The following is a 57671-nucleotide window of genomic DNA, read 5'->3' on the forward strand; positions in this document are numbered from 1 at the left end:
CGGAGCGATCGTCGGTCTCTTGCGTCCCATGCTTGATTCACGCTCTCATGGGTTAGCAGAATTTCCATCGAGTCAGTACAGGTGGTACAGTTATCGGTCCAGCAATTCGTATCTCCGATTGCTGTCAAAAAAGGTGGTGTCGAATATAGAGATTAGTGCAGCCGAAGGCACATGATCTCCTTTGAGAGCGTCAGAACGTGTTGTTAGGGATCTGTGCTCTGTTGTCACTAAGTAATCGAACTACCGATTCAATCTCTTCCCAATTTGGCCCCTTCAAGATATTATCGTGGTCTCTGTCCCAGACGATGTAGCCCATATCGTCAAGTTTCGGAAGATGGGTATGAACCAGTTCCACCTCGTGTTCCTCTGTCTCTCGTGTATCGTTTTCCTCCAGGGCCTCTGGTCCGTCCACTGGATTGTGATCCAGTAGTTCCAGAAGAATCTGCCGCCGCTCTTGATCTCCGAGTGCTTCTGCAATTTGGTCAAATCCCATCCTCGTTCTCATGCTCTGTATAAGGGTCCCCGAACGGTTCCGTCCGCTGCATGGTGGACAAGGTTAGTATCAAGTACCACCCAGCACAGAAGGCCTCTTCCGCGGTCGAGATGGGGTTGACGCAATCAGGGTTCCTGGGGCTACTCGAACTCCTCATCGAGTTCCTCTTCCATTGCAATGAGCGTGTTTGTAGTGAGCGTCTCGATTGCACGCCGCAGTCGCTCTGTGACGGCCTGGTCGGAGATATCGAGTACATCCGCCAGATCCTGTGTAGACATTTGTCGTGGGATCGAGTAGTATCCACCCTGTACAGCGCGCATCAGTGTTTCACGCTGAGGTTGTGTCACCCCATACCATATCCCGGTCCCCGGGCGGACGGGATTGTAAATGCGTCCGACTTCGAGTTGAATGTGCGCGTTCGAACAGTATTCCTGAAACTCACTGAGTGTCTCGTGAGTGGGAAACCGGATCTCGAACTCCCAGGTTTTGACCGTTCCGGTGGCACTCAAAAGTTGTCCCCGTAGATCGACAATCCCCTGTAAGAATACGTCCCGACGGACGTTCCATTCCAGCGAATACAGGCGCTCGGCGTCGTGGCGCGTCACTTCAATAATGCGTTCGACCGACGGATGGTTCTCGACGTTTTGTTCGAAGGATTCTCGAACCTCATCGCTCACGGAAAAGAACGGAACGGCCTTCTCACCTAGCGGAACCATATTTTCGAGTTCGACCGTTCCGCTGGCTTCCAGTTCGAGGATCCGGCCAAGTTCGAATGAATCGGCTGGAATCCGGAGGTGCGCGATGACTGCCATCCTTTGCTAGAACGTGAGGTTCGAGACGTGTAAATATGGGGAGCATGGTGTATCATACTCTGGGGAATAGCATGGTGTGTCATGCAGAACGGCAGGCCTATGCGTGTGGCGTCCCTTCAGAATGGTGGACCGACGCCCTGCGCGAAGTGTGACCATGGTGACGTGTATATGGTTGTGGCTTAGCACTCCTCTCTTCGGGTCGAGGACCGCGGCCCACCCACCATGATACGTGATCAACTCGATGATGTTTCGATTACCAGTGACGACGACTTCGAGGCTATTCTCGCGGAGGCAATCGAGAAGGCCATCAAGGCTGACGTGGACGTGCGCGGTGCCTGGGAGTTTCGAACGCGAGGATCGACCCATGACTGGGAGGTACAAATTACCGAACTGGCCAGATACGACGATCACGAAGAGGAATAAACGATATCTACAGTCCCAGGCGAGTCCGTTGAATCTGTGGGCGTTGCAATCGTGATGGCTGTCGCAGAGCGAGAAGGGATCACTCCCGAGGAGTTGCGACCGCTGTATGACGTGGTCGATCCAGACACACTCAACGCATTGTGTACCGACACTGAAATCTTGGTCACGTTTCCGTACGATGGATCTGTCGTCACCGTCACCGCCGATGAGTCGATCCATCTCGATAAGCACTTATGAATGGCTCTCTATTCTGACAGACCGTTCAGCGTTCAATAAGTACGTGTAGTGTTCGGATAGTTCACTAATTTCGACGCGAAACAAACGAAGCCCTTGTGCTGCATCTATCCTCTATATTCAGCAGATCACTCAAAAAACGTCAGTTCTCAAGAATTTCAACAGAGCCAGTTCAGAGGATTGCAGACGGAAACCCACTTCGGGGACGTGCCCGCTTCGCTCGAGTCTGGATCGCCCGAAGTGTTGGCCACCATCTGGCGAGTACGCGAGGGATCCGGTGACGACGTGTTCGACCCTCTCGAGCAGGGGCCCAGGCCCGTATCACACCGACACGTTCGAAATCGTGTCGGTATCCGAGATATGTTTCACAGGGGATTTCTTCGACCTCGGCCGGGGAGTCGCCTCGACGAACGACCCAACAGGACCCGGATCGAACAGACCGTCGGCTCGCTCACTCGAGCGACTCCGAAGAGAGCCCGCGGAGCGACTCGTCGCCGATCTCGTCTAAGACGTGATCGTGAAGCGCCTGTAACGCGGCGCTTTCGTCCTCGGCGAGCACCACGTCGCTCGCCGACAGCGTCGCGAGGCCGAACGCACGCGGCGTCGGCGAGTCGAGTAGCCGGCGCTCGACGTCGAGGTCGCCAGTCTCTAGAGCGGCGACGATCCCCTCTATCTCGGCGACGTTGAGCTTGTCCTCTACGATCTCGCGGTAGGTCTCCTCGATCACGGCGAACTCCTCTAACTCCTCCGCGAAGCCGAGCAACATCTCGCTCGAGACCTGTTGTTCGCTCGCGGATTTCTCGTAGCCCTTGTACCGTTTGAGGATCATCAGCGACCGGGTCGCGTTGATCCGGAAGTACCGCTGGAGGAGGTCGGTGCCCGACAGCGACGCCCGAAGCGTTTCGCGGACGTCTTCGGCCTCGAGGTCCTCGAGGATCCCCTCGAGGTCGACTTTTCGATTCAGTGGCATCGAGAGGACGAAACCGTTGTCGGCGACGGCGACCGTGACGTTTGCGGTCGCCTCCTGTGCACACCGGTAGGCGAGCAGTCGGGAGAGACCGTCGTTGACCCTGCGTCCGTACGTCGAGTGGACGTAGTAGCGGCGTTCGTACTCCTCGCGGTCGCGTTGAACCTCGATGGCCAGTCGGTCGGGCGTGCTCACGCTTTCGGGACCCGCATAGCGAAGCTGGTACTCGAAGAGGCGAGAAATCGCCCGCACGCTGTCGTCGTCGAGTGGAAACTCCCGGAGCCAGGCGCGAACCCTGGGCGCGCCGCCCTCCTCGTAGTGGGCGAGGAGTTCCCCCTGGAAGGCGAGGATCTCGCAGGCGAGGTCGTAGGAAAGCGGCAGTCGCTCTGAGTACCACGAGGGAACCGTCGGCCGGGCGCTCGTCCGGTCGACGTAGACCTTCGAGCCGCGGCGGTAGCGATACTCGAAGTGATCGCCGCCGAGGACGAAGACGTCGCCTTTCTCGATCGTATCGAGGTACTCCTCGTCGAGCTGGCCAACCCACTCGTCGCTCGCCCGCGTGTAGACGTCACAGCTGAACGAGTCGGGTATCGTCCCGATGTTCGTCATGTAGATCACCCGCGCGAGCCGACCGCGCTTGCCGATCAGGGGCTCACCCACCGGAAACTCCTCGTAGTGGTACTCGCCGTCGGGCGGGTCGTTCTCGTCGCGCCAGATCTTCGCGTAGACGTTTTTGTCCTCCAGCCCGGCGTACTCGGCGGTGAGATAGCGTGCGAGTGATTCCCACTCTTCCGTGCCGTAGTTCCGGTAGGGGTACGCACGCTGGAGGATTTCCGTTACCGCCGACTCCGGGCGTATTTCGGCGATCGCCATCCCGTAGACGTGCTGGGCCGCCACGTCCTGGGCGTTTTCCGGAATCGAGACGGAGTCGACGAACCCCTCCTCGGCTCGTTTCATCATGACGGCACACTCGAGCAACTCGTCCCGATCGAGCGCGATCACCCGTCCAGTCACCGTCTGGCCGACCCGGTGGCCGGCGCGGCCGACCCGCTGGAGCATTGCGGCGACCGACTTCGGGGAACCGACCTGGACGACCAGGTCGACGTGGGGCATGTCGATCCCTAACTCGAGGCTCGTCGAGGTCGTCACGACGTCGAGATCCCCTTCCTTGAGCCGGCCCTCGACGTCCTGGCGGACGTCCTTCGAGAGACTGCCGTGGTGACAACCCGAGTTCGTCTCATCGTAGCCGTCGAACCGTTCGCGCAGGTTGTGTAACACGCGTTCGGCCCCCGATCGCGTGTTCGTGAAGACGATGGTGTTGGTGTGTCCTCGTATGTGCTCGTCGAGCATCCGGTAGAACCGGTCCTGGACGACGTCTCTGGACGTATTGACGAGGTCGTCGGTCGGACACTCGAGACGGAGGTCGAACTCGCGGGCGAAGCGGGCGTCGACGACCTCGTAGTCTCTGGGTTCGCCTCCCGGCTCGGTTCGCCCCACCAGAAACTCGGCGACCGCCGAGACGGGTTCGATCGTCGCCGAACAGCCGATCCGCGTGATCTCGCCGTCGGCCATCGCCTCGAGTCGCTCTAAGCTCACCGACAGGTGGGTACCCCGCTTGCCGGCGGCCAGCGAGTGGATCTCGTCGACGATGACGTACTCCACCGTCCGGAGCTTCTCACGGAATTTTGGGGAGTTGAGCAAGATTGCGAGCGTCTCCGGTGTCGTATTCAGGATGTGGGGCGTCTCGTCTAACATCTTCTGGCGCTCGCTCGAGGGGGTGTCGCCGTGACGGATGGCGTGGCGGATCTCGCCCATCTCCTCGTCGCCATCGCCGGCTCGCGGGCCCTGCCCGCTCGCATCTTCCGCGGCGCTGTGCGCCGCGCGTTCGACGACCGACTCGATCCCCTCGAGCGGAACCGCTAAGTTCCGGTGAATGTCGTTTGCGAGCGATTTCAGCGGCGAAACGTAGAGACAGTAGACCGAGTTCTCGAGGCCGTCCTCGTTCGTTCGATCTTCGCGATAGAGAGCATTGATAATCGAGTTGAAACTCGCTAACGTCTTTCCCGATCCCGTCGGCGCGCAGATCAGCGTGTTCTGGCCATCGTGGATCTTCGGGATCGCACCGCGCTGGGGTGGCGTGAAAAAACCGCCGTTCTCGGGAACGTACTCGCCGAACTCCTCGAGCCACCACTCCCGGACCGCGGGCTCTAGCAGGGAGAAGACGTCGCCGTCTTCGATCTCGACGGCGTCCGGATCGAACGGCAGGTCGTCCGAATCCGGCAACTCGAGGTCCTCGGTCCACCTCATCGTCCCCGTCTGAGGACCCGGTAGGTAAGAGGGTTTGGACAGCGGGGTGAAAGTAGAGGGGAAGAACCAGAATGGCGTTCACTCGCTCGTTTGCCCGCTCGCGTCGGGAGCAAGCGGTGTGGCTTCGACGGGGACGACCGCTCGATCGGGCAACGCTGGAGACGGTTCCCGTCCGAGCGTGAGAAACCGTTCGGTGAGAGTGACCTCCTCGGTGTGCGGGCTCGGTTTCACGATTTCTTCGTACTCGACTGCGATGCCGGCAGGTTCGGCGGCGATGCGAACGGCACAGAGCTGATACGACGGGTAAAACACCGGCGGTAAGACGCCCGTGACGACGTCCCGGCGGTGAAGTCGCTTCAGCCACGTCCCGGTGTTGACGAGAAGCCGTCCATCGACCTCGGTGATGCTCGGACGATGGGTGTGACCGTAGCAGAAAATCGCCGTCTCCGGATGTTCGGCAAACACCTCCCGTGCGGCGTCCTCGTAGGGCTCGTCGGGATCGACGGTGAGATCCGTCTCGAAGATTCCGAACCGATCGACCGTCTTTCGGACGTCTCGGAGGACGAAGTAGACGGGAACGGCCGCGAGGAGGATCACGCCGGCGATCACCGCGTTGATGACGAGGACGAAGTGGACGGCTTCACCGACGAGACCCAGCCGAGCGAGGACAGCGTCCGCCGACTCGACCGGCATCGTCCAGACGCCGGCCACGTCCAACCCGGCGAGGACCGCGATCACGACGCTGATGTTGAACGCCAACAGGAACGGGATCGCCGCGTACCGCAAGAGCGGATTCATTTCGCGGTAGAAGTACTTCGAGAGGAGCCAGTGCGGGACGCGCTCCGTCGGCGTGACTGCCTGAACGTCTTTCAACCAGTTGTATCGACCCCGCCCGGAGAGCCTTCCCGCTCGGCTCGTCACGTGCGTGTTATAAAAGTACCCGAGCGGCGTTTCGTACGGGTTACCGAAGTCCTCGAAGCGATTGTTCGGATCCTGCTGGTGGCCGTGTTCGAACCAGATCGTCCGATCGCCCACCGACCGGGTGATCGAACGGGATCGAACGAGATCGACGTTGTAGTCGGCAAACCGCTCGACGTACTCCTCGTAGGCCGCGAGTTCGTTGTCGTGATTGCCCGGCAACAGCGTGATTGGAATCGACTCGCCGGTCGCACGCAACTGCTCGAACAGGTCGGGATAGCGCTCGGTCAAGAAGTCGAACTTCGCGAGTCCGTCGATTTCGGTAAACTCCCACAGGCCGAACAGATCGCCGTTGATCACCAACTCGGCGTTCTCGTCGGTCGTCTCGAGGCGCTCGAGAAATGCGAGTAACTCGTCGAGAAAGTCGATCTCGCCGAGCTGTTCGTCACCGCCGATGTGAAGATCACTGATTACGTAATAAACAGGGTCGGCGTCGTCGACCATAGCGTCCGCTGTTCAACCCCGGCACGTATAGTGTTACGCCAGCGACTCAACGACACGCACTGCGGGGCTAACCCCCGTCACTCGTCACGGGAGGACATCCCGAACGAACGCCGCTTTCACACGGATCGGTTCCGAAATTCCACGAACCCGAATCGATTTGTCGGTCGCTTTCCCAAGGACCGGTATGACGAACGAGCAGTCCTCGAACTCGATCAACACGTACTCGGGAATGCGATTCGACCCGCTCGAGCCATCCCCCGACCGGATTCGACTCGAGGACGTCGCCCACGGACTCTCACAGACCTGCCGGTTCTCGGGACAGAGCGCGTTCTTCTACACGGTCGGGACGCACTCCCTTTACGTAAGCCGTGAACTCGCAGACGAGTACGGGCCGCTGGTTCAGCTCTACGGGTTGTGCCACGACGCCGCCGAGGCGTACATCACCGACCTTCCCCGGCCGGTCAAACGACGGATCGACGAATTTGGCGCGATCGAGGAGCGCGTCCTCGAGGCCACGTGGAAACGCCTCGACGTCCGGCCGCCGACCGACTCCGAGTGGCGGGCGGTGATGGACGCCGACGACCGCCTCTTTCGGTACGAGGCGACGGCGCTGTTGAACGGTTTCCAGCCGGCGGAGCCGACGACTCTCGCGTACGATCTCGAGCCCTGCGTCCCGAGCGAGGTTCGTCGGCAGTTCCTCGAGCGGGTCGAGTGCCTACGCGGCGAACTCGAGTGAGGCGCCAGGGGAGTTCGCGGTTCGTGGTGGTCTCCCTGCGACGGCGCACGCTGGTTCCGGTCGTCGGCGGGCACGTCCTCCTCTGGGTGTGCCCGTTCTGGAATTACTCTTTGCGTGATCGTGCCTCGAGTACCAGCACAACCCTTTTGCCGGAACCGGGCCCACGCTTTCGCATGCGCATCACCTTTCTCGGGACCGGAAGCGCGATGGCGACCGGCGAGCGCTTCCAGACGGGGATCCTCGTCCAGGACGACGGCCGGACGCTCCTCGTCGACTGTGGCTCCGGCGTGCTTCATCGACTCCAGCAGTCCGGCGTCGGCTACGAAAACGTCTCGAGTGTCTTGCTCACCCACCACCACCTCGACCACGTCGCGGACTTGCTCCCGCTGATGAAAGCCCGCTGGCTCGCCGGCGAGGAACACCTCGAGGTCGTCGGCCCGCAGGGAACGAAGGCGTTGGTCGACGGTTTGCTCTCGGTCCACGAGTACATGCAGGAGAAACTCGAGTTGCGGGTGCGCGAGGTCCATCCCGGCGAGTTTTCGGTCGCCGGCTTCGACGTCTCGGCGTACGAGACGCGCCACTCACTGCCCTGTCTGGCCTACCGGTTCGACGACCGCTTTACGTTCAGTGGCGACAGCGAGGCCTTTGCCGGGCTGGCGAACTTCGCCGACGAGTCTGCGATCCTCGCCCACGACTGCTCGTTTCCCGACGACGTCGAGGTCTCGAACCACCCGACGCCCGAACGGCTGGGAACCGCACTCGAGGGGGCGGATATCGGCAGAGTCTATCTGACCCATCTCTATCCGCACACGGAGGGGCGTCACGAGGAGATGCTCGAGTCGATCGGCGCCCACTACGACGGCGACGTCAGGTTCGCCGAGGATCTCACGACGATAACGGTCGAGTAGCGACGATAACGGCCGAATAGCGTCGAAAGCCGGAGACGGCTACCAGCGTTTCGCGAGGACGTTCTCCGCCACCCATCGGCCTGTCGGGCTCCACCCGTTCTCGATACCGATCGTGCGATCTCTGACCAGATCGAGAATGAGACAGACCGGGACAGCGAACTGTCCCGCGAAGGCGGCGGTTAGCGGAGTCGCCCCCACTGTGACGTACCCGACGAGTATCGCCACACCGCCAACTCCGATACCGATCCAGCACCCGAATAGCACCCTCGAGAGGATGGGAGCCCGGTCGATCTCTTTGCTCGCGAGGAGAACATAGTCGAACCCTTTCAGTATCGACGCGAATACCATCACTGCGCTGAATAACAGGACGATGGAACCATCACTCATTGTTTGTCCCCCTGAGCTTCATCGTGACTGGTCAGTTGAAAGATTTTTCCGGAGAGACATATATATTTGCACGATCTCGATCATCGTCCGTGGAACGAGATCGCGCTGAGCCGCCACAGCGGTGCGGTTCGTCGCACGGTTACAGACGGACGATCCATCGATCGATGTAGTAACAACTGAAACGATGTACACACCGATCGCCGATTTGTCTGGCGATCGGGTGTGCAGTGACGTTCAGTGGTTACTATAGTACCAACTGAAGTGATTCACACACTGCTCGCCGATCCGTCTGGCGATCAGGTGTACGAGACGGGTAGTGGCTACTGTACTTCGTCGATCTTCCGGCGAGTGAGGTTTCAGGAGGCTGCGCCGTTCGACGATGACGACCTGGACGCGTGCGTTCAGTTCGTCCAAAACTCCCACCGAACACGACCTCCGTTTCGACGGCGCAGGACGCCGATCGCTTCGTACCGGTGCTGTCGGCCGTTTCGTAGCGCTTTTGACGGTCCTCGGGAAACGGAGCGGTATGACTGCCCCCTGGGACGACTGGAATCACATTCTGAAGATCGATCCCGACAAGGACCTCCCCGAGGGGACCACCTACGGCGACCTCTGTGCGACTGGTACCGACGCGATCGAGGTCGGCGGGACGATGGGGATCACCGAGGAGAACATGGAAGCCGTCGTCGAGGCCTGTGCCGAACACGACGTGGCGCTCTACCAGGAGCCCTCGAGTCCCGACGTCGTCATCGACAACGAGGCACTCGAGGGCTACCTTATTCCGACCGTGTTCAACGCCGGTTCGCCGTTCTGGATCACGGGCGCTCACAAGGAGTGGGTCAGGATCGACAACGGACTCGACTGGGAGCGAACGACGACGGAAGCGTACATCGTGATGAACCCGGAGGCGGACGTCGCGACGTACACCGAAGCCGACTGCGACCTCGACGCCGACGACGTCGCCGCTTACGCGACCGTCGCCGAGCGGATGTTCGGTCAGGAGATCGTCTACGTCGAGTACTCGGGAACGCTGGGCGACGAGGGAATCGTCGAGGCGGCGAGCGAGGCGACCGACGAGGCGACGCTGTTCTACGGGGGCGGAATCTACGACTACGACTCGGCGTATTCGATGGCGCAGTACGCCGACGTAATCGTCGTCGGCAACCTGGCTCACGACGAGGGCGTCGAGGCGGTTCGCGATACCGTCGAAGCCGCATCCGATGCGTAACGCTTGGTATTAGTGGATACACCGGATGAAAAAGCCGTTTTGGCCTAAACGGTTTTGCGTCTCCGGGAACCAACACGAGATATGAGTCTGCTCGCGGAGTTCGAAGCGGCGTCTCCCTCGTTGGTCCTCGGGCCAACGCTCGAGGCGTTGCCGTCGCTCACGATCGAACTCGAGCGACAGTACGCGCTAGATCCGGATCGTCCGATCGTCTTCTGTTGGACGCGATATCACGATCGGGACCGTCTCGAACGCGAACTGGACGCCGACGAGACGGTCGACGAGTTCGATCGTCTCGTCCACAGCGGCGACCGAGCGCTCTACCGGATGCAGCGAAGCGACTCGGGCGTGATTTCGGCCTACCGTCGATGGGTCGCGGCCGGCGGGGAGTTACTCGAGTGTCTCGGCTCCGAAGGGCGGTGGGAGGTCGAGATGCGGTTTCCCGACCGCGAATCGTTCGCGGAATACTACACGTTTCTCGAGGGAGAGGACGTCGAATTCGAACTCCACCGACTCGCTAACGGCGAGGTCGCCCGGCGCGCTGGCGAGTCGAACCCGCTCACCGAGTCACAACGGGAGGCGATCGTCCTCGCGTACGAACGCGGGTTCTTCGACGTGCCGCGAGGAACGGACCTCGCGACGGTCGCCGAAATGCTCGGCATCTCCACGCAAGCCGTCAGCGAGCGATTGCGGCGAGGACAGTCCCGACTGATCGACGAACACGTTCTGTAGCGATCCCCCCGAGGCGACCTGAGACGGTTCGGAGTTAGTCGGCCGATTCGACCAGTTCCCGGAGTCGAGGGAGCGCCTGCGTGACGTCCTCGCGCAACACGACGTCTGCGACGCCGTCGCAGGGCGTCGACTCGAGGTTGACGATTCCGACGGTCGCGCCGGCGGAGGCGGCCAGCCGTGGGAGCGAGGCGGCGGGTTCGACGACGAGCGACGAGCCGATCGCGAGGAAGACGTCGCACTCGCGTGCGAGCGACTTGGCGCGCTGGATGACGGCGCCCGGGAGCTGTTCGCCGAAGAGGACGACGTCGGGTTTGTAGGGACCGCCACACTCACACCGCGGCGGCAGTTCGCCGTCTTCGGCCCGTTCGAAGATCGGATCGGCGGCCTGGCGCCTCCCGCAGTCGACACATCGAACGCGTCGGGCGTTTCCGTGCAGTTCGAGAATCGTCGTCCCGGGCTCTTCGTCGGTCGACTCGAGTGCGTCGCCGTGAAGTCCGTCGGTGTTTTGCGTACAGATCGCCTCGAGGCGTCCGTCCAGGCCGAGCGAGGCGAGCGCCTCGTGGGCGGCGTTGGGCTCGTGGTCCCCGCCGAACAGTTCCCGCTGGAGTTCGACGCGGTCGGTCCAGAAGCCGTCGGGATCACGCTGGAATCGGCCGTAGGTGAACTGCCCTTCGTCGAAGCGTTCCCAGACGCCGTCATCGCCGCGAAACGTCGGCACGCCCGATGGGGCAGAGATGCCGGCGCCGGTCAGTGCGACCGCAGAGTCGGCCACCCGGAGGTCGTCGGCGAGTCGCTCGCTATCCGTCTCGTCCATACCCAGAAGTCGTTCCGGGACGGCAAAAACGGGAAGGTCGCAAACGTCGGCGCCGGTCTAGACGAACGCGAGCGGGATCATGAGCGCGACGCCGAGTGCGATACCGCCGACCAGTTCCGGCTTTCCGCCGTTAGGGAGTCGCTCGCCGATCTCGAGGGCCTCGGGAACGAACTCGGTGAGCACGAGGAAGATCATCGCACCCGCGGCGAAGCCGAAGCCGAACGCGAGAAACTCCCGTGCGACGCGAACGAACCCGAACGCGAGAACGGCCCCGATCGGCTGGGGAAGACTCGAGAAGATCGCCCACCAGACGAGCTTCCAGTTCGGAACGCCCATCGACGAGAGCGGGATCGAGATCGCCGTCCCCTCCGGCACGTTGTGGATCGAGATCGCGATCGTCATGAAGACCGCAAGCACCGGAACCGTCAGCCCGAGGATCGGGATGCCACCCTCGAGGCCGAGGTCGGCGAACGAGACGCCGATCGCGACCCCCTCCGGAAAGCTGTGGACCGTCAATACGCCGAGGACGAGGACGAGTTTTTTGAAGTCCGCTTCCTCGTACTGGCGCGGGTCGATATCCGCGTCGAGGAGGACGTCGCGGGCGACGACGACGAGGACGACGCCCGCGACGAGGCCGACCACGATCTCGAGGGGCGTTCCTTCGGACAGCCCCTCGTCGACGAGCCCGAAAAGCGACGCCGAGAGCATGATCCCCGATGCGAGCCCCCAGAGAACGACGTTTCGTCGGTCGCTGATCGAGTCGAAGAAGAAAAACGGGAGCGCGCCGACGCCGGTCGCAAGCGCCGTGACGAGGCCGGCGAGAAAGACCAGCGCGACGTGTTCGGCGAGCACCATCCGTACGGAAGGTACCCGACCGGGCGTCTTATAGGGACCGTGGTGAACCGCCTCGGAGTCAAACCCCGTGGCATTCGCCTCGACAGCCAATAAATCGGTGCGGACGAACCCGCGACCCGATCGAGTCGACCGATCGTTACCGGAGGCCGATCAACCGCGCCGGTAGGACGCCGCCAGTTTCGCCTCGATCCGCTGGAGGTGTTCTCCGACCGTTCCCGCCGAAACGCCGAGTCGATCGGCCAGTTCGCGATGGGTCGTTTCCCGCGGGATCTCGTAGTATCCCTCCTCGAAGGCGCAGTCGAACACCTCCCGCTGGCGGTCGGTCAACGTCGGCGAGAACCGTGTGGCGTCGGGTTCGTATCCGCTCAGTCGCTGGAGATTCAGGTCGACGCCGTCGGGGAGATCCCTGGCGGCACGCTGGATCGCCCGACTCGTGCCGAGGATGCGGATCTCGAGGGCGCGGTCGCCACCGTCGCGGCCCTCGACTCCGACGAACGGCATCGGCCAGTCGACGACGATCTCGTGCTCGCGGAGGATTGCCAGTAGATCGACCATCGGCTCGGCGGCCCGGTACTGGACGCAAGCGATTCCCCGGTCGTTCGCACCCGCCACGTCGAACTCGAGGACGTCGGGAACGGCCGCGAGCAGTCTCCGAGCGGCCGCGAGGTCGCCGCGAAGCTCGAGCAGTTCGGCATACCGGCGGTCGTGTATCCGATCGATGTGACGAATTGCCTCGATGGAGACCGCCTTACTCCGTGCGAATGCGTCGTCGATCGCGTGAATCTCCCCTGCAGTCCACCTCAACACGACCGTTGCGTATCTCACGGCCGACCACCACCGATTCGAACGAAAGCGGGAGCGGGTCGCTCGAACCGCGGTGCGATTGACGGCTGATCGGATTCCCGGGTGACGAACGGCCGATCGAACGCGGAAGTGGCGAACGACCGATCAAGCGCAGGGAGTATCAATGGCCAATCGGATCGAACCTCGAGGGGCGACCACGCGGGCGAACGAATCGCCGGATAACGCTCGAGCGACGGGGCGGACCGAGTCATGCGAAAACACTCACCCCTATCAAATAAATACCCCTCGTATGATCGGGTACAGACGGAGGGGCCTGGCTGTACTCTACTCGGGCATGAGCGACGACGAACCTCCCGCGAACGGACGGCCGCCGGGTCCCGACGGACTCCCGATTCTCGGTAATCAGCTCACTTTTCTCCGAGAACCCTACGAGTTCATGACCCGGACAGCCCGCGAGTACGGCGACGTCGCCTACTGGGAAGATCCTGGCGGTCCCGTCTACCAGATCAACCACCCGGAGTACATCGAGCACGTACTCGTCCAGCGAAACGAACGGTACGTGAAAGGCGATCGGTTCCAGAACGTCCTTCGCCCGATCACGGGTAACGGAATCCTGAACAGCGAGGGGGCCGTCTGGCGGCGCAATCGCCACCGTATCCAGCCGGCGTTCCACCCTGATCGAATCCGGGAGTACGCGGCCATGATGACCGAGTTTACCGAGGAGAACGTAGAGACGTGGAAGCCGGGCCAGACGCGCGACGTCCACGAGGACATGATGGAGGTCACGTTGAAAATCGTCGCCCGTGCCCTCTTCGGGGCGGACGTCGACGAGCACGTCCACGCGGTCGGCTCGGCGCTCGAGGAGTTCATGGCGGCCACCGAAAGTCTCGCTCACTTCGTCCTCCCGCCGTCGGTTCCGACGCCCGCCCGACTGCGGATTCGACGCGCCCGCGAGCAACTCGACGAAGTAGTCTACGCGCTGATCGAGGAGCGACGGGTGAACCCGACCGAGAACGACGTCATCTCGAAACTGCTCGAGGGCGGATCGAACGCCACAGAGGGAAACGACGCGCCGATGTCGCCCGAACAGATCCGCGACGAGGTCGTGACGCTCCTGTTAGCCGGCCACGAGACGACCGCGCTCTCGCTGACGCTGACGTTCTACGCGCTCGCGAAGAGTCCGGCAGTCGAGGAGAAACTGGTCGCGGAACTCGAGGAGGTTCTCGACGGGGAGCCGCCGACGATGGACGACCTCTCCGAACTCACCTACACGGAGCGAGTCGTCAAAGAGTCGATGCGACTCTATCCGCCGGTGCCCGGGATCGTCCGCGAGCCGGTCAAACCGGACGTCGTCGGGGGATACGAGATCGATCCGGGCTCGAGCGTCCGCATGCACCAGTGGGTCGTCCACCGCGATCCCCGGTGGTACGACGATCCGCTCGCGTTCCGCCCCGAGCGCTGGACCGACGAGATGGAAGCCGATCTGCCGAAGCTTGCGTACTTCCCCTTCGCCGCCGGTCCGCGCCGGTGTATCGGCGACCGCTTTGCGATGCTCGAGGCCCGACTCATTCTCGCGACGGTCTACCAGCACTACCACCTCGAACTCGTTCCCGGAACCGACCTCGACCTGCGGGCGACGATCACCGCGCGGCCGAAACACCCGATTCCGATGACGGTTTCCGAGCGCTGACCGAATCCCCGTCCAACCCGTCACTCGAGGAGAATTTCACTCCTCCCAATAGTCGACGTCGTCGTCGGTTCGGTAGTATCCCGAGACGGTTCGTTCGTCCCGGCCACCCGGCGGGGAACCGGCGTAGACGCCGATCTTGTCCATCTCGGGGTAGACCGTGATGTCGGGCTCGTCCATCGTCGACACCATCAGGTATCGCAACGGCGCGTCGCCGGCGTTGACGATCTGGTGACCACCCTCCTCGGTGGCTGGAAACCCCGCGAAGTCGCCCGTCTCGAGCGACTTCTCCCCGTCTTCGCACCGGAGCACGCCCTCGCCGTCGAGGACGAAAACCGCCTCCTCGTTTCCCGTGTGGTAGTGATACGGCCAGGACCGTTCGCCGGGAGGGAGTTCGTACAGGCTACAGCCCAGACTGTCGGCGTCGCCGGCCTCCGAGAGCTGTTTTCGTCGGAATTTCGATTCTCCGCGGTCGTACTCCGTCCACTCGAGGTCGTCTTCGTTGATCGGCTCCATGTGCCAGAGAGCTACTCCCACGGTGGAGAAGAATTTGATTGCCGACGCGGTCGACCAATCGAGGGCGTTTCGAGGCGATGGGCGTCCACGATCCCTTCGGATCACGAACCGAGCCGACGAGCCCGAACGGTTGCGCTTAAGTTTCGGCTACGAGAATCGGGTTGTATGCAGGATAGAACCTACACGGCAGACGCCGAGCCAGGCGACGACGTCACCGTCGCCGGCTGGGTCCACGAGATCCGAGACCTCGGCGGTATCGCCTTTCTGATTCTCCGCGATGCGACCGGTAAGATCCAGGTCAAATTCGAGAAAGACGAGATGGACGACGACCTCGTCGAGACCGGGCTGGGCGTCTCTCGAGAGAGCGTCGTCTCGGTTTCGGGTGCCGTCGAAGAAGAACCGCGCGCGCCGACGGGCGTCGAGGTTACGCCGGAGTCGGTCGAGGTCGTCTCCGCCGCGGATCCGGAACTCCCGCTCGATCCCTCGGGGAAGGTCGACGCCGAACTCTCGACCCGTCTGGACAACCGGACGCTCGACCTCCGAAAGGACGAGGTGCAGGCGATCTTTGCGATCCGCGCCGAACTTCTGCGTGCGGTCCGCGAGCAGTTCCGCGAGTTCCGCTGTACGGAGATCACGACGCCGAAGATCGTCGCCACCGGCACCGAGGGCGGCACCGAACTGTTCCCGATCACGTACTTCGGCGAGGAGGCGTTCATGAACCAGTCGCCACAGCTGTTCAAACAGCTGATCGCCGGCTCGAACGTCGAGCGCGTCTTCGAGATCGGCCCGATCTTCCGGGCCGAAGAGCACAACACGCCGCGACACCTGAACGAGGCCACCTCGATCGACTTCGAAGGCGCGTTCTGTGACGAACACGACGCGATGGACGTCGCCGAGGGTATCGTCAAAGCCGGCTACGAGGCGATCGCCGAGAACTGCGAGGAGGAACTCGAGGCGCTCGGTCTCGAAGAGGAGTTCGATGTTCCGGAGGGTGAGTTCCCCCGGATCTCCTACGAGGAGGCCATCGAGCGCATCAACGCGACGGGCGAACTCGACGAGCAACTCGTCTGGGGCGACGACCTCCCCACCGAGGGCGAGAAGGCGCTCGGCGACGACGTCGGCGGCCACTACTTCATCACCGACTGGCCGAGCGAGATCAAGCCCTTCTACATCCAGGATCACGACGACGACGAACAGCTCTCGACCGGCTTCGATCTGATGCATCCGCAGATGGAACTGGTCTCGGGTGGCAAGCGCGAACACCGCCACGAGAACCTGATCGAGGGCTTCGAACAGCAGGGGCTCGACCCCGACCAGTTCGAGTACTACACCAAGATGTTCAAATACGGCATGCCGCCCCACGCCGGCTTCGGCCTCGGCGGCGAGCGCCTCGTGATGACGATTCTCGGTCTGGACAACATTCGAGAAGCGGTGTTGTTCCCGCGAGACCGACAACGGCTGAGCCCGTAGGGCGAAGTCTCCGAGAACCAGCAAGACGCTCACTCCGTTCGAGCCTTGCGGGACCGGCAACGGTTGATACGGTCTGCTGTCAGTCATTTCCGGTGCGACCGCGACCATCCTGCGGTCGCACCGGGACATCGGTACAGCAAACCGTATGAGTCCCTGACGAGGACGGCGAGTGTCACCGATGGGACGTATATTACGGATCGAAATTATTTTATCGTGACCAATCAGCTTTCGTGTAATTACAGACGTGTTTGTGAATACACAGGTGTTGAACGCAGTCCAGCTCATCCCGAGTGAGAGAGCGTTTCTGGTGTTCGTGCTCGCGTTCGGGACGCTCGCGATCGCCCTCCGGACGGTCTCCTGGATGGCGGCCGTCCAGCTCGATCGGCTGGTCCTCGGGGTCACGTACGTGACTGGTGTGGTGGGGTACGCGCTTACTGGCGACCTCGCGCTCCTGTTCGCACCGCCGACGGCAACGCTAGGGTGGATGCTCGTCGGTCGGTACGTCGGCGAGTCGCCGAAAGCACAGCGTCGTCCCGGTGGTGATGGCGCCGTTCAACAGCCTCGAGGCGGGGACGGCACGGAGACCGGACTCGATCCCGAGCAACTCGACACGGCGCCGCCGGGACACGACTTCTCGGACGTGGGCGGCATGGACGATCTCAAGGATACCCTTCGCGACCGTGTGATCGATCCGCTGACCCGCCAGCAGGTGTACGAGCGGTACGGCATCGGGGCCGTCAACGGCGTCCTCTTCTACGGGCCCCCGGGCTGTGGAAAGACGTTCGTCGCGAGCGCCGTCGCGGCCGAAACGGAGTACAACTACGTCGAGGTCTCTCCGACTGACGTCACGAGTAAGTACATCGGCGAGGCCGCGGACAACATCGCGACGGTGTTCGAGACCGCCCGCGAGAACGAACCGTGTCTCGTCTTTATCGACGAGATCGACGCGATCGCGAGCGATCGGTCGGGTCGGATGGCCGTGAGCGAACAACAGATGGTCAACCAGTTGCTGACGGAACTCGAGAGTCAACACGACTCCGATATCGTCGTCTTCGCGGCGACGAACTACCTCGAGGACGTCGACGACGCCATCCTGCGCTCGGGACGCTTCGACGAGCGTATCGAGGTCCCGCCGCCTGATCGTCGGGCGCGCTTAGCGATCCTCAGGCTCGAACTCGCCGACGCGCCCGTGGCCGAAAATATCTCGCTCGAGGCGCTCGCGGACGCGACCGCCGGCTACGCCTCGAGTGACGTCGCCCTGCTCGCCACCGTGGCGATCCGTCACGCGATCGCAGACGAGTCGCCCGTCGAGCAATCACACCTCCAGCAGGCGGTCGACGAGACCGACACCAGCATCGCGGACTGGCTCGATCGGTACGAGGATCGATTCGACGAGGATCTCGGCCGGTGGTCGTCCGACGATCCGGTCGCGTTCGACGAACTGGCCGGGATGGACGGCCTGGCGGCGGAACTCGAGCGGCGGGTACTCCAGCCGGTACGTCATCGCGACGGCTACGAGCGCTACGACGTCGATCCGATCGACGGCGCGTTGCTGTACGGGCCGCCGGACGCGGGGAAGACGTCGTTGGCTCGAGCGCTGGCGGCGGAACTCGATCGCCCAATCGTCGATGTCAGCCCCGATCGGTTCCACAGGGAGTCCGTCGACGATCCAGCGGATCGGGTCGCAGAGATCGTCGAGGACGCACGATCGACCGCCCCGAGCGTGTTGGTGCTCGACGACCTCGACGAACTCGCGCCGAAATCGGGCGGTTCGCGAGCCACCGACCGCGTCGGCGCCCGACTCGAGTCGCTGTTGCCGACCCTCGAGGAAGACGTCTTGGTCGTCGCGACCGCACGGGCAGTCGACCGGGTGGACGTCGACGTCCTCCACGCCGGGACGTTCGACGAACGGATCGAGGTGGGACCGCCGGACGGTGAGACGCGCGTCGCGATCCTGATCGATGCGCTTCCGGAACGGCTCGTTGCCGAGACCGTCGACCTCGAGGCGGTAGCGGAGGCGACGACTGGGTTCAGCATCCGTGACGTCCGCTATCTCGCGGGACGTGTCGCCCGCGGCGCCCTTCGCGAAGAAACGCGGATCACGACCGGCCGAATCGTGGAGGTGGCAGGCGAGGTCGAAGCGACCCTCGAGGAGTGGCGCGGTCCACAGACCAGCGGACTCACGCCGGAGACGGTTCCCGGCGGGAGCGGCCGGAGTCGCTGATCCACGCGGTGTGCACCGACCACGGAACTGCTCGAGGCGGGCTATCGATTGGGGCACAGACGTATCGGGGCTTGACCGGCCGGGCGTCGATTGCTGAGCGAACAGTATATAACGGGCGAGTCGCAAGGGACGCCAATGGGTGACGAGGCGACGGCGTTCGTTCCAGGGCACATTACGGGATTTTTCAGTGCACATCCGGACGACGATCCGACGAAAGCTGGCTCTCGAGGGGCAGGAGTGACGCTCACCGACGGCGTCGAGGTGGCGGTCGAACGCGTTCCTGAAGGGACGGAGTCGACCGTCGTCCTCGACGGCGAGGAGACCGATATCGAGCCGGTGTCGACCGTTCTCGAGACGCTCGGGGTTTCCGCCCGCGTCGAGGCCAGCTCTGAACTCCCACTCGGGGCCGGGTTCGGGGTTTCCGGCGCGACGGCGTTAGGAACGGCGCTCGCGGCGAATCGGGTGTTCGATCGCAAACTCTCGTTCAACGAACTGGTGACGGTCGCCCACGGTGCGGAGGTACAGGCAGGAACCGGACTGGGCGACGTCGTCGCCCAGGCACGCGGCGGCGTGCCGATCCGACTCGAGCCGGGATGTCCGCAGGTGAACAAGCTGGATGCGATCCCCGCTCGAGCGCGCGTCGAGTACGTCACGTTCGGTGAACTCTCGACGTCCGAAGTACTCTCGGGTGATACCCAACGGCTTACCGACGTTGGGACGGAGGCACTTTCGAAGCTGGTCGAGGAGCCAACGCTCCTCTCGTTTATGTACGCTTCACGGGCGTTCGCCCGGGAAACGGGATTACTGACCGAACAGGTCGCGCGGACGATCGGCGACGTCACCGACGCGAACGGTCAGGCCTCGATGGCGATGTTGGGGAACACCGTCTTCGCGCTCGGAACGGGACTCTCCGACGCCGGATACGATCCCGACGTCTGTGCGACTCATCCCGCCGGTGCGATGTTGAAGTGACGAACGGTTGAGTGGATCAGGACGGCCGCGCGATCAGTGACGAATCCACGTCCGACAACGATGGTTCCCTCACGACTACGGCAGACCACTCTCGTGGGTCGTCAGAGGTGATTTTCGTCCAACACGTGGCCATAAACTTATTAACTATTGTTCTAGTTATGCGTTAAGTTTGCGATGACATCCCAACTGAAAATACACCAGAACTTGTTTCGGCTGTACGAACACTACGTCGGCGAACCGGACTCGAGTTCGGACGTCTACGGCTACTGGCTGTTTATCGTCGGCTACCTCGTCGCCGCCGCGGGCGTTCTCATCTTCGTCGTCAGTTACGCGGGCGACACCGGATCGTACTATCTGATACGGATATCGACAGTTATCGCCGGAACGGGCGGTTCGATCGGACTGTTCGGACTCGTCCTCATGTTACCCGTTCGGAAACGTGCGATTCAAGCGAGCATCGTCGGACTGGTCGTCGCTCTCTCCGGTGTCGTATTCTCCGCGGCCGCGTATCCGTACCACTGGCGCGGGCACGGAATGGACCTGACCGTCGAAGGGATCGTGATCACATCGATCGGCGTCGGCACGCTCGGCGGCGTCGCGCTTCTCGTCCCGGTCGTCACCGGCCAACGCGGGATGTTCGTCGAGGAGGAAGGACAGACCGAAGATCCGCCGATTCTGACGGGCGACGCCATAGAGGGGGCACAGTTCGCCGTCTTTCGGGACGACGACGGCGACTGGAAGTGGCACGTCCTCCACCTCGAGGCGCTGGCAGGAAGCACCGACAGCGCCGTCACCCGCCCGGAGGCGACGGAGGGGATCGAACGCGTCAAGTCTCAGATCAGCTCCGCGGGGCTGATGGAGCTTACGACCTCGGCGTTTCGGCTATACGAGGATCGTGACGAGACCTGGCAGTGGACGCTCGCTCGCGAGGACGGGAGCGTCGTCGGCACCTGTTCGCGCGAGTTCGATCAGCGTGACGACGCCGAGGAGTCGGTCAGCTTCCTCAAAGATCGTGGCCCCGACGCGGACGTGATCGAAATCGAGGGAGCGGCGTTCACCTACGTCGAGGAACGAGATCGGTGGTTCTGGCGACTCATCGACGACGAACGGACGCCGCTCGCGACGGGTGAGACGGGCCACCGAAGCCAGGAACGTGCCGAGGAGGCCGCTCGCGCGTTCGCACAGCGGTTCGAACGCGCCCGCGTTCTCGACGTCGACGGCGTCGGAGCGGAACTCTACGAGCGAGACGGGCGATGGAGTTGGCGCCTCGTCGACAGCGACGACGACGTCCTCGCGAGTGCCGCGGACGAGTTCGACGGCCGACGGGACGCGGAAGCGGCCATCGAGGCGCTTTTGCCCGAGTTCGACTCGGCGTCGATCACCGTCGCGGGCGAGCCGAAACACGAACTGTATCAGACGGGCGAACAGTGGCAGTTCAGGCTCGTCGACGAGACCGAACGCGTCGTTGCCCGAAATCCCGAGGCGCTCGAGGAGTACGTCGAGGCGAAACGGCGAACCGAACAGTTCACCGACGGAGCACACGTCGCGGACGTCGTCGAGATCGAGGATGCAGAGTACGAGGTCTATCCTGCTGGCGACGGCCAGAAGCTAACGTACGACGAGACCGACGATCTCCCGGCGACGACGGACGGACAGGAGATGACCGCGGACGGCGGCGTGGTCGTAGAGGAGGCCGACGAGGAGGACGAACCGGAGTGGAACTGGCGACTCGTCACCGACGACCGCGAAGTCGTCGCCGCGAGCAACGAACCCCACACCGACCCCGAGGCGGCCGCGACGGCGATCGAACGCGTTCGCCAGCAGGCGAGCGAGGCCGATCTCATCGAGTTCGAGAACGCGGCGTTTCAGGTGTACGAGGCAGACTCCGGCGAGTGGCGCTGGCGACTCATCGACGAGGACGGGACGGTTCTCGCCGACAGCGGCACGGAACACACCACTCGAACCGAGGCCTCTCAAGCGATGATGACGCTCAAAGAGCAGGCGCCGGAGGCCGAACTGCTCGAGATCGAGACAGCCGCATTCGAACTGTTCGTCGACGACAACGACGAGTGGGGCTGGCGGCTCATCGACGAGGCCGGCAAACTCGTCGCAGAGGATCCGGCAACTCACCCGACTCGCGAGGCGGCGCGTGCGGCGATGGATCGGCTCCTCGAGCACCTCGACTCGGAGGTCAGGACGATGAATGCGCCGATATTCCAGCCCTACGCCGACGAAGACTGGCACTGGCGATTCGTCCTGCCGGACGGAGTGATCGTCGCGGTCGATGCCGAAGCCTATCCGACTCGTACCGATCTCGTCGATCAGCTAAGCGACGTCCGCGAGGCGGCCGCGTCGGCGAAACGGTTCATGATCGGCGACGTCACCGCCCAGCTGTACGGCACCGACGAGTGGCGGTTCCGACTGCTCGATCGCGACCGCGAGACGATCGCCGACTCGAGTGACTCCTACGCCGGTCGCGAGGCCGCACGGGAGGCGGTCACGACGATCACGGATCACGCCGCCGACGCGCCGGTGTTCACGATCGAGGACGCGGTGATCAGACTCGAGAGCGACGACGACTGGACGTGGACGCTCGTCGACCGCGAGCGCGAGGCGATCGGCCGGGCGGCCGACCCGGTCTCGAGCAAGGACGACCTGATTTCGCGGGTCGAGACGGTTCGACAACTGGCGCCGCGGGCCGGGCGAGTCGACTTCGACGTCGCCTCGTTCGAACTCGTCGCCGGCGAGGACGACCGCTGGCGCTGGCGGCTCATCGACGAGAACGGTCGATCGGTGGCGAGTGGCTCCGAGACGTACGCGACGACCGAAGCCGCCCGCGAAGCGGTCGCAGACGTTCGTGATCTGATCGAGGCCGCGAGCATCCTCGAGATCGACAGCGTCTCCTTCGAGTTGCACGCGGCCGAGGACGACGACGGCTGGCTCTGGCACCTGATCGACGAACACGGAACGACGATGGCCGAGAGCACTCAGGTCTACGAGAATCGAACCGACGCCCGCGAGGCGATGAACAGCGTCAAATCCCAGGCGCCGGACGGCTGGATCACGTTCACCGATTGATCCGCCACGGTGCCAAGCGAGCGGCCATCGGCCGGGCACAGACGAACAACCGTTTCAGACGGTCTGCTGTCCGTCAGTTCCGGTGACCGCGACCCACCCTGAGATTGCACCGGGACACCGGGACACCGTTCCGTCTCAGTACCGGCGAACCCGCGACCGTCTGGAGTTCGCTGTCAAAACGGCGATGTTCGTGTTCAGAACGGATCGGTCGGCTTTTTATTGGGCCACCCCAGTCGTCTCTCGTGAGCGACTACGATACCGTCTCCGCCGAGGTCGAACACGAAGACGAGATTCCGGAGGATCATCCCAGATACCAGGACCTGCTCACCCGTCACCGAATCGAGCGGGGCGTCGAGAAGGGGATCACTCACCTCCAAGGAATGCACGCTGAGGGCCGGGGGAGCGCCTTCGATTACCTCCTCGGCGAGGAGACGATTCCAAGCGCCGACGAGGCCGAACGCGCCGCCGCCGCCCACCTGTTGCTCGCCGATCGTCCCGTCCTCTCGATCAACGGTAACGTCGCGGCGCTCGTCCCCGGTGAGATGGTCGACCTCGCCGACGCTACCGGAGCGGATCTCGAGATCAACCTCTTCAACCGGACCCCCGAGCGGATCGAGGCCATCGCTTCCCACCTGCGCGACCACGGCGCGGAGGCCGTGAAAGGGCTCGAGGCCGACGCCCGAATCCCACGACTCGACCACCAGCGTGCGAAAGTCGACGCTGACGGCATCTACGCCGCGGACGTCGTCGTCGTCCCGCTCGAGGACGGCGACCGCGCCGAAGCGTTAGCGGAGATGGGCAAGACCGAAATCGTGATCGACCTCAACCCGCTCTCGCGGTCGCCCCGGGTCGCCGAGGTCCCCATCGTCGACAACATCATCCGTGCGGTGCCGAATATGACCGAGCACGCACAAGATCTGGCGGACGCAAGCGAAGGAGAACTGGAAGAAATCGTCGAGGCGTTCGAGCGGGAGGCGGCGCTCGAGGCGGCCGAAAAACGGATTCGTAACGGGTTGTGAGCCAGTCCCACCGCCACGATCGGAGCGACCTTGCTGGGTTGAGTCGGCACCTCAGCGAACCGAGAGTGTCTCGATCACGTACGAATAGAAGAGGAGACACGAGACCGTCGCGAAAAAGAAGACGACCACCCGAACCGGAAACCAAGACGTTGTCGAAACGGCGATAATCAGGCCACTGACGGCGGAGATACCGCCCACGGTCGCTCTGAGCACGGGATTTTCTATGGTCCACGGCGGATCCCACAGTAGTAGACGGCGTATTCGCACCATTTTCTATCCGCTCGGGTTGTTGTGTAGTCGAGTATACACGGACCGTGATGATAATATTACTCCTCGATACTCCTAAAACGGCTCGAGGGGATGTCCCTATCGTAGTCACTGTACGTCTTGTACACCTGATCGCCAGACAGATCGGTGATCAGTGCGTCAATCGGTGAAGTTGTTACTGTAACGAAGTACCGAAGTTCGATCCGATGGCACACTCGGCCTCCGGAACCCATCGCCATTCGTGTGAAACGTTTATCACGTCAACTGGTGTCCGATCAGTGGATATGCACCGAATAGTCCCGGATTCGAGGCAAATGGTCGCGATCGAAGAGGTCGAAAACTGATGTGTACGCGATTGGTCTACGTCGGCGACGGCGACCGCGTGCTCACCGGCCGATCGATGGACTGGAAGGAGGACATTGGGACGAACATCTGGGCGTTGCCACGCGGTATCGAACGCGACGGGGAAGCAGGTCCGAACTCGGTGACGTGGACGGCCGACTACGGGAGCGTCGTCTCGAGCGCCTACGACGTCGCGACGACCGACGGAATGAACGAGGCGGGGTTGGTCGCGAACCTGCTGTGGCTCTCCGAATCCGAGTATCCCGACTGGGACGGCGACGAACCCGCGATGTCGATCTCGCTGTGGGCGCAGTACGTCCTCGACAACTTCGCGACCGTGGCCGAGGCGGTCGAACACATGCGTGAGGAGGAGTTCGTGGTCGTAACCGACCACGTACCGGGCCAGGATCGGCTGGCGACACTTCACCTCTCGCTGTCGGACGCGAGCGGCGACAGCGCGGTCCTCGAGTACGTCGACGGCGAACTCGTCGTCCACCACGACCGCGAGTATCAGGTGATGACCAACTCGCCAACGTTCGAGAAGCAACTCGCCTTAGCCGAGTACTGGGAGGAAATCGGCGGAACGGTCATGTTACCGGGCACGAACCGGCCAGCCGATCGATTCGTGCGGGCGCGCTTCTACGTCGACGCAATTCCGCAGGTCGAGGACCGGCGGACGGCGACCGCCGGCGTCTTCAGCGTCGTTCGGAACGTCTCGGTCCCGTACGGGATCACCACGCCCGACGAACCCCACATCTCTTCGACGCGCTGGCGGACGGTCGCCGACCACGACGATCTCGTCTACTACTTCGAGTCCGCGCTGATGCCGAATGCGTTCTGGGTGGAACTCGAGGAACTCGACTTCTCGACCGGCACCGACGCCCAGCAACTCGAGCTCGGCCCCGATCAGTCCACCACGTACGCTGGCGACGTCTCGGACCAGTTGGTCACCACCGACCCGTTCCCGTTTCTCGAGGCAACCGCCGACTAGGGCCTCCTCGCCGGGTTCGACGCGAACCAACCGTCGTTTCCCTACAGTTTCGATCCGCGATCCGCGGCGACACCGCATCCCGCTCGCCGTCGCGGTCGATCTCGAGTGCCCCTCGCCGTCGACGAACGGCACCCTCGAGCCGGTCGTACGAGATAGCGAGATACTCGCTCGCACGCCGCGAGAGCGAGTCGGCGGTCTCGTAGTCGACGCCCGTCCCTCAGTCGATCGTCCTCGGCGTCCCCTACGTCGTGGAGGACGACGTGTCTGGTGGAAATCGAGTGGCTCGAGGCAAACGATTATTTTGCCGAACTCCGAACCGGGGAACGATGGGACGACTCGAGCCACCGTGTCTACGATCGGAACACGCCTCCCGCGGCGCGGCGGAGGGAGCGAAACTGGGCGGCAAAGTCGGCGGTGTCGCCGGACCCGCGGGCGGCGCGGTCGGCGCCGGCGTCGGCGCGGCGACCGGCTATCTGGCGGGGACGGCCCGCGACCGACTCCCGTTTTGAGAGCGATCGGGACGGTCGCACAGTTCACAAAGTCATAAATCCGTCCGCTGATTCCGCTCAGACAGAGATGGATACCTACGACCTGATGACCCGAAACGCCGAGGAGGTCGTCACCGACGAGGAGGTGCGCGAACTCGCCGACGATCCCGACGGGAAGCGCGCCTACGTCGGCTACGAGCCCTCCGGTGTGCTCCATCTGGGCCACTTACTGACGGCGAACAAACTCATCGACCTCCAGGAGGCCGGCATGGAGGTCGTCGTCTTGCTCGCCGACGTCCACGCTTACTTGAACGACAAGGGCACGTTCGAAGAGATCCGCGAGACCGCAGAGCGGATGAAAGCCCAATTCATCGCCTACGGCCTCGAGGAAGCACAGACCGAGTTCGTCTACGGCTCGGAGTTCCAACTCGACGAGGAGTTCGCCCTCGATCTGTACGAACTCGAGGTGTCGACGACGCTCAACCGCGCCCAGCGTGCGATGGCCGAGATTCAAGGCGGCGAGACCGCGAAGGTGAGCCACGTCGTCTACCCGCTGATGCAGGCCCTCGACATCGAGTACCTCGACCTCGACCTCGCCGTTGGCGGCTTAGACCAGCGGAAAGTTCACATGCTCGCTCGCGAGGAACTGCCCGAACTGGGCTACGACGTCCGCCCGGCGCTTCACACCCCCATCGTCGCCGACCTCGAGAGCGGCGAGGGGAAGATGTCCTCGAGCCAGGGCGTCACGATCTCGATGGAGGACTCGACTGAGGACCTAGAAGCGAAGGTCAACTCGGCGTTCTGTCCGCCCACGCGGGATCCGGAAGGCGACCTCGAGAACCCGGTCCTCGAGTTGTTCGAGTACCACGTCTTTCCGCGGTTCGAAGAAATCGTCGTCGAACGCCCCGAAAAGTACGGCGGCGACCTCAGCTACGAGAGCTACGACGACCTCGCCGCGGACCTCGAGTCGGGGGAACTTCACCCCGCGGACGCGAAGGGAACCCTCGCGAGCTACCTGGACGAACTGATCGCGCCGGGCAGGGAGAAGCTTCGCGAACTGCGCTCGTAGGCAACGACGGCACGTCCAAACGGAATGGCCGGCTCATCCGAACGGAGCGCATGACAGTCCGGCCGGACGAATACGAGACGTGACGGTAGCTAGCTCGCCAAAACCACCAGCTACGCCGATTCGGCGGAATCCGACTTCTCCTGGCTCTCGGCCCACTCGAGCAGTGGCTCGAGTCGGCGACAGAGCTCCTCGCCGGTCGGCGTGAGGTCGTACTCGACCCGCGGCGGAATTTCGGCGTACCGTTCGCGCGAGAGATAGCCCGCGTCGACGAGTTCCTCGAGTCGCGCCGAAAGCGTCGAACTGCTCACGTTCTCGAAGGCCTCGTCGATGTCGCCGTATCGGGCGGGGCCGATCGCGCCGACGACGCAAATCACCTGCATCGCGTACTGGCGGCTGAGCTGGTCAAATACGCCACCCAATCGGCAGTAACACGACGGACTCTCGTCGGCCGTCGGTAGGGGGTCGTCGGTCGAAATCGGGTCATCGGACGCGGAATCGCTGGAATCTTCAATCACTGTCGATCACGGTAGTTGCTTCGTTACTTCGGACTCGACAGTACAAATACTTTCATACCCGAAGTATAGTCGTATGTCGAACGATTCGTGCGGTTGTGACGGTTGTACGGCTCCTCGAGAGATCGAAGATACCGATCCGGACGCGACGGGCGGGGGCGGGTACTGGATCGACGGGGACGACGTCGCGGACGCACCGCTTCCCGACGACCTATGCGCCGTATTGGGTCGGTTCGTCGACGACGATTCGATCGAGACGATCGCCGACTACGTCGCGGCGTTTCGACGGCGAACCGACGGCCCGCTCGAGGCCACGGATCTCTGTCACGTGGACGAACACACGGGACACTGGGGCGTCGTCGACGGCGAGAAGTACGACTTCCGGTGCGTTTTCGACGCGGTGATCCTCGCGCGACTGGTCGAAGACGAGGCGACGATACACACCGAGGCACCCGACGGAACGAGCGTCGTTGCACGCGTGAGCGAAACCGGCGAACTCACGGCGATGCCGGCGGAGGCGACCGTCTCCTTCGGGATCGACGGCGCCGTCGATCCGCTCCCGGCGGGCGAGGGGGGACTTGCGGAGGCATACGGCGCGGTCTGTCCGTACGTCAGGGCGTTTTCGAACCGCGAGGCCTACGAGGCGTGGGCACAGACGGTGCCGGCGGCCACCGTCGGGACGTCGCTCGCGGGAGCAACGGTTCTCTCGGACGTCATCGTGGGGTAGCGTTCTCCGCTTGCACCGTCGGAACGGGAACGGACTCGAGGACGCCGTCGATCACGCTCGCCTTGGCGACGTCGTTGACCGTCGCGTCGGGTGTGAGCACGAGACGGTGGGCGAGGACGGGATGGGCGACGCGTTTGATGTCGTCGGGCGTGACGTACTCGCGGCCGACGAGCGTCGCGTACGCCCGAGCGGCTTCGAACAGCCGCTGGGTTCCCCGCGGGGAGACGCCAACCTCGACGCGGCCGTCGACTCGAGTCTCGCGGGCGAGTGCCGCCACGTACTCGAGGAGGTCCTCGTCGACGCGGACCGATTCGGGGACTCGGCGGAGCCGGTCGACTTGTTCCGGGCTCAAAACGGTCTCGATCGAGGGGCTGGTCGTCTCCCGGCCGGCGCGTCGTCGGAGGAGTTCGACCTCGCCGTCCTCGTCGGGGTATCCCATCGAGGTCTTGACGAGAAAGCGGTCGACCTGCGCTTCGGGGAGGGGGAAGGTTCCCTCCTGCTCGACGGGGTTCTGGGTCGCGATGACGAAAAACGGATCGGGAAGCTGGCGCGTCTCGCCGTCGGTCGTCACCTGGCCTTCCTCCATAGCCTCGAGCAGGGCGGCCTGGGTCTTCGGCGGGGCCCGGTTGATCTCGTCGGCCAGCACGATGTTGGCGAAGATCGGTCCATCGTTGAACTCGAACGAGCGCTCGCGTTCGTTGAAGACGTGGGTGCCAGTGACGTCCGCGGGGAGCAGATCCGGCGTAAACTGGATGCGAGAAAACGAGAGACCGAGCGCGGATGCGACGCTTCGGGCGGTCAGCGTCTTTCCGGTCCCCGGAACGTCCTCGAGGAGGACGTGACCGCGGCCGACGACCCCCACGAGGATCTCCTCGAGGAACTCCTGTTCGCAGATGACCGCGTCGCCGATCGCCTCGAGGACGGTCGTACACTCGGTGCTGGCCTGAGAAACGTCCATGGATGGACGTACACCGCTCCTGTCAAATCGTTTTCGCTCCTCGAGCGGTAGCGGTTCACAGGCGGGGAGAAAAATCGAAACGGGTAAAAACGTCTCCCGGGTAGATGAAGGTGAGCCGAGATAGCCTAGCCCGGCCAAGGCGGCAGATTCGAAATCTGCTGTCCTCACGGACTCGGGAGTTCAAATCTCCCTCTCGGCGCTTTTTACGACGACACTGACGGTGAGCGGAGCGAACCGTCCGTCGTCGTGAAAGCAATACAGGGGAGTTTGAGCCAGGGAAGCCGATGCTCGCGAACGAAGCGAGCGAGATCGTCCGACCGTGGTTCAAATCTCCCTCTCGGCGCTTTTCCGACGAACGAACTGACGAGCGGAGCGAGTCGCCGGTTCGTCGGAAAACGACACGGAGGAGTTTGTACGAGACCAGACGCGCACAACGAAGTGAGCACGTCTGGACGTTGTTCAAATCTCCCTCTCGGCGCTTTTTACGACGAACGAACTGACGAGCGACGTGTAGCGGCTCGAGTCATCTCGGTCGCCGTGAGCGGAAACGATTCGAATGCTCATCGAAATCTCTCTCGAGATGTTCGATATCTTTAATCGGAGATTGTGTAACCAAGTTTATTTCCGCCCTGGATATTCGAGAAGCTATTTTTCGGCCATCAGACTTATTCGAGGAGTATGACATTGCGGAGCCATGGTGGGTTCAGCAGACGAGGAAAGTAGTGATCGGTCCGTTCGGAACCTATACGACGTTCTTCGGGGACGGTACTTCTTCAAGATCGGCGCGGCGATTCTGGTCGTTACGGTCGTTCTCCTCGGTGCCGGCTACGTGACGTTCGCCGACGTCCAAGCGAGCGTCGAAGCGGACGCCGACGAGACGCTGACGAACGCGGCCGAGCGCGAGGCCGCCGGAATCGACAGCTTCATCGCGGACCGCAACACCGACGTCCAGGATCTCTCGGCGGATGAGACCATCTCAAACGGCAACGAATCCGAAATCAGGGAGATACTCGAGTTACACCACGATGCGCTCCCCGAAAACGTCGTGGAGATCCACTACTACAATATGGGGTCGAACCGGCTCGAAGTGAGTACGAATCACGACCGGGAGAACGAATACTTGAACCCGGGATACTATCCGTGGGCGTCGAACCCGGAGGATTTCGACGATACGGACGAGGTTCGTTCGTTCGAACCGTACGCGATCGGTTCGAACAAGCGCCTTGGGTTTTTGAGTCCGGTAGAGGGACAGAGCGACTACGCGATCGTCATCGTCGTCGACCTAGAGGAGCGCGGCCAGTTGTTGACCTCGCCCGTCGATGGTGGCGTCGTCGAGGTCGTTTCGACCGATACCGGCGAAGTGACGCTTGCAGAGGATACGGACGCGATCATGGACGAGTACTTCTTGCTCGAGGAGCTCCCCCACGTTCAGGAGACCGTCACCGATTCGCGTATCGACGCCGCGACGATCGATCACGAATACGTCGACGAGGACGACGTCGTCGTCGCGACGGTGCCGCTCGAGGAAAAACCTTGGGCGGTCACCGTCATCGCTCCCGAGAGCGCGGTTTACGGGACGGTCGGTGACGTGACCCAGAGTATCGTGCTGTTGATCGGAATCGCCGTGATCGGGTTCGTCGCCGTCGGGACGGTCATCTCGCGGGACGTCAACGGCTCGCTCGAGGAGATGACGGACTACGCCCGGGAGATCGAAGACGGCAATCTCGACGTGTCGATCGACCGCTCGCGCGTCGACGAGTTCGGCCAGCTCGCGGTCCTGTTCGCCCGTATCCGGGACACGCTCGACGATCAGTTGGCGGAGGTCGAACACCGGGCTGAGGAGGCAGAAGCCGAACGCGAGCGGGCCGAGGAGGCGAAATCGGAGGCGGAGACGGCGAAAGCAGACGCGGAGGAAGCAAAAGCCGAAGCCGAGGAACTCAGCCACCATCTCGAGGAGAAGGCGACGGACTACCGGGAGGCGATCGACGCCGCGGCCGACGGCGACCTGACCAGGCGACTCGATACGACCAGCGAGAGTCAGGCGATGGCCGAGATCGGCGAGTCGGTGAATCGGATGCTCGCGGACGTCGAGGCGTTAGTCGTCCGCATCCAGTCCGTCGCAGGAGACGTCGATGCCAGAAGTTCCGACGTTACCGCCTCCGCCGGGGAACTCGAGGACTCGAGTGCGGAAGTCGCCGAGAGCGTCGAACAGATTTCCGCCGGGGCGGAACGCCAAAACGAGAGTTTGACGACCGCGGCCGCGGAGATGAGCGATCTGTCGGCGACCGTCGAGGAGATCGCCTCCTCCTCCGATTCCGTCGCCGACCAGTCCGAACGGGCGTCGTCGCTCGGCCAGCAGGGAAAGCGAGCGGCCGACGATGCGATCGAAACGATCGACGGCATCGAGACGAAAGCCGACGCCACGGTCGCCGAAGTCGAAACGCTCCGCGAAGAGGTCGAGCGGATCGGCGAGATCGTCGACATGATCGACGACATCGCCTCCGAAACCAACCTGCTGGCGCTCAACGCCTCGATCGAGGCGGCCGCCGCCGGCGAAGACGGCAACGGCTTCGCAGTCGTCGCCAGCGAGGTCAAATCGCTCGCAGAAGAGACAGACGAAGCGACCTCCGAAGTCGAACAGCTGATCCAAACCGTCGAAGAATCGACGGAATCCGTCGCCGAGGACATCTTTGGCATGCGCGACGACGTCGAGGACGGCCGGCGGACGATCGACGAGACCGCCACAACGCTCGAGTCGATCGTCGAGGGGATCGAAGAGGCCAACGAAGGAATCCAGTCGATCAACGACGCGACCGACGATCAGGCCGACTCCGCACAGGAAGTGGCGACGATGGTCGACGACGTGGCGACGGTTAGCGAGGAAACCGCAAGCGAGTCACAGAGCGTCTCGGCGGCGGCTGAACAGCAGACGAGTGCGATCGAGGGAATCGCGGAGAGTGCGGAATCGCTATCCGAACGGGCCGACGGGTTACGATCGCTCGTGAATCGATTCGAGACCGACGCCGACGCGGAGCGAGTGCACTCCGCCGACGAGGCCGACCTTGCTGATGAGAACGAAATCGTTCCCGCCGGCGACGACTGATTTCCAACGGACGCTGTGACCGTCGGGCAGTCCTATAGTAGCCACTGAACGTCATTGCACACCCGATCGCCAGACGGATCGGCGACCGGTGTGTGAATCGTTTCAGTTGTTACGATAGCGTCCCAATCCACTTACGGGACGAGTGAAGGAACTGGGCGAGCGTTGCCCGAACGAAGAGTGATACCGACCCGCACCCGTCGTGCGCAGGGCTGTTTCTTAATGTGGTATCTCTGGTTGGAAAACCCGCTATCGAGTGACGATGTCTCTGTGTACAACCGTTCATCGAGGTGACCGACTTCGATGACGTCGGACGGTGCGGACGAGTCGACGGGCGAACCGTTTCACCCCCTCGGCGAGACCGCCGAGAAGAACTACGAGACCATGCTCGAGGAGGGCGATTACGACGCCGAGCTCGGGATGGACATGGCGAAAGACGCCATGCGACTGACGAAAGGGGAGCTCACCGAGGAGGAGTTCTACGACCGCTATCACGAGGACGTCCTCGAGGAGTTCGGCGAGGACAGTCGGCCGATGGCCGAGCGGATCGAGTCGGCCCGGGAGGAAGGGCGACTCGAGGACGCGCTCGACCGGCTCGGTCTCGGAGAGCAGTCCCGGCGCGAGACGATGAAGAAGATGGGTGCCGGCGCAGGATTCCTCGGACTCGGCGCCTGGGGGGCGACGAGCGACGACCCCGAGCCCGCCGTCGCCGTCCAGGACGAAGACGAGGAGGGGTACGACGAGGACGAACACGAAGTCCAGTGGGGGATGGCCCTCGACCTCGAGACGTGTGACGGTTGTCTCTCCTGTGTCGTGGCCTGCCAACAAGAGCACAACTGGAACGAAGGAGCGAACTGGATGTACATCCTCGCCTACGAGGACGGCGTCGTCGAGTCGCCGGAACCCGAGGAGGCCGAATCGGTTCGCGACTTCAACTACCTGATCCGGCCCTGCCAGCACTGTACCGACGCACCCTGTGAGAAAGTCTGTCCGACGACCGCACGCCACACTCGAGAAGAAGGCGGGCTGGTGTTGACCGACTACGACGTCTGCATCGGCTGTCGGTACTGTCAGGTGGCCTGTCCCTACGGCGTCAACTACTTTCAGTGGGACGATCCGGCGGTTCCGGACGACGAACTCAACGAGGATATGGTCACCGATCAGCGCGACCGGCGCGTCAGCAGTCGCGGACCGCGTGGCGTCATGGAGAAGTGTATCTTCGACCCGGCCCGCCAGGATGGACAGATGGGCGAAGACATGGTCGGCACGACCGCCTGCGAGGACGCCTGCCCGCCGGGGGCGATACAGTTCGGCGACATGAACGATCCCGACAGCGATCCGCGACAGTACCTCGACAACGTCCCGTTGGCACGAGCCATCGAAGCGGACCCCGAGGACGAAGAGCTACAGGAGGCGATCGAGATCCTCCAGGGCGAGACGGAAGCCGACGACGCAGAGCTCGACGAGGAAGAGGCCCTGCAACTCGTCGAGGCCGAGTACGGCGACGAGGGATCGCGGTTCAAGCTCTTAGAGGAGTACAACACCAATCCGAACGTCACGTACCTCGGTAACGAGCCCGGGGAAAACGCCGAACAGGTTCCGGGGCCCGTCGCCTACGAGGACGTCGGCCAAGTCGACGACCGAAACGAAGTCCTACAGGAGAAGACGGTCGGCGGCGTTGACGGCCTGTCGCTGTAGCTCCCGTCCCCCTCGAGCGAACGCGGATCATTCTTAACTGCCGGCTCGAATACCCCCGTATGCAACGTCGCCAGCGGTTGATCGTCGGGGTGATCTGGATCGTCGTCGCCGCGCTGATGGCACTTACTGTCGGGATCGGCGTTCCGTCGTCAGTTGGTGATCTCGCGCGGCTGTTCGTCGTCGCCCTCGCGCTGTTTCTGGCCGTCCTCTACCTGCTCGATCCGTGGGGCGTGATCAGCCGGAAGCCGTTCGAGTGAGCGGAGACTCGATCGCGCCGTCGAAAAGACGTGATCGGGTGGAAAAACGGACACACTCGAGGTCCAGTATCCGGGTCGCTAGTCGTCGGCCGGCGCGAGCGGCTCGGTTTCGGCGGCCAGCAGTCTGTCGAGGGCGTCGACCATCGACTCGACGCTCGCGCGGGTGATGTCGGCTTCGCTTCGTGCGACGGTGACCGATCGGTCGTCTTTGGCCATCGTCACTTCGACCGTGACGACGGCGTCGGTGCCGCCCGTCACGGCGTCGACGTGATAGGACTCGAGTTCGGCGTCGGCGGCCGAGCCCAACGCCTCGCGGACGGCGGAGACGGCCGCGTCGACCGGTCCGGAGCCGGTGCCGCTTGCGACGCGTTCCTCGCCGTCGACCGCCAGGCGGATGCTCGCGGTCGGGACGGCACCGCCACTGGTCGCCGAGAGGTCGAGCAGTTCGACGACGCGCTCGCGGTCGTCGCCGGTGACGTCCTCCGCAACCGCCAGCAGGTCCGCGTCCGTGACGCGTCGACCGCGGTCGCCGAGTTCCGTCACCCGATTGGCGATCTCGGCGATCTCGTCGTCGCCTGCGTCGACGCCGTGTTCCTCGAGGGTTGCCTTGACGCCAGCGCGGCCGGTGTGTTTCCCGAGTGCGAGGCGACGTTCTCGGCCCACGGTCTCGGGGGCGTAGGGCTCGTACATCTTGTCGTCTTTGAGCGTCCCGTCCGTGTGAATGCCGCTCTCGTGGGTGAAGGCGTTCTCGCCGATGACGGCCTTGTTCGGCGGAAGCTGGACGCCGGTGGCCCGGGAGACGATCTGTGCGAGGTCGTACAGCTCCTCGAGGTCGAGCGTCTCGACGTCGTAGACGTGCTCGAGGGCGATCGCGACCTCTTCCAGAGCAACGTTGCCGGCGCGTTCGCCGAGCCCGTTGACCGTACAGTGGACGAGATCGGCGCCGGCGGAGACGGCCGCGAGCGCGTTGGTGACGCCCAGTCCCAGATCGTCGTGGGTGTGGGCGCTGACGGGACCGAGGTCGGCGAGTCGGGAGACCGCCTCGGCGGTGCGTTCGGGGCCCGTGTGGCCGACCGTATCGGCGAAACAGCTCCGGTCGGCACCGGCTTCGAGGGCCGTCTCCATGAGCGATTCGAGGTAATCGAGGTCGGCACGGGAGCCGTCCTCGCCGATGACCTCGACCCAGAGGTCGTGGTCGGTGGCGTACTCGACGAGTTCGGCCGTCGTCTCGAGGTTGTCCTCGCGGGAAGTACCGACCTTGCCTTCGACGTGGCGGTCGCTCGCCGGCACCACGACGTGGACGCCGTCGACCTCACAGTCGAGTGCGAGATCGATATCCGACTCGAGCCCGCGACAGAAACTCGTCACGGTCGCTTCCAGGTCGAGGTCGGTTACCCGTGAGATCGCCTGTCGTTCACCCGCGCCAGTACAGGCGCTTCCGGCTTCGATGACGCCGACGCCGGTCCGCTCGAGTGCGCGGGCGATCTCGACTTTTTCGTCGGGCGAAAGCGAGACGCCCGGGGCTTGTTCGCCGTCACGAAGGGTGGTATCGAGAAGGCGCACTGTGCGGTCAGATGGAATCGTCTGGTCGGCGGAGTGTTGTACAGGCAAGAGTGATGAACTGCGATTAGTGTCGTCGCGGAATTTCACGCCCAGCCGGGTTGCCCCGACTTCCTCTATCCTCGTCCGGCGTTGAGAACGAATCTCGAGCCATGTACTTCTCCCTATCGAACAGCCGCGACTTAAAGCCGCCGGTTCCAACGCTACGGCTCTGTGGGGTCCGAACGGGTTCCCAGTGGGACCACTACTCGGCCGTCTTCGTCCTCGTGACGCGAGCGTTCCTCTCGCGGCGCAAACGTTGCTCTCGCGGTACCGACGTTCGTCCTCGAGAACGCCGTCCAACGTGTTGGACGAAAACGTATCGGCGATGGGACGAAATCGCCGACGATGATCGAATCGAACGGCGATATGGACTCGTCTCTCGGCGACCGAACGCCCGGGTCCAAAAGCGTCGATCGCAGGCTTTACGCGTTGCTCGGACTCGCGACGATCTTGGGCGTCGGCCATCACGTCGACCACATCGTCAGGGGAAACCACGTCGGTTGGCCGTTGATTCCGGAGGTGACGGGTTTTACCGTGAGCCTCCTGATCTATCCCCTGATCGCCATCGGACTGTATCTAACCCTGACGGAGCGGGTCGGGGCTGGCTACTGGGCGGCCGTCATCACTCCGGCCGTTCTCTACGTCACGGCCGCCCACTTCGGCCCGTGGGCGCTCGAGCCGCCGGCGGACGTGATCGGTCCGTACGAGAACGAGGCGGTCGGATACGCCGCTTTCGCGTGGCTTCTCGCCCAGGTGGCGACGATGTTCGTCACCGCGGTCTACGCGACACACCGGTGGTGGCTCGCTCGCGAGGCGGCGATTCCGCAGGGCAGGGGAAACGATCGCATCGACGGCTTCGACCACGAGCACGATGAACGCTGACGAGCCATTCGACGGAGAGGCGCCGATAGAACTGATCGCGACGGGTGCCGTGACGACGCTGACGCTTCTCGTCGGCTTTGGACTGCTGTTGGCGGGCGTCCGGTTCTTTTGGATCGCCTACGTCGTCGGATTCGCCGGCGTGCTTCCGCTGGCGGTGGGCTGTGCGAGAGCGTATCGGCTTCGGGCGCATCGAGCGGATACCGACACCAAAACGCGAGAGAACACGGACCCGCTCGAGGAACTGCGCGAACGCTACGCACGGGGAGAACTCACCGACGAGGAGTTCGACCGACGAGTCGAGCGATTGCTGGCGACCGCCGCCGGCGAGAACGCGCGATGGAACGACGAGCGCGGACGCGGCGAGCGGCCGACGGCCGACGGGGATCGCGAGCGGGAAGGTGGTGTCAAAATCGGATCGTACCACCCCTGATACGGATTACTGTCCCGATTCACCGGCGGTGAGTCGAACCGTGTGAGACGAGTCTCGGTGGAGGAGTGTAGCGAGTCCACCGTTGCAACCGCCGCCCGGGTCGCGGGTGCGCCGGAACTGACTGACAGTAAACCGTATGAGTGCTCGATCGAGACGGTGGTCGAGACCGGTTACTCGAGGCGACCGCTGGCGTTTCCCGTCAGATGCCACTTGACCAGGTGGCTCTCTCCCCGGCGGATCACGACGCTCGCGGTGGAGGTGTCCACGCCGAGATCGTCGGCCAGTTCTTCGAGCGTACACTCCCGCGGAACGTCGAAGTAGCCCTCCCGAACCGCCGCCTCGAGGACCTCCCGCTGACGGTCGGTCAAGGGGCCGTCCGATTCGGCGGAGCCGACGAGCGAGAGCAGTTCGTACGAAAGCGACGCGGAGTCGAGGACCTCCTGGAGACGATCGAGTTCCTCGCGCGTCCCCGTCAGATCGAATTCGAACCAGCCGTTCCGGACGTCGACGGGGAACTCGATCGTCAGCGACGACAGTTCGACGAACTGATAGAGATCGGTGTCGCTCGTTTCGTACTTCGTCAGTGCGCGCCCAGCTTCCGATTGTAGGCGGTCACAGTCTTCTATCGAGGGGTGTGAGCGAATCGCCTCGACGACGTCCGCCGGGTGTTCGGCGATCACCTCGCCGAGTTCCAGCGCGGTGTCTTCGGTCCGGTATCCCGAGAGGAGCCTGAACGTCGCCTGTGGGAACTCCTCGGAAACCTCGGCGATCCACATCGTATCCGGTAGCTCAATGCGAAACCGTGCGTTAATCATCCGTCTCCACCATGTCGCGTCCGTCCGTTACGGCCGCCACGGTATCAGTCTACCGCGCTCGGGCGTCGCGACGAGATACGACTCACACCCAGGAACCGACGCGATCCCCGCCTCGGGCGCTCGAGGACGGGCCGTCGGTTCCATCGGGCAGGCAGATCCAGCTATCGGAGTCGACGTCGGTTCGACCAAAACGCCCATCCTGTCGGTCGGTGTACAGAGCGTATGGACCCCACCCTCGAACCGCTCGCCCGGTCACTCCGCGAAGCGCCGGTCGTCGAGCGAAACGGGTACGACTACTTCGTCCACGGCGTCACCGACGGAATCCCGCCCGTCGAACCCGACGTGTTGCGCGCGATCGCCGACGCGATCGCAGAGCGAGTCGACCTCGCGTCCGTCGACAAACTGGTCGCCCCCGAGGCGATGGGCATCCACCACGGGACGGCCCTCGCACTCGCCGCCGACCTCCCGTTGGCCGTCGTGCGCAAGCGCGAATACGGGTTTCCCGACGAGGTCGCGGTCCACCAAGAGACCAGTTACGGCGACGACGAACTCTACTTGAACGGCGTCGACGCCGGCGACCGCGTCGTCGTGATCGACGACGTCTTCTCCTCCGGTGGCACGGTCGACGCGGTCTGTGACGCCCTCGAGACCGTCGAGGCCGACATCGTCGACGTCGTGACGGTCCTTCGACGAGTGGACGCCGACGACGACGACGTCACGCGCGAGGTTACGAGTCTCCTCGACGTCCGCGTCGAGGACGGCGAAGTCGTGATCGTCGACTGATCGGCGATCGGACGTTCCTGGCGTCATACGGTCTACTGCGACTGAGTGCCGGTCGATCGCCCGCCGATCTGCAATCGGCCGACAACGACTCATCGCAGTTCGTATCAGTCCGGTCGGGAGTCGTTCTCGAGCGCCAGGCGATCGCCCGGTTCGACGTCGGCGGCGGCGCCGGCCGGGAGTTCGACGATCAGGTCGGCTCGCTCTCGGGCGATTCCGAGCCAGGGTCGCAGGCGCTCGACCCGCTCGACGGTTCCGTCGACGATCCAGACCACGTCGATCGGAAAGAAGACGAACAGCATGTGGACGTCCCGCGTTTTCGCCGAGGAAAACCGGAACGCGAGCGCGTAGTCGTCCGGAATCGACCGACGGAACATGAGCCCCCGCATCTGGGCCGGGATCGAGTCGGCGAGATCGACGCTCGAGGCGAGTACCGTCGGATTCCCGCCGTCCGGTTCGTGGACGAGTTTCACTCCCTCGAGTCGAGGGCGGGTCGGCAAAAACCTCACGACCGCGGACGGCGAGTCACCGTTTTGCGGACGTCGAGCCACCGTTTTGCGGACGTCGAGCCACCGTTCACGACCGGATCCGACTGCCCCGTCCGGTCCGGTCTCGAGTGGGGTCGTTCCCGCCTATTCGTCACGTCCCTCCTCAGCCGGCGCAGGATCGGTTTCCAACTCGTCGGAGTCGCGGACGCCATCCTCGGCGAACTCGAACGCCGTCGACTCCTGACGCTCGGGTATCTCGCTTCCGTCGTTCGATTCGTCGCTCGAGTCCTCGGCGGAGTCGAGTTCGGTCGAATCGCTGGCCGTAGACTCGGATTCTGGATGGAGTTCGAGGCCGTCCGCACCGAGCGTTCCCGAGTCGGCCGTCGCGTCGGTCTCGAACCGATCGAGCGCGGCCGAGAGCGCGTTGGCCTGTTGGGAGAGGTCGTCTGCCGACCCCGATACCGCCGTCAGCGCGCTCGTCTGTTCCTCGGCGGCCGCGGCGACCGACTCGGCTTCCGCCGTCGTTTCCTCAGAGATCGTCGCCACCTCGTCGACCATGGCGGCGACCTCCTCGCTCGAGGCCGCCTGTTCCTCGGTGGCCGCCGAGATGTCCTCGACGCCGGCGTTGGTCGCCTCGGCGTGATCCGCGATCTGCTCGAGGGCCGCCGCGGCCGCTGAGACGAGGTCGGTGACGCGTTCGACCTCCTCGCCCGTACGATCGATCGTCCGGGCCGACCGCTCGGTTTGGCCCTCGACCGACTCGAGGCGCTCGTCGATCCGGTCGGCGGCGTCTTTGACCTCCTGGGAGAGTTCCTTGACTTCGGCGGCGACCGTCGCGAACCCGTCCGTCTCGTTGCTTCCCGACGAACGGGCCGCCTCGATGTTGGCGTTCAACGCCAGCATGTTCGTCTGTTCGGCGATCTGGGCGATGGTGTCGGTCAGCGCCGTAATCCGGTCGACCTCGGCCCGGAGATCGTCGAACTCGTCGACGACCGCCCCGTGTTCCGCGACGAGGTCGTCACACGCGGCGATCGCCTCCTGGGCGGCCTGCCTGCCGTCCCGGCTCGCTCGTGCAGTTCGGTCCGCGACGTCTGCGACCTCGTTCGAGGAGGCGGCGATCTCCTCGGTCGTCGTCGAGAGGGCGTTCGTCTCGGTCTCGATCGACTGCAAGGCGTCGTTCTGGCGGTCGGCGCCGTCGGCGATCTCCTGGATGGATCCGCTGACCTCCTCGCTTGCGGACCGCACCTCCTCGCTCGAGGCGGTGACCTGTTCTGCGGCCGTCGCGACGTCGGTCGCGAACCCGGACAGTCGGCCGACCGTCGCTTCCATCTCGTCGAGCATCTCGTTGGCGTCGGTGGCGATCGCCGCCATCGCCTCGTTCTCGCTTTCGGGGTCCATCCGCGCGGTGAGATCGCCCTCGGCGGCCGCCTCCATCACGTCGCTGTACTCGTCGGCTTTCGACTCGAGGTGTCGATTGAGCCGCTCGAGGCGATCACGCTCGGCTTCGGCCGCCGCCCGCGCGTCTTCGGCCGCCGCGATCGTCGCTTTCAGTTCGGTCCGCATCGAGTCGAACCCATCGTACAGCCGACCGATGTTGTCGATCCGGGGTGACTCGAGGTCGACGTCCAGATCTCCCGCCTCCATTCGGGCGGCCTTTTCGGTGAGCCGATCGATCGAGGCCGCCGTGGTCCTGCCGATCGCCGCGCCGAGAACGCCGACGAGGACGACGCCGATGAGCGTCGCGAGCGCGCCGACCTGGGCGATCGAGTCGACCAGTCCGAACGCCTGCTCCTCGGCCGTGTGGACGAGGACGATCCAGCCCTCGTCGGTCGTCTGGTAGCCGACGACGTAGCCCTCGGGCCCGAACTCGTAGGGCTCCCCTCCCAGGAGGTCGCCCGGCGATTCCTCGAGTCGTATCGCGCCGGGCGTCCCCTCACGGACGGCCGCGAGTACGGCATCGTTCTCGTATGACTCCTCGAAGACGACCGTTTCCCTGTCCTCGCGATAGCCGAGGTAGGCGTCGTCCGCGACGATCCGCCCGTCGTCGTCGAGGATCGTCACGGTCGTTCCGGACCGGGTCGCGGCCGGCATCTCGCTCGAGCGTTCGGCGAGGTCGAACGTGAAGACGAGCGCCCGGTCACCCTCACCGACGGCGACGTAGTGGGACCTGACCGCGCGGTGATCGAACGCCAACGACGTCTCGTCGGGCATCGCGTAGACGTCGGTTCGTTCGACCGCGTACGACGAGAGGTCGTCGTCGAGTTCCTCGCCGTCGGGGAACGCCATCCCCTCGAGGGTGTCGGGGTCGTCGCCCGCCCCCGCGAGCACCTCGCCGGTCTGGGTATCCACGTAGAGGGCGTTCGTCCGAGCGTTGTCGGGTAACTCGCCGTAGACGTCCCCGAGGTAGTTTTCGATCTCGCTTTCGTTTTCCTCGCCGCCGAACACCGGCGCCTGGGCCGCCGACAACAGAAGCTGATCGTTTCGCTCGTTCCAGCGCTCGAGTGCCACCGCCTCCTCGACGGCGCTCTGACGTTGGTCCGCGAGCGCCCGTTCCTCGACGCTGTCGGCGACCATCGCCGTCTCGACGAGGCCGATCGCGCCAACCGAGAGCGCGATCACGAGCACGACGATTCCGAACTTGAGCGCGTACCGCCGCCTGAGAAACGACGGAACGAGTCGACGAATCATAATCTATGAAGAAATAATTCTTCTTACTATTATTTCTATTGGCTGACGAGCGCCGCCGCGTGCCGAGGGGTTGAAACCGTTCGCCGACCAGCTATCGACCACCGATGGAACGAACTCCGAACGGGACCGCCGTCGGGGTCGACGATCCCTACGAGTTCGCCGGTCTCTGTGATTACCTCACAGGCGACGGCCGGTGTCGGTACGCCTACGATCACTACGAGCACGACCCGGAGTTCGCTCGAGAGCGCGCACGAGAGGAGTACGCCTGTCCGATCGTCGATCCCGACTCCGACAGCGAGGGCGACCCCGAGTGGGCCGACTGTCAACACTTTCGCTCGCGCAACCGCGACCGCGAGTGTGTGCGCTGTGGCCTGGCGGAAAAACGAATGGCCCAGTCCGAAGCGCGGCCGCTACTCGAGGAACATCACCTCTCGTACGCTCGCGACGGCGACCAGTTGAGCCACGAGATCACCGTCTACCTCTGTCGGTGGTGTCACGCGAAGGTCCACAACTCGTGGGCCAGAATCACCGACGACGTCGCGCCCGATCCGGAGGCGATCGCGGCACTCGAGGAACGACGCGGCCGGGAGTACGAGGAGATGGGATTCGAGTCGGCCGCAGAACGATATCGGGACGACGAACGGTAGCCACGACACACCCGATCGACCGACGGAGACTGTTGGGAGACCATCGACCACTCGAGTTCGAAACGGCTATCGAGACGAACTCGAAATCTCGCGTACGATGGATCTGGTCTCGTTCCTGCTCGCGACGGCGGTCGCCCACGTCGGCTTCGCGCTCTTCGTCGCGGCTCACGCGTCGTTCGCCGATCGAAACGCCGGAAACTGGCCGTACATCACGCTCGCGCTAGGGCTTGCTGGCGTCGCCGCCTACTTCTTTTACGACGAGACGAACCCGGACGGCAGAATCTGAGGACGACAGAGGCCACACGAATCGAGGCTGTTCTCGGAACTCCACTACGACTGATACGGATTCCTGTCCCGGCGGTGAGTCGAACCGTCTGAGACGAGTCTCGGTGGAGGAGTGTAGCGAGTCCACCGTTGCAACCGCGACCCGGACGGCGGTTGCGCCGGAACTGACCGACAGTAAACCGTATGAAAACTGTGTCGTCGGATAACACTCGAGCGGATAACGGATTTTCGACCACCCTGTGGGGTCCCGTTTCGTTCACGCAAAAGCGGGCGTCACTCCGATTCTCGTTTCTCGAGTTCGGTAAGACGTCCGACGGCGTCCCGATAGGCTGGTTGCTCCTCGAGTTGCTCCGTCGAATAGATCGACTCGAACAGGGATCGGCGCGCTTCGATGGCCGCACGTTCGCGTCCCGTCTCCGACTCGTCGAGACGCGAGAGCTGGTCGGCGACCGACTCGAGGGCCGTTTCGCGGACGAACGGCTTTCGAAGGATGTCGTCACAGTCGACGGACACCAGCTCGGGGTCGGGCCGGTCGCCGACGATGAGGATGGTTCGACACATGTCCGTCGCTTCCTCCACGAAGCCTCGAGGATCGATTCCGGGCAGGCTGACGTCGAGAAGGACGACGTCGATCCGGTCGTCGAATCTGTCGTAAAACTCCCTGTCGTCGTGTGCCCGGACGACGGTGTACCGGTCCGACAACCACTGTCGGTACATCTCCGTGATCCGTCGGTCGCCGTCGGCGAGCAGGATCGTCCGCGTCGTCGTCTCGAGGTGTGATTCGACCCAGTCGGCCAGCGACTCGAAGATGGGTTCCATGTCCCGGCCGGCGTCGGTCAGGTCGTATTCGACCCGAAGCGGCGACTCGCTGACCACCCGCCGTTCGATCAGCCCGGCCTCCTGAAGCGTATCGAGCGTATCCGAGAGCACCTTCGAGGAGATGTCCGGGATTCCCTCGAGAAGGTCGTTGAACCCCTGCGAGCCGTGGTGTTGTAACATGAGCAGGATGATTGGCGACCACTTCTTCGAGAGCAGTGTCAACGCCTCGAGTGCCCGGTTATTTTCCGCGGGGATATCAGCATCACGATAGGTCATAGCTCAACTACCGAGTGAACCGCCATATTCGTTTTGTAGTTCGAAGGCCCACCGATTCAGCGAGACCGATCGAGTGAACGTAACGATTAGGAGGGACTGCGCACAGTCACGCGTATGGACTCGTCAGGGGGAACGACGCTTCTGCTCGTCGAGGATAATCCCAACGATGCGCAGTTCGTCGAACGACTGCTCGTCGAACACGGACGCGACGTCGGGACGCGAGACGCCGATCGCTCGGTCGAGATCACCGAAATCGAACACGTCGAACGACTCGGCGACGGACTCGAGCGAGTGACCGACGATCGAATCGACATCGTTTTGCTCGATCTGGGTCTGCCGGACAGCAACGGTCTCGAGACGGTCGACGCGATGGTCGAACGAGCGCCGACCGTTCCGGTGGTCGTGTTGACCGGCCAAAGCGGCGTCGGGGTCGAGGCGATCCGACGGGGCGCACAGGATTACCTCGTCAAAGGGCGGATCAGCGTCGACGTCCTCGTTCGGACGATCCAGTACGCGATCGAGCGCGTCCGAATCACGCACGAACTCCGCGATCGAAACCACCGGCTCGCGCTCGTCAACGAAATTCTCCGGACCGACCTCCGAAACGACGTGAGCATGATCGTCGGCTGGGGCGATCAGCTTCGAGATCGAGTCAGTCCGGACGATCAGGAATCCGTCGAGTCGATACTCGAGGCGAGCCAACACGCCCTCGAACTCACCGACACCGCCGCCAAACTAATCGACGTCCTCTCCGAGGGTGCGACGGAACCCGAGCCCTGTGACCTCCGGGCGATCCTCGAGACCGAGTTCGAACGGTGCCGGCGCGAGACCGACGTCGACCTCACCGTCGACTGGGCGGCGACCGAAGACGAACCGCTTTCCGTCGCGGGAACGCCGACGCTCGGCGCCGTCTTCGAACAACTGCTCACCAACGCGATCACCCACACCGACCGCGACAGATCGACCGTCGAGGTGGCACTCGAGGCAACCGACGAGCGAGTCACCGTTTCGATCGCCGACGACGGCGTCGGCATTCCCGATGCACAGAAACGCCGCCTCACGACCGTCGGCGAAGACGCCGGTCCACGCGCTGGAATCGGCGCGGGACTGTACTTCGTCGCGACCGTTCTCGAGAGCATCGACGCCGAGTTTCGCGTCGAAGACAACCGGCCACAGGGAACCGTCGTCACCGTCGGTCTCGATCGGGTCGGCGTCTACAACACCGACAGATCGGAGTGACAGACCAATCACACTATCCCCTGCTAGCGTGTATCGACCTCGACGATCGGTCCCGTGGCGCGTTATTGACCGTCACTCTCGGTTCGGCCGCGACCGTCCGGGAAGCCACCGGGAGATCGTATCGCGCAGTCTCGTACGGTTTGCTGTCGCTGTGTGCCGGCAAAATCAGAAACTACCGAGGTTTCGCCGGTACTGATCGATAGCAGTCCGTATCAGTCTTCACACTCCATCTCCGGCGGCGAAATCGGCCCAGTCTCGTCCCAGGAGTGAAAGTCGGCGGTCACTCGCTGGGACCTGAACCGAACTGGATAGCCAGTCGACGTCTCGAGATACCAGTACTCGTTTTCGGGCGTGGCCGGCATCTCGTAGACGTAGACGTCCGATCCGTCGATCGTCGTCCTCGCGATCGGTTCCGTCTCCGGAAACACCTCCCCGGGTCGTCTTTCGGGATCGAGAACGTGAAGATCCGGATCGGCCGGCTCCCGCTCCCGACAGTGGCCCCCGAAGACGTAGTACTCGGTCGAATCGAGCTGATAAATCTCGAGTAGCCCGTCGTCCATCGAGAGTTCGTAGTGAAACTCCCCCTGGTTGACGACCTGGCTCCCTGTCCCCTCGAAATCCCCCGCACTAGCTCTGCGCATCTCGATGTCGATAGCGTAGGAGTCGCCCCACTCGACGAACTCCTCGATCGGCGGACCGCCATCGATCGACTCGTACTCGAGTCCGTCCGCCGAAAGCGCATCGTCCTCGGCCTCGGATTGGCCGTTTTCGCCACCGGCTCCGGACTCCGTCCCCGCATCGTCCGACGACGCCTCGGGATCGTTCCCGTCGCTCTCGGTCGTCCGTCCGTCTCCAGCGTCGTCGCCGCTCCCATCGGCGCTCGAGTCGTCGGCCGCCGAACTCGAGTCGTCGATCGTCGTTTCGATACACCCGGCGAGCGCGAACACGACGCCGGCCCCACAGGAGGCGAGCAATCGGCGTCGTCCCGTCGAAACGTGCATGTCACTCGTCGGTCGGTGATTCGGTAATACGTTATCTAACCTGAAACTCACCGGAGACCTACCGCGACGTAACCCGGAACGGCGAGACGAGAGCAAACTCGCCTCGAACCCGACGCTCGAGGCGAGTTCTCTCAGATGGCGACTCCGGCCGAATTCGACCGATCGTTCGGGTGATCCGATCGATCGTTCGAGCGATTCGATTCGCGATCACTCGATCCGCTCGGCATCGTCGACGAAATCGACGTCCGTGATCTCGATTCGTGCCCCACCGAGCGGGCCGTCAGTCGCGCGAATCTCCCAGCCGTGGGCAGCGACGATCCGGTTGACGATGCTCAGTCCCAACCCGGTCCCCGTCGACGACGTCGTGTATCCCTTCTCGAAGATGCGCTCTCGTTTCTCGGGCGGGATACCCGGGCCGTCGTCCTCGAGGTAGAACCCAGTGGGGAGCGAGCCGACGACGATACGGCCTCCATCCCCCGTCTCCCGTTCGCCGACGGAACCGGGACCGGATTCTCGAGCGGACGTGCGACTCGTTTGCGTCCCTCGGGTGACGTCGTCTCCCGCCATCTCGTCGTACGCGACAGTGTCGACACCGTCACCGTCCCGTCCGCGGTCACTCACACCGTCCCGTCCGCGGTCGCTCGAGGCGTGCTCGACGCTGTTCCGGAGGAGGTTCTCGAACAGCTGTTGGAGCCTCTCGGCGTCGCCTACGACCGCCCGGTTCGTTTCGACGACGAGTTCGGTGCCCGGAGTCCAGAGGGTTCCCCACGCCGTCTCAGCACTTTCGGCGAGATCCACGTCCTCCCGTGTCTCGAGTTCGCGACCGGTGTGTGCGAGCTGTAACAGGCCTGTCGCGAGGTCGTCGATCCGGTTTGCGGCGGCGAGGACCCGCTCGACGTGGGTGATGTCGCCCGATGCGATCGCCATGTCCGCGCTCCCGCGAATCTCCATGAGCGGCCCCTGTAGATCGTGGGAGACGACGTCCGTCAGATCCTCGAGTTGTCGGAGTGTGAGCAACGTGATCCCCGATCCGACGTCGACCCGGTGAGTCCGGATCTCGACGTCGCGGTCGATGCCGTCCACGCTGAAGGTGCGTTCGGTGATCGCAGGCCCGTCCGGTCCGGGAAGCGAATCCGGTGCCTGCTCGCCGATGACGTCCTCGGGGTCGCGGTCTACGATCCGCGCCGCGGCGGGGTTGAGGTCGATAACTCTGCCGTCGGCGTCTAGCACCACCATCCCTAGGTCCATCCGCTCGATGAGTTCCCGTCGTCCGAGTTCGCGGGTCGCGGGAACGAGACGGACGAAGTCGTACCGGACGACGAGGCCGACGGCGATCGCACTCGAGAGGAGGATCGCGAGGGGCGTGATCGCGAACCCGGTCGGCGCCACCGGCAGGAAGTAGAGGACGTCGGCGGCGGTTCCCATCAACACCACGCCGGCCAGCGCGAGCGCCTGCCAGCGGTAGACCCCTTCGGTGATCGTCGCGTATCGAACAAACACCGCCGCGGCGGCCACCACGAGCAAGAACGCGTAGGTAATCCACGGCACCGCGACGATCCCGTACTCGTAGGCGATCTGTTGGGGGTTCGACGCCGGCGTGACGCTCGCGTAGAACAGCCCGTGGACGTGGTCCGTGAGCGCGAGCACGAGCGCGCCGGCGGCCGGCGACGCGATCAGGGTCTGCCGTCGCCGCCCCAACCACTCATCGGCGCCGGTGTACGACAGGGCGAAGAACAACAGCGCGACGGGGACGACGGTGATCCCGACGTACCGAACCTGTAACATCGCCGTCGAGACGGCAGTGGAGCCGGTCGCGTAGTTGATTCCGGCCGCGATCATCCAGACCGTGTTGCCGAATAGAACCGCGACGAGCCAGACGATCCCGGGACGATCGCGGCGCCGATAGACGTAGCTCGCGAGCGCGATTGCGACCACCGCGCCGAGCAACTGGATGGTAGCGAGTACGGGTGAGGTCATCGACAGCTCGTGGTCCACAGACCGCGGTCGGTTTCCGAATCGGGGACCGAACGAATCGAACGCCGCCCCCGTCGGTCAGATCCGGAAGACGTGTCTCACCGTCAGGCCAGGAAGACGTGTCGCGGGCGATCCGCGAGGACGTCCCGGCCGAACTCGACCGTTTCGGAGAACGCATCGCTCCGGAAGAACGCCATCGCGTCGGCGCGGGAGTCCCAGCGGCTGGCGATGAACATGTCGTCTTCGTTCTCGCGGTTGACCAATAGGTCGGTCTTTCGGTGACCGTCCATATCGGCGAGCAACCCGCCGACGTCGCCGAACGTCTCGACGAAGTCCCCTCGGTGGTCGGGTTTGACGGTGTAGAACATCCCCATCGTCCCCCAGGAATCGTCGTCATCGTCTCCCGCCTGGCGAACGATCTCCGGTAGATCCGCGAGGAAGCCGGCCGCCGTATTCGCGGCGCGGTCGGTCTCCCAGAGGCTGACAATCCCGGTTTCCCCCTCCCCCTCGACCGAGCCTGCCTCGCTCGGCTCGTACACCGCCGTCTTGACGTGGGTATCGTAGTGATCGAAGTTCGCCCGGAGGCCCTCGACTTCCTCGAACAGCTCGTCGGCGTCGGCCGCCGAGTAGAGGACGACCGCGTGGACGTCCTCGCCGTGGGGTTGGCCCGCGTAGACGCCCGCCTCCTCGAGTTCGCTCCGGACGTCCGACTCGCCGTCGTGGGCGCCGCCGGAATCGGCGTCGTCGGAGCCGTGCGGGCGACCGCTCGACTCTCCGTGTGGGTGTCCACTCGAGTCGCCGTGTGGGCTGTCGCCGGCGTGGTGGTGACCGCCGGCGTCGCTCGCCCCGTTCTGGGGGACGGGTTCGCCCGCGAGGTACGCGCCGAGATTCTCGGCGGGGAACCGCTGGGCGGAGAAGAACCGGCCGAACTCGGCAAAGCGCGAACTCGAGGGGTCAAAGCGCATCTCGTAGAGCAACTCTTTGACGTCGGTCGGGTCGTCGCCGAACAGCGTGACGCCCCACTCGAAGTCGTCGAGGCCGATACTGCCGGAGATGATCTGGGTGACCCGCCCCGCGTACCCCTTACCGATCTCGCCGTGATTCGAGAGGTAGTCGGCGCGCTCGTCGAAGGGCAGTTCGTACCAGTTGTGATCCGGGCCACGGCGTTTGTCCATCGGGTAGAAACTACAGAACTCCGCGTCGGGTATCTCGGGCTCGAGGCGGGATTCGATGTAGCGTGCGAGACCCGTATCCTCGACCTCGCTATCCTCTTCGAAGTACTCCTGGGACATGTACCCGGAGACTTCGGTCACCGAGAGGTAGGAGTCGGCGCGTTCGGTGAACTCGGCGAAGGCGGTGTGTTCGAACTGTCGCTCTAGGGCGTCGATATCCGCGAGCGTCGGCCGAAGATGGAGGATCAGCAGGTCGGCCTTGTGGCCGAGCACCGAGAACGTCGCCGAGTCGCCCGCGTCGGCGTCCTCGAGTCGTTCGGCCGCGGCGAGATACTCGATTCCCTCGTCGATTGCCTGCGAACGGCGGCGTTCGGGTGCGTCGCGCCAGGCGTCCCAGTCGATCGACCGGAAGTCGTGGAGCACGTACCAGCCCTCTTCGGTCTGTGGTGGTGTCCGACGGTCCATACTCGAGGGTTACCGCGGCGACGCTAAGAAGGACCGGGTTTCCGCGTCGAACAGTCAGTATCCTAACGTTCTTTCCGTTGGTTGAACAAGACGTAGACGCGCACGGAAAGTGCGCAGAGCCGGAGTCCAAGGCGCCAACCAAACACTCCGGCTCACACAACCCCCGCGTAGCGGGAGCAATCCACCATTGACGTCGGTGAAATAAAGGCCTGCCGACGTGTCGCCGAACCAGTATCAGCTAGTTCTGGTACCCCGGCTGGGTTGTTCTCCGCTGCGTCGGGCCACGACGGAGTTATATATGACCGCAAACGTCACGATCCATTGCGACTGTGGTACCGACGTACACACCGAGACGACCGACGGCAGAGTCTCCTGTCCCGACTGCGAGTCGGCGTTCGAGACGACGATCATCGAATTCGTCCCCGATGACGAGACACCCCACACTCGTTACGGCACCCGCTCGTGTCGCGGCCCGTGAGGGCTGTCGCGGGACGGCGGTCACGCCGCTGTACGAAAGCGTGGACACCGACGCGCTCGTCTCGTCGCTCGAGTCCACCGTTCCGGTTGACTCGAGTAGGAAGACAGACGGTTGTGATCGGGTCCAGGGCACACGAGGTGCGGTGATCGACCCGGGGCGCTCGAGGTGGAGTGATCGATAACGGGCGGTGACGGCCTTCCTTCGGTGGTGGCTGTCGACTACCGACCTCGAGTTCCCGGCTGGTCGAACTCGATGTGACGGTGTCGATGAATAGCATACTGCGGACGTACGTGTCGGTCAGCAGATGTCGTTGTCGTATATCGTTACGCCGCCCCCCGAGTGCAGACGGACCCACCAACTCCCGCCAACGTCTTCGTCCGTCTCCCCTGCGGTGCAGTCCGCGGTGACCGTCTTCGAATTGGACTCGGCACCGAACTCGCTGTCGATAACGTCGACGGAGAATCGGTACTCCTCGTCGACGGAGAACGTTTCCGAGATAATTATAGTAACAACTGCAACGATGTACACACTGATCGCCGAACCGTCTGGCGATCAGGTGTGCAATGACTTGCAGTGGCTACTATAGTTCCGGCCGCCACGATTCATCCTCGCGTCCACGGGAAACAGGGTTCACTTCGATACTGTGCTCGAGTAGTAGCGAATCGCCGTCATCTTTCACCTCCAACCCTACCGTCTCAGTTTCGTCTCGGTTGTTGATGATGCCGACGTCGACCGGCGTCGTGGACGAGAAATCGGCGAGACACCCGGCGACTGCTATCGCCGACCCCGTCCCTAGTGCGGTGAGGTACGCGCGACGGGAGATCATTGCCTGTTTAGTTACATCTCCTGAATGAGTGTCTTTTGATTTTATTTACGAGGGTGTCATAGAAGGCTTCTCAGGGAATTGATTTCTACCGCTCTCAGACGAATAGCACGGTCACTACACGTGCGAATTGAACGCACAAGTTTTAAGAGAAAAACACAATTATCTAACATGTGAATCGAGAAGAATTGTTCCTCGCTATAATAGCGTATACACTGGTAGCATGGGTTTTGACCTCCGAGGGAGCATTCTGGTTTGCATGGCTTCCACTCTACGTTCTCGTATTTGCTATTCCAATCTACGTAGTTGTTGACTTAGTTAGAAATCCAGATTTTGAGTGAATCGGTGTATTATTTCCCTGTACTGTCCGTTTGTCGGACAGTGCAGAGAGAGGGTGCGAACTGTTGTATGACACCCTCTTTGTTTACTGGATATTTGACGGGGCTCGAGGTCCGAGACGTCGTCGTTGGAGCTGACGGGTATCCCGAGGACTATCTCGCCAACGGCGCCAGGGATGCCGTCGTCGTTCGTATTCTCGAGTCTCGTCGCGTTTCGATCGTGGCTGGCGTCGTCGAATATCACGAGTCGAGGATAGTCGCCGCTGACGGTCTCCCACGTACCCTCGAAATCCAGCGCATCCATGTTCTCCGCAGCCGCCTCACCTCGCATCTGGCTCGGTGCCAGTTCGTGCGTGTTCTGAACGCTTCCCAACCCATCGTCGTCGACACACGCGTGACCGGCCGTCTCTCCAATCGATCGAGGTGACCGAAACCCTTTACGTACGTCCGTTTAAATCACGCCACGTATGCGGAAAAGTGGGCCGCCGAAGGGGCTGATTGCCTATCTCGTCCTCGAGTTGCTCGAGGAGAAGCCGCGATACGGCTACGAGATTTTAAAGGAGATCAAAGAGATAAGCGGCGGCCACTGGGAGCCCTCGTATGGATCGGTCTACCCCATCCTCTACAAGTTCGAGGAGAAGGGGTGGGCAGAGCGGATCGAACGCGAGGACGAACCCGACCGGAAGTACTTCGAACTGACCGACGACGGGCGCGGGGAACTCGCCGACCGCCGGGACCGGGGCGCGGAGAAAGCCCAGGAGTTTGCCGACGTGATTCTCGGCTTTTTTCACGTTTACGCGACGTTCGCGACCGACGACCGGTTCGAGATTCCCGACCGGGAGGGGGAGTGGTGCTTCGACGAGACGTTCAGCGCCTGGATCGTCGAACAGGTTGCCCGGCACCACGAGCGTTACTTCGACACCGAGTTCGACCGACTCGAGGAGACGCCCGCGGAGTTCTACGATCGACACGGCGTCGACGAATGAGAGTAGTCGCGGCTCTTGCCGGCGTCCAGCGCGACGGTCACGGCAGTTCGCCGACGAAAAAGTCGCGCAGGTGTCCGCAAAGTCGTTTTCGAGCTGTCGGCCCCGGAACGTGTGCCTGCCCGCGTAACCGAACGACGACCTCGAGGGTCGTGAGTACCTCGTGAGCGCGGGGAACGACGGCCTCGGGCGGAAAGAACACGTCATCCTCGGCAACGGCAAGGAGCGTCGGCGCGTCGAATCCCGACAGTTCGGCCGCCGTCGCGGGCTTCGGGAACGATCGCTCCAATGTTACCTCCTCGAAGACGGCTCCGATCACCTCGAGCACCCGATCATCGAGCGCCGACGCGGGTTCGGTGAACATCGGCTGGACCGCCCGCTCGAGGCGCGAGCGACTCGGCCAGAGCCGGTAGGCGAACATCGGGAGGACGATCTCGAACAACAACCGCGGAATGGATCCGGTGGCGAGCCCCGCCGGCACGACCACTCCCGCGCGTTCGATGCACGCCGGCGAGTGGGCGGCCGTCCGCAGGAGGATACCGCCGCCGTAGGAGGCCCCGATCATCGGAACGCACTCGAGGCCGAATCCATCGAGCACGTCGCGGACCCACCGTCCGTAACTCTCATCGCGCGGCGAGAGACGTGTCTGCGCGCTGTATCCGGGATGGCCGATCGTATCGGGTGCGTACAGTCTGAACTCGCCGGCAAGCGGGAGAAACCACGCCAGGCTGATCGGGTTCACCACGTTGCCACCGTGGAAGACGACAAGCGGCGGCGCCGTCTCTGGGCCGGTGATGAGGACGTGCGTCTCCCCGAAGCGCGTCTCGACGAACCGGCGCTCGAACGATGTTTCGAGGTCCGCGAGGAGTTCCTCGTAGAGCGCTTTGATACGGCGCTCGCCCGCTCGAGAACGGTAGATTCCATCGGATGACACGAGTGGTGTCGATACCATCGCTGGGAAGATACCTGTTGTCACCGGCTCGGACCAGGTGTACAATTATCCGCTCGGAAGACGTACACCGTTATCGATCCGAACCAAGAGCGTCTCCAGACAGGCGATCCGGACGAGCGTCTGGGACCGGTGGGCGTTATCGAAATCGTTGAAACCATTACTCGCCGCTCGTACTCGAGCGATCAGTACGACCGGTGCTGGCCGCCAGTTTGCGCGCGCGGGCACACTTGACGGAAAACGACGACGATTGCCGACGACTCAACCCGCGAGCAGTCCCGGTGCGAACAGCATCGTCAGAAAGCTCACGAGCATCGTCACGCCGACGGTCGTCGTGACGATCCGGACCATTCCGCGAGTCGCCTCGAACGGGAGTCGCGAGACGACCGCCTCGGTGCTGGTCCGAAGGATGTGTCCCCCGTCGAGCGGGAACGCCGGAATGCAGTTGAAAAAGCCGAGTTGGACGTTGATCCAGCCGGTCCAGAACAGCAGGTTCGCGATCACGAAGACCGTCCCGTCGCCGAGTGCCGAAAGCGGCCCCTGGACCTCGTAGAAGTTCTCGATCCCGCCGGTGAAGCCGGCGAAGTTAAACGGTAACGCTCCGACGACGCCGATGATCGGAAGCATCACCGCGATGCCGATCTTTCCGAGAAACGAGTCCGTAATCGCACCGAAGTCGTCCTCGCCGTCGCCGCCGAGAACCGAGAGGTACGACTCCGCGGGGTACAACTCGAGGCCGAGCGGCGACACCGATGCGCCCGAGACACCGGGTGCGCTGTGGAATCCGACCGTGCCACCGCCGGTGATCTGACTGCGGTCGCCGAGCGTGACGTCGTACTCGGCGGGTTCGCCGTCGATGTAGGCCGTGACGGTGACCTCGTCGCCGGGATCGGTCGTCGACAGCAGGTCGTTGAGCGACTCATCCGACGGCGTTCGTTCGCCGTCGAGGTGCGTGATAACGAACTGCTCGCCGCCGGGTGCACCGCTCTGGGACAGCGGCCCGTCTTCGGTGGTCTGGACGAGCGCACCGATCGGTACCTCCCGCTCTTCGGTCTCGCCGTCGGAGACGACGGTGAGCGTCGCAGTCTGGTCGTCGCCGACGGCCTCGAGGAACTCGCCCTCGGTCGCCACTTGCGTTCCGTCGACGGCGACGATCGTCTCGCCGGTGTCGAGGTCGACCGCGTCGGTCTGGACGGCCGCGGAGACGATCAACGACCGCTCGACTTCGACCGTTCGTTCGCCGTCGATTTCGACAGTGATCACCCCCTCACCGGCAGTCTCGAGGCGGTCGCCGAGTTCGTCGTTGTCCTCTACGGGGACGCCATCGACGGCGGTGATCCGATCGCCCGGTTCGATCCCGGCATCGGCGCCGGTCGATCCCGGTTCGACGCCGCCGACTGCCGCACCGGGGGCGACGGCCATCGCACCGGCAATCGGGCCGAACAGCAGGGCGAACGCGACGATCGTGATCGCGAAGTTGTTCGTGACGCCCGCCGCGAACATCCGCGTCTGGCCGCCTCGAGAGGCGTCCTTGTTGCTTTCCTGGTCGGGTTCGACGAACGCGCCGATCGGGATGATCGCGAGCATCACGACGCCCATCGACTCGATATCGATGTCTTCGACGCGACAGAGCAGGCCGTGGCCACCCTCGTGGACGACGAGACCGACGAGCAGGCCGAAGACGATTCCGGGCGTCGCCGACAGCGGAAGGAAGTCGTTGACGCCGGGGATAACGAGGACGTTGCGAGGTTGTTGCACGGCCCTCGACGGCTGAGGGGAGCCGAGGGCGGCGATCGCCGCGAGCAAGAGGAAGCCGAACATCGCGACCATGACGACCAGCGCGATACCGATTCCGAGGTTCGACCAGGCCCGCCAGAATCGCTTCGGCGTCGCTAGCCAGTCGAGGAAATCGCGGCCGCGTTTGGTGTGAAACGTCAGTATCGGGCCCTGCGTACCGACGAACTCCGGCATGAGGCCCGCGTTTCGGATCGTGAGGATCAGAAACCAGTAGATAAACAGGCCGATGAGGGCCCACGTGAGCGTCTCCGATCCGAAGAGCTCGGGGACCGATACGAACGCGAGGGAACCGATGACCATCTATCGGTACTCGGGGAGGGGTTCTCAAATGGTTTTTGTCTGGTGTTCCGGTGGGACGGCGGACCGTCCGGTTGGATGGCGGACCGCCGATCCGTCTCGCCGGTCCGTCTTACCGGTCGCGTCGAAGCCGGTCGACGACGAACTCCCGGTCGACTTTCGCGAGGAACGGCCCCAGCTTCGGTCCTTGTTCCTCGTCGAAAAACAGCCGGTAGCCCGCGGCGAAGAAGTCGCCGACGTCGACGTCGTTGCGTTTGGCCGTCTCGTAGATCTCACCTTGCAGTTTTTCGGGATCGACGTCGTCGCCCGCCGCGACGAACTCGGCCAGTTCCGAGAGCGCCGCCTCCGTGGCCGCGTCGAACTCGTGGTCGGGGATCTCGCTTCGCTTGAGTTCGTAGTCGAACTCGTTTTCGGTCCGCCGGGCCCAGTTTCGTGCGCGTTCGACCCGGGAAAGCGCGGCGTCGACCGCCCACTCCGGCGCGTCTTCGGAAATGTGGCCCTCCTTGCGGGCGACTTCCTCGCGCAGGTCGGGATCGTCGAACATCCCCAACACGGCGGCGAACGTATACGGCAGACGGATTCGCTCCTCGCGCGGTTCGGCTTCGGCCTCGAGGACGAGCGGATACACCCGCTCGGCGAACTCGCGTTCGTCCTCGGTGCCCTCGAGTTCGCCGAAGTAGATCGCCTCGAAGCGGTCGAACTCGTCGACCAGTTGGTCGAGGCGTTCGACGCTGAAATCGCGGGCCCTCGAGGGATCTTTCGCGAAGAAGTACCGCAGGACGTCGGGTTCGATCAACTCGAGGACGTCCGAGACGAGGATCACGTTCCCTTCGGAGGAAGAAAACGGCTCGCCATCCAGGGTGAACCACTCGTAGACCATCGGGACGGGCGGTTCGATCTCGAGGACGTTTCGGGCGACGTCCTGGCCGCTCGGCCACGAGCCCTCGGCGTGGTCCTTGCCGAAGGGCTCGAAGTCGACGCCGAGTACCTGCCACTGGGCCGGCCACTCGAAGCGCCAGGGGAGTTTTCCTTCCCGAAGCGTCGCCATATCCTCGTGACCACAGCCGTCGATCGTGCGCTCGCCGGCGTCCATATCGGTACAGCGATACTCGACCGTTCCGGCCTCGCCGGCGTCTAGGTCGACGCTCGTGATCGTCTCCGTGATCTTTCCACACTCCGCACAGATCGGGTTGAACGGGACGTAGTCGCCGTCGGCGTCGACTTTGTCCTGGTAGTTCGAGAGGACCTCTCGCGCGCGGTCCCGGTGCTCGAGGACGTATCGCGTCACCGCCTCGAACTCGCCGCGTTCGTACAGGTCGGTGTTCGAGACGAGTTCGATCGGGACGCCCACGGCGTCGGCGCTGTCCTGGATGATAGTCGAAAAGTGGTCGCCGTAGGAGTCACAGCAGCCGAACGGGTCTGGGATGTCGGTGTACGGCGCACCGAGGTTGCGACCCAGCGCGCCCGCGTCGACGTCGCCGAGGTCGACGAGATTCCCCTCGAGATCACAGAGCGTCCGCGGAAGCTTCCGTAGCGGATCGCGGTCGTCGGCGGTGAACACCTGGCGGACCTCGTGGCCGCGCTCGCGCAGAACACGCGCCACGTAGTAGCCCCGCATGATCTCGTTGACGTTGCCGAGGTGTGGAACCCCCGACGGCGAGATTCCGCCTTTGACGACGATCGGCTCGTCGGGATCGCGAACGCCGCGCTCGAGTTGATCCTCGATGCGGGCTTCGACGCGGTCCGCGACGGCGTCGGCCCAGAAGGCGTGGTGTGCGTCGTCTGCGGACTGGAGCGTGTACGGGTTCGCGTCGCCGTCCGGCCCTCCGTCGACGGATTGCTCGTCGCTCATTGTTCCTGTTCCGCCCAGTACGTCGGCTCCTCGCCGACGCCGTCGGGGATCACGTCGGTCCCGTCGTGGTCGCCGTACCGGACCGCCCGCGAGATGC

Annotated in this window: 53 protein-coding genes and 1 tRNA gene (1 of these 54 running past the window's edge); 30 read left to right on the forward strand and 24 right to left on the reverse strand. The window is 63.5% G+C overall.

All coding sequences use genetic code 11. The features are described from left to right. Positions 1–190: 190 nt before the first annotated feature. Both AB7C87_RS05365 and AB7C87_RS05370 read right to left on the reverse strand, forming a co-directional pair. Complete coding sequence (locus tag AB7C87_RS05365) at positions 191–493, reverse strand: DUF7344 domain-containing protein (protein ID WP_369728390.1); 303 nt, start codon at positions 491–493, stop codon at positions 191–193. A gap of 140 nt (positions 494–633) precedes the next feature. Next, a complete protein-coding gene (locus tag AB7C87_RS05370) occupies positions 634–1305 on the reverse strand; it encodes a helix-turn-helix domain-containing protein (protein WP_369728391.1) in 672 nt (223 codons plus the stop codon). 222 nt (positions 1306–1527) lie between these two features. On the opposite strand from AB7C87_RS05370, the gene AB7C87_RS05375 reads away from it, so the two are divergent. Both AB7C87_RS05375 and AB7C87_RS05380 read left to right on the forward strand, forming a co-directional pair. Next, on the forward strand, positions 1528–1728 hold the full coding sequence (locus AB7C87_RS05375) for a hypothetical protein (protein WP_369728392.1): 201 nt from the start codon (positions 1528–1530) through the stop codon (positions 1726–1728). Positions 1729–1764: 36 nt separating this feature from the next. Continuing rightward, on the forward strand, positions 1765–1965 hold the full coding sequence (locus AB7C87_RS05380; protein WP_369728393.1) for a HalOD1 output domain-containing protein: 201 nt from the start codon (positions 1765–1767) through the stop codon (positions 1963–1965). A gap of 448 nt (positions 1966–2413) precedes the next feature. Here the strand turns inward: AB7C87_RS05380 and AB7C87_RS05385 are convergent, their stop codons facing one another. Both AB7C87_RS05385 and AB7C87_RS05390 read right to left on the reverse strand, forming a co-directional pair. Then, on the reverse strand, positions 2414–5236 hold the full coding sequence (locus AB7C87_RS05385; protein ID WP_369728394.1) for an ATP-dependent helicase: 2823 nt from the start codon (positions 5234–5236) through the stop codon (positions 2414–2416). Positions 5237–5314: 78 nt separating this feature from the next. After that, a complete protein-coding gene (locus AB7C87_RS05390) occupies positions 5315–6658 on the reverse strand; it encodes a metallophosphoesterase (RefSeq protein WP_369728395.1) in 1344 nt (447 codons plus the stop codon). A gap of 184 nt (positions 6659–6842) precedes the next feature. Here AB7C87_RS05390 and AB7C87_RS05395 point away from each other — a divergent pair, with 184 nt between their 5' ends. Further along, complete coding sequence (locus tag AB7C87_RS05395) at positions 6843–7394, forward strand: hypothetical protein (RefSeq protein ID WP_369728396.1); 552 nt, start codon at positions 6843–6845, stop codon at positions 7392–7394. A gap of 173 nt (positions 7395–7567) precedes the next feature. Next, positions 7568–8302 (forward strand): MBL fold metallo-hydrolase, encoded by a 735-nt coding sequence (locus tag AB7C87_RS05400; protein WP_369728397.1) that lies wholly within the window; start codon positions 7568–7570, stop codon positions 8300–8302. A gap of 39 nt (positions 8303–8341) precedes the next feature. Here the strand turns inward: AB7C87_RS05400 and AB7C87_RS05405 are convergent, their stop codons facing one another. Further along, positions 8342–8689, reverse strand: coding sequence for a hypothetical protein (locus AB7C87_RS05405; RefSeq protein WP_369728398.1), 348 nt, complete (start codon positions 8687–8689; stop codon positions 8342–8344). Between the two features lie 526 nt (positions 8690–9215). On the opposite strand from AB7C87_RS05405, the gene AB7C87_RS05410 reads away from it, so the two are divergent. Then, a complete protein-coding gene (locus AB7C87_RS05410; RefSeq protein WP_369728399.1) occupies positions 9216–9917 on the forward strand; it encodes a phosphoglycerol geranylgeranyltransferase in 702 nt (233 codons plus the stop codon). Between the two features lie 81 nt (positions 9918–9998). Beyond that, positions 9999–10646: a helix-turn-helix domain-containing protein gene (locus AB7C87_RS05415; RefSeq protein ID WP_369728400.1), complete on the forward strand. Its 648-nt coding sequence runs from the start codon at positions 9999–10001 to the stop codon at positions 10644–10646. Between the two features lie 34 nt (positions 10647–10680). Here AB7C87_RS05415 and AB7C87_RS05420 read toward each other — a convergent pair whose 3' ends face one another. The 3 genes from AB7C87_RS05420 to AB7C87_RS05430 form a co-directional block, all read right to left on the reverse strand. Next, positions 10681–11460: an SIR2 family NAD-dependent protein deacylase gene (locus tag AB7C87_RS05420; RefSeq protein WP_369728401.1), complete on the reverse strand. Its 780-nt coding sequence runs from the start codon at positions 11458–11460 to the stop codon at positions 10681–10683. Positions 11461–11517: 57 nt separating this feature from the next. Continuing rightward, positions 11518–12315 (reverse strand): ZIP family metal transporter, encoded by a 798-nt coding sequence (locus AB7C87_RS05425; RefSeq protein ID WP_369728402.1) that lies wholly within the window; start codon positions 12313–12315, stop codon positions 11518–11520. 150 nt (positions 12316–12465) lie between these two features. Beyond that, positions 12466–13140 (reverse strand): helix-turn-helix domain-containing protein, encoded by a 675-nt coding sequence (locus AB7C87_RS05430; RefSeq protein ID WP_369728403.1) that lies wholly within the window; start codon positions 13138–13140, stop codon positions 12466–12468. Positions 13141–13453: 313 nt separating this feature from the next. Between AB7C87_RS05430 and AB7C87_RS05435 the strand changes: the two genes are divergently transcribed. Next, positions 13454–14809 carry a cytochrome P450 gene (locus AB7C87_RS05435; RefSeq protein ID WP_369728897.1) on the forward strand — a complete coding sequence of 452 codons (1356 nt, stop codon included), beginning with the start codon at positions 13454–13456 and terminating at the stop codon, positions 14807–14809. A gap of 36 nt (positions 14810–14845) precedes the next feature. Here the strand turns inward: AB7C87_RS05435 and AB7C87_RS05440 are convergent, their stop codons facing one another. Beyond that, positions 14846–15322 carry a cupin domain-containing protein gene (locus AB7C87_RS05440; protein ID WP_369728404.1) on the reverse strand — a complete coding sequence of 159 codons (477 nt, stop codon included), beginning with the start codon at positions 15320–15322 and terminating at the stop codon, positions 14846–14848. A gap of 165 nt (positions 15323–15487) precedes the next feature. Between AB7C87_RS05440 and aspS the strand changes: the two genes are divergently transcribed. The 8 genes from aspS to AB7C87_RS05480 all read left to right on the forward strand — a co-directional run bounded on the left by aspS (position 15488) and on the right by AB7C87_RS05480 (position 27242). After that, positions 15488–16792, forward strand: coding sequence for an aspartate--tRNA(Asn) ligase (gene aspS / locus AB7C87_RS05445; RefSeq protein WP_369728405.1), 1305 nt, complete (start codon positions 15488–15490; stop codon positions 16790–16792). Positions 16793–17057: 265 nt separating this feature from the next. After that, on the forward strand, positions 17058–19016 hold the full coding sequence (locus AB7C87_RS05450) for an AAA family ATPase (RefSeq protein ID WP_369728406.1): 1959 nt from the start codon (positions 17058–17060) through the stop codon (positions 19014–19016). A 135-nt stretch (positions 19017–19151) separates the two neighbouring features. Beyond that, positions 19152–19988 (forward strand): pantoate kinase, encoded by an 837-nt coding sequence (locus AB7C87_RS05455; RefSeq protein WP_369728407.1) that lies wholly within the window; start codon positions 19152–19154, stop codon positions 19986–19988. A 174-nt stretch (positions 19989–20162) separates the two neighbouring features. Next, the gene (locus tag AB7C87_RS05460) at positions 20163–23066 is read left to right on the forward strand and encodes a DUF1508 domain-containing protein (protein WP_369728408.1); all 2904 of its coding nucleotides are present in this window, start codon (positions 20163–20165) and stop codon (positions 23064–23066) included. Positions 23067–23308: 242 nt separating this feature from the next. Beyond that, positions 23309–24085: a 4-phosphopantoate--beta-alanine ligase gene (locus AB7C87_RS05465; RefSeq protein ID WP_369728409.1), complete on the forward strand. Its 777-nt coding sequence runs from the start codon at positions 23309–23311 to the stop codon at positions 24083–24085. A gap of 610 nt (positions 24086–24695) precedes the next feature. Continuing rightward, positions 24696–25685: a linear amide C-N hydrolase gene (locus AB7C87_RS05470; protein WP_369728410.1), complete on the forward strand. Its 990-nt coding sequence runs from the start codon at positions 24696–24698 to the stop codon at positions 25683–25685. A gap of 326 nt (positions 25686–26011) precedes the next feature. Next, entirely contained in the window at positions 26012–26194 is a 183-nt protein-coding gene (locus tag AB7C87_RS05475; RefSeq protein WP_160047757.1) for a hypothetical protein, read from the forward strand. 67 nt (positions 26195–26261) lie between these two features. Then, positions 26262–27242, forward strand: coding sequence for a tyrosine--tRNA ligase (locus AB7C87_RS05480; RefSeq protein WP_369728411.1), 981 nt, complete (start codon positions 26262–26264; stop codon positions 27240–27242). A gap of 110 nt (positions 27243–27352) precedes the next feature. On the opposite strand, the gene AB7C87_RS05485 is transcribed toward AB7C87_RS05480, so the two are convergent. Then, on the reverse strand, positions 27353–27757 hold the full coding sequence (locus tag AB7C87_RS05485; RefSeq protein ID WP_369728412.1) for a winged helix-turn-helix transcriptional regulator: 405 nt from the start codon (positions 27755–27757) through the stop codon (positions 27353–27355). A gap of 73 nt (positions 27758–27830) precedes the next feature. On the opposite strand from AB7C87_RS05485, the gene merB reads away from it, so the two are divergent. Next, a complete protein-coding gene (gene merB / locus AB7C87_RS05490; RefSeq protein WP_369728413.1) occupies positions 27831–28481 on the forward strand; it encodes an organomercurial lyase in 651 nt (216 codons plus the stop codon). Here the strand turns inward: merB and AB7C87_RS05495 are convergent. After that, entirely contained in the window at positions 28468–29439 is a 972-nt protein-coding gene (locus AB7C87_RS05495; RefSeq protein WP_369728414.1) for an AAA family ATPase, read from the reverse strand. The genes merB and AB7C87_RS05495 overlap by 14 nt on opposite strands. Positions 29440–29553: 114 nt before the next feature. On the opposite strand from AB7C87_RS05495, the gene AB7C87_RS05500 reads away from it, so the two are divergent. The 4 genes from AB7C87_RS05500 (at position 29554) to AB7C87_RS05515 (ending at position 34494) form a co-directional block, all read left to right on the forward strand. Further along, a tRNA-Ser gene (locus tag AB7C87_RS05500) sits at positions 29554–29638 on the forward strand. A gap of 495 nt (positions 29639–30133) precedes the next feature. Next, complete coding sequence (locus tag AB7C87_RS05505) at positions 30134–32542, forward strand: methyl-accepting chemotaxis protein (protein ID WP_369728415.1); 2409 nt, start codon at positions 30134–30136, stop codon at positions 32540–32542. A 300-nt stretch (positions 32543–32842) separates the two neighbouring features. Then, positions 32843–34237: a 4Fe-4S ferredoxin N-terminal domain-containing protein gene (locus AB7C87_RS05510; RefSeq protein WP_369728416.1), complete on the forward strand. Its 1395-nt coding sequence runs from the start codon at positions 32843–32845 to the stop codon at positions 34235–34237. Positions 34238–34296: 59 nt separating this feature from the next. Beyond that, complete coding sequence (locus tag AB7C87_RS05515; RefSeq protein ID WP_369728417.1) at positions 34297–34494, forward strand: hypothetical protein; 198 nt, start codon at positions 34297–34299, stop codon at positions 34492–34494. Positions 34495–34572: 78 nt separating this feature from the next. Here the strand turns inward: AB7C87_RS05515 and AB7C87_RS05520 are convergent, their stop codons facing one another. Continuing rightward, entirely contained in the window at positions 34573–36105 is a 1533-nt protein-coding gene (locus tag AB7C87_RS05520; RefSeq protein ID WP_369728418.1) for a (R)-citramalate synthase, read from the reverse strand. A 336-nt stretch (positions 36106–36441) separates the two neighbouring features. Here AB7C87_RS05520 and AB7C87_RS05525 point away from each other — a divergent pair, with 336 nt between their 5' ends. Continuing rightward, positions 36442–36978: a hypothetical protein gene (locus AB7C87_RS05525; protein WP_369728419.1), complete on the forward strand. Its 537-nt coding sequence runs from the start codon at positions 36442–36444 to the stop codon at positions 36976–36978. After that, positions 36968–37408 (forward strand): SHOCT domain-containing protein, encoded by a 441-nt coding sequence (locus AB7C87_RS05530; protein WP_369728420.1) that lies wholly within the window; start codon positions 36968–36970, stop codon positions 37406–37408. The genes AB7C87_RS05525 and AB7C87_RS05530 overlap by 11 nt, the downstream gene beginning before the upstream one ends. A 170-nt stretch (positions 37409–37578) precedes the next feature. On the opposite strand, the gene AB7C87_RS05535 is transcribed toward AB7C87_RS05530, so the two are convergent. Then, positions 37579–38223, reverse strand: a complete 645-nt coding sequence (locus AB7C87_RS05535; RefSeq protein ID WP_369728421.1) for a helix-turn-helix domain-containing protein — start codon at positions 38221–38223, stop codon at positions 37579–37581. Positions 38224–38445: 222 nt separating this feature from the next. Between AB7C87_RS05535 and hpt the strand changes: the two genes are divergently transcribed. Beyond that, positions 38446–39006: a hypoxanthine/guanine phosphoribosyltransferase gene (gene hpt / locus AB7C87_RS05540; RefSeq protein ID WP_369728422.1), complete on the forward strand. Its 561-nt coding sequence runs from the start codon at positions 38446–38448 to the stop codon at positions 39004–39006. Between the two features lie 104 nt (positions 39007–39110). On the opposite strand, the gene AB7C87_RS05545 is transcribed toward hpt, so the two are convergent. Next, positions 39111–39476: a DUF192 domain-containing protein gene (locus tag AB7C87_RS05545; protein WP_369728423.1), complete on the reverse strand. Its 366-nt coding sequence runs from the start codon at positions 39474–39476 to the stop codon at positions 39111–39113. 159 nt (positions 39477–39635) lie between these two features. Next, entirely contained in the window at positions 39636–42179 is a 2544-nt protein-coding gene (locus tag AB7C87_RS05550) for a methyl-accepting chemotaxis protein (protein ID WP_369728424.1), read from the reverse strand. 104 nt (positions 42180–42283) lie between these two features. Here AB7C87_RS05550 and AB7C87_RS05555 point away from each other — a divergent pair, with 104 nt between their 5' ends. Further along, complete coding sequence (locus AB7C87_RS05555) at positions 42284–42826, forward strand: DUF7097 family protein (RefSeq protein ID WP_369728425.1); 543 nt, start codon at positions 42284–42286, stop codon at positions 42824–42826. 97 nt (positions 42827–42923) lie between these two features. Then, positions 42924–43112 (forward strand): hypothetical protein, encoded by a 189-nt coding sequence (locus tag AB7C87_RS05560; protein WP_369728426.1) that lies wholly within the window; start codon positions 42924–42926, stop codon positions 43110–43112. Between the two features lie 272 nt (positions 43113–43384). On the opposite strand, the gene AB7C87_RS05565 is transcribed toward AB7C87_RS05560, so the two are convergent. After that, positions 43385–44206, reverse strand: a complete 822-nt coding sequence (locus AB7C87_RS05565) for a winged helix-turn-helix transcriptional regulator (RefSeq protein ID WP_369728427.1) — start codon at positions 44204–44206, stop codon at positions 43385–43387. A 114-nt stretch (positions 44207–44320) separates the two neighbouring features. On the opposite strand from AB7C87_RS05565, the gene AB7C87_RS05570 reads away from it, so the two are divergent. Then, on the forward strand, positions 44321–45445 hold the full coding sequence (locus AB7C87_RS05570) for a hybrid sensor histidine kinase/response regulator (protein WP_369728429.1): 1125 nt from the start codon (positions 44321–44323) through the stop codon (positions 45443–45445). 212 nt (positions 45446–45657) lie between these two features. On the opposite strand, the gene AB7C87_RS05575 is transcribed toward AB7C87_RS05570, so the two are convergent. From AB7C87_RS05575 to AB7C87_RS05585, 3 genes are all read right to left on the reverse strand, one after another. Beyond that, a complete protein-coding gene (locus tag AB7C87_RS05575; RefSeq protein ID WP_369728430.1) occupies positions 45658–46446 on the reverse strand; it encodes a hypothetical protein in 789 nt (262 codons plus the stop codon). A 207-nt stretch (positions 46447–46653) separates the two neighbouring features. Continuing rightward, entirely contained in the window at positions 46654–48423 is a 1770-nt protein-coding gene (locus AB7C87_RS05580) for a sensor histidine kinase (RefSeq protein WP_369728431.1), read from the reverse strand. 101 nt (positions 48424–48524) lie between these two features. Next, a complete protein-coding gene (locus AB7C87_RS05585) occupies positions 48525–50057 on the reverse strand; it encodes a heme-binding protein (protein WP_369728433.1) in 1533 nt (510 codons plus the stop codon). A gap of 298 nt (positions 50058–50355) precedes the next feature. On the opposite strand from AB7C87_RS05585, the gene AB7C87_RS05590 reads away from it, so the two are divergent. Next, entirely contained in the window at positions 50356–50535 is a 180-nt protein-coding gene (locus tag AB7C87_RS05590) for a hypothetical protein (protein WP_369728434.1), read from the forward strand. 580 nt (positions 50536–51115) lie between these two features. On the opposite strand, the gene AB7C87_RS05595 is transcribed toward AB7C87_RS05590, so the two are convergent. Then, on the reverse strand, positions 51116–51361 hold the full coding sequence (locus AB7C87_RS05595) for a hypothetical protein (RefSeq protein ID WP_369728435.1): 246 nt from the start codon (positions 51359–51361) through the stop codon (positions 51116–51118). A gap of 170 nt (positions 51362–51531) precedes the next feature. Here AB7C87_RS05595 and AB7C87_RS05600 point away from each other — a divergent pair, with 170 nt between their 5' ends. The 3 genes from AB7C87_RS05600 to AB7C87_RS05610 all read left to right on the forward strand — a co-directional run bounded on the left by AB7C87_RS05600 (position 51532) and on the right by AB7C87_RS05610 (position 52682). Further along, a complete protein-coding gene (locus AB7C87_RS05600) occupies positions 51532–51699 on the forward strand; it encodes a hypothetical protein (protein WP_369728436.1) in 168 nt (55 codons plus the stop codon). A gap of 94 nt (positions 51700–51793) precedes the next feature. Beyond that, positions 51794–52123: a hypothetical protein gene (locus AB7C87_RS05605; protein WP_369728437.1), complete on the forward strand. Its 330-nt coding sequence runs from the start codon at positions 51794–51796 to the stop codon at positions 52121–52123. A 40-nt stretch (positions 52124–52163) separates the two neighbouring features. Next, positions 52164–52682, forward strand: a complete 519-nt coding sequence (locus AB7C87_RS05610) for a PadR family transcriptional regulator (protein ID WP_369728438.1) — start codon at positions 52164–52166, stop codon at positions 52680–52682. 37 nt (positions 52683–52719) lie between these two features. Here the strand turns inward: AB7C87_RS05610 and AB7C87_RS05615 are convergent, their stop codons facing one another. From AB7C87_RS05615 to pyrH, 4 genes are all read right to left on the reverse strand, one after another. After that, the gene (locus AB7C87_RS05615) at positions 52720–53613 is read right to left on the reverse strand and encodes an alpha/beta fold hydrolase (protein ID WP_369728439.1); all 894 of its coding nucleotides are present in this window, start codon (positions 53611–53613) and stop codon (positions 52720–52722) included. 276 nt (positions 53614–53889) lie between these two features. Further along, on the reverse strand, positions 53890–55725 hold the full coding sequence (locus tag AB7C87_RS05620) for a site-2 protease family protein (protein WP_369728440.1): 1836 nt from the start codon (positions 55723–55725) through the stop codon (positions 53890–53892). Positions 55726–55834: 109 nt separating this feature from the next. Then, positions 55835–57574 (reverse strand): lysine--tRNA ligase, encoded by a 1740-nt coding sequence (gene lysS, locus AB7C87_RS05625; RefSeq protein WP_369728441.1) that lies wholly within the window; start codon positions 57572–57574, stop codon positions 55835–55837. After that, positions 57571–57671 carry the final stretch of a UMP kinase gene (gene pyrH / locus AB7C87_RS05630; protein WP_369728442.1) on the reverse strand. 625 nt of this gene lie beyond the right edge of the window, so only the last 101 of its 726 coding nucleotides appear in the window; its start codon lies off the right edge, out of view; it ends in the stop codon at positions 57571–57573. Before pyrH ends, lysS begins: the two co-directional genes overlap by 4 nt.

Source organism: Natrarchaeobius versutus (genome assembly GCF_041205745.1).
GTDB lineage: Archaea > Halobacteriota > Halobacteria > Halobacteriales > Natrialbaceae > Natrarchaeobius > Natrarchaeobius versutus.

What these genes read in the sequence shown, in the direction of transcription:
- AB7C87_RS05400 (WP_369728397.1), top strand. Translation starts at nt 7,568, where the DNA reads ATGCGCATCACCTTTCTCGGGACCGGAAGCGCGATGGCGACCGGCGAG.
- AB7C87_RS05575 (WP_369728430.1), bottom strand. Translation starts at nt 46,446, where the DNA reads ATGCACGTTTCGACGGGACGACGCCGATTGCTCGCCTCCTGTGGGGCC.
- AB7C87_RS05580 (WP_369728431.1), bottom strand. Translation starts at nt 48,423, where the DNA reads ATGACCTCACCCGTACTCGCTACCATCCAGTTGCTCGGCGCGGTGGTC.
- AB7C87_RS05405 (WP_369728398.1), bottom strand. Translation starts at nt 8,689, where the DNA reads ATGAGTGATGGTTCCATCGTCCTGTTATTCAGCGCAGTGATGGTATTC.
- AB7C87_RS05455 (WP_369728407.1), top strand. Translation starts at nt 19,152, where the DNA reads ATGGGTGACGAGGCGACGGCGTTCGTTCCAGGGCACATTACGGGATTT.
- AB7C87_RS05550 (WP_369728424.1), bottom strand. Translation starts at nt 42,179, where the DNA reads ATGATTCGTCGACTCGTTCCGTCGTTTCTCAGGCGGCGGTACGCGCTC.
- merB (WP_369728413.1), top strand. Translation starts at nt 27,831, where the DNA reads ATGTCGAACGATTCGTGCGGTTGTGACGGTTGTACGGCTCCTCGAGAG.
- AB7C87_RS05395 (WP_369728396.1), top strand. Translation starts at nt 6,843, where the DNA reads ATGACGAACGAGCAGTCCTCGAACTCGATCAACACGTACTCGGGAATG.
- aspS (WP_369728405.1), top strand. Translation starts at nt 15,488, where the DNA reads ATGCAGGATAGAACCTACACGGCAGACGCCGAGCCAGGCGACGACGTC.
- AB7C87_RS05525 (WP_369728419.1), top strand. Translation starts at nt 36,442, where the DNA reads ATGATCGAATCGAACGGCGATATGGACTCGTCTCTCGGCGACCGAACG.
- AB7C87_RS05495 (WP_369728414.1), bottom strand. Translation starts at nt 29,439, where the DNA reads ATGGACGTTTCTCAGGCCAGCACCGAGTGTACGACCGTCCTCGAGGCG.
- AB7C87_RS05390 (WP_369728395.1), bottom strand. Translation starts at nt 6,658, where the DNA reads ATGGTCGACGACGCCGACCCTGTTTATTACGTAATCAGTGATCTTCAC.
- AB7C87_RS05610 (WP_369728438.1), top strand. Translation starts at nt 52,164, where the DNA reads ATGCGGAAAAGTGGGCCGCCGAAGGGGCTGATTGCCTATCTCGTCCTC.
- AB7C87_RS05555 (WP_369728425.1), top strand. Translation starts at nt 42,284, where the DNA reads ATGGAACGAACTCCGAACGGGACCGCCGTCGGGGTCGACGATCCCTAC.
- AB7C87_RS05585 (WP_369728433.1), bottom strand. Translation starts at nt 50,057, where the DNA reads ATGGACCGTCGGACACCACCACAGACCGAAGAGGGCTGGTACGTGCTC.
- AB7C87_RS05510 (WP_369728416.1), top strand. Translation starts at nt 32,843, where the DNA reads ATGACGTCGGACGGTGCGGACGAGTCGACGGGCGAACCGTTTCACCCC.
- AB7C87_RS05440 (WP_369728404.1), bottom strand. Translation starts at nt 15,322, where the DNA reads ATGGAGCCGATCAACGAAGACGACCTCGAGTGGACGGAGTACGACCGC.
- AB7C87_RS05570 (WP_369728429.1), top strand. Translation starts at nt 44,321, where the DNA reads ATGGACTCGTCAGGGGGAACGACGCTTCTGCTCGTCGAGGATAATCCC.
- AB7C87_RS05560 (WP_369728426.1), top strand. Translation starts at nt 42,924, where the DNA reads ATGGATCTGGTCTCGTTCCTGCTCGCGACGGCGGTCGCCCACGTCGGC.
- AB7C87_RS05365 (WP_369728390.1), bottom strand. Translation starts at nt 493, where the DNA reads ATGGGATTTGACCAAATTGCAGAAGCACTCGGAGATCAAGAGCGGCGG.
- AB7C87_RS05475 (WP_160047757.1), top strand. Translation starts at nt 26,012, where the DNA reads ATGGGACGACTCGAGCCACCGTGTCTACGATCGGAACACGCCTCCCGC.
- AB7C87_RS05505 (WP_369728415.1), top strand. Translation starts at nt 30,134, where the DNA reads ATGGTGGGTTCAGCAGACGAGGAAAGTAGTGATCGGTCCGTTCGGAAC.
- AB7C87_RS05435 (WP_369728897.1), top strand. Translation starts at nt 13,454, where the DNA reads ATGAGCGACGACGAACCTCCCGCGAACGGACGGCCGCCGGGTCCCGAC.
- AB7C87_RS05410 (WP_369728399.1), top strand. Translation starts at nt 9,216, where the DNA reads ATGACTGCCCCCTGGGACGACTGGAATCACATTCTGAAGATCGATCCC.
- AB7C87_RS05385 (WP_369728394.1), bottom strand. Translation starts at nt 5,236, where the DNA reads ATGAGGTGGACCGAGGACCTCGAGTTGCCGGATTCGGACGACCTGCCG.
- AB7C87_RS05595 (WP_369728435.1), bottom strand. Translation starts at nt 51,361, where the DNA reads ATGATCTCCCGTCGCGCGTACCTCACCGCACTAGGGACGGGGTCGGCG.
- AB7C87_RS05535 (WP_369728421.1), bottom strand. Translation starts at nt 38,223, where the DNA reads ATGATTAACGCACGGTTTCGCATTGAGCTACCGGATACGATGTGGATC.
- AB7C87_RS05460 (WP_369728408.1), top strand. Translation starts at nt 20,163, where the DNA reads ATGACATCCCAACTGAAAATACACCAGAACTTGTTTCGGCTGTACGAA.
- AB7C87_RS05370 (WP_369728391.1), bottom strand. Translation starts at nt 1,305, where the DNA reads ATGGCAGTCATCGCGCACCTCCGGATTCCAGCCGATTCATTCGAACTT.
- AB7C87_RS05420 (WP_369728401.1), bottom strand. Translation starts at nt 11,460, where the DNA reads ATGGACGAGACGGATAGCGAGCGACTCGCCGACGACCTCCGGGTGGCC.
- AB7C87_RS05470 (WP_369728410.1), top strand. Translation starts at nt 24,696, where the DNA reads ATGTGTACGCGATTGGTCTACGTCGGCGACGGCGACCGCGTGCTCACC.
- AB7C87_RS05375 (WP_369728392.1), top strand. Translation starts at nt 1,528, where the DNA reads ATGATACGTGATCAACTCGATGATGTTTCGATTACCAGTGACGACGAC.
- AB7C87_RS05620 (WP_369728440.1), bottom strand. Translation starts at nt 55,725, where the DNA reads ATGGTCATCGGTTCCCTCGCGTTCGTATCGGTCCCCGAGCTCTTCGGA.
- AB7C87_RS05530 (WP_369728420.1), top strand. Translation starts at nt 36,968, where the DNA reads ATGAACGCTGACGAGCCATTCGACGGAGAGGCGCCGATAGAACTGATC.
- AB7C87_RS05480 (WP_369728411.1), top strand. Translation starts at nt 26,262, where the DNA reads ATGGATACCTACGACCTGATGACCCGAAACGCCGAGGAGGTCGTCACC.
- AB7C87_RS05590 (WP_369728434.1), top strand. Translation starts at nt 50,356, where the DNA reads ATGACCGCAAACGTCACGATCCATTGCGACTGTGGTACCGACGTACAC.
- lysS (WP_369728441.1), bottom strand. Translation starts at nt 57,574, where the DNA reads ATGAGCGACGAGCAATCCGTCGACGGAGGGCCGGACGGCGACGCGAAC.
- AB7C87_RS05425 (WP_369728402.1), bottom strand. Translation starts at nt 12,315, where the DNA reads ATGGTGCTCGCCGAACACGTCGCGCTGGTCTTTCTCGCCGGCCTCGTC.
- AB7C87_RS05565 (WP_369728427.1), bottom strand. Translation starts at nt 44,206, where the DNA reads ATGACCTATCGTGATGCTGATATCCCCGCGGAAAATAACCGGGCACTC.
- hpt (WP_369728422.1), top strand. Translation starts at nt 38,446, where the DNA reads ATGGACCCCACCCTCGAACCGCTCGCCCGGTCACTCCGCGAAGCGCCG.
- AB7C87_RS05515 (WP_369728417.1), top strand. Translation starts at nt 34,297, where the DNA reads ATGCAACGTCGCCAGCGGTTGATCGTCGGGGTGATCTGGATCGTCGTC.
- AB7C87_RS05415 (WP_369728400.1), top strand. Translation starts at nt 9,999, where the DNA reads ATGAGTCTGCTCGCGGAGTTCGAAGCGGCGTCTCCCTCGTTGGTCCTC.